This is a genomic window from Massilia sp. AB1, from assembly GCF_018119385.1.
Lineage (GTDB): Bacteria > Pseudomonadota > Gammaproteobacteria > Burkholderiales > Burkholderiaceae_D > Telluria.
In genome coordinates this window covers 1-46,523 of the sequence record NZ_JAGKSG010000037.1, presented here as the reverse complement: position 1 = coordinate 46,523, position 46,523 = coordinate 1, and the positions used below count along the sequence as shown (strand labels likewise).

Below are 46,523 nucleotides of genomic sequence, written 5' to 3'. Positions count from 1 at the left end.
CCGGGGCGGCCCCCCCACCGCGGCCGGCGGGGGACGCGCCGGGCGGGGGCGGCCGGCGCGACGGCGGCGCTGGCCGTGGCCGGCGTCGTCGGCTGGCGCATGCTGGGCCAGAAGCCGGCCCCGGCGCCCGCCGTGGCCGCCGCGCCCAAGCCTGCGCCTGTCCTGCCCAAGGCGCCCGAGCCTACACAGGCGCTTGCGTTCGAGATTCCCGTTCCCCCGCGCGAGGATCTTGGCGCGCCACTCGCCGAAGAAAAGCCTGTCGACAAGGCTGCGCCGGTGAAGAAGGCACCGGCGAAAGCTGCGCCCAAGCCGGCGGCGAACAAGGAGGAGCCGAAGGTGGCGCCGGTGAAGACCGGCGGCCGTGTCGAAGCGGCGCCCCAGCGCGCCGAGAACGCCTACCGCCGCGCGCTGGCCAGCCTGGAAGACGGCCGCGTGACCGAGGCCATCGCCGGCCTGCAGGCCGCGCTCAAGGCCGACCCGCGTCACGAAGCGTCGCGCCAGACCCTGGTCAGCCTGCTGATCGAAGCGGGACGCCCGGAAGAAGCCATGCGCCAGCTCGGCGCGGCGCTGGCCCTCGATGCGCGCCAGCCGGCGATGGCGATGCTGATGGCGCGCCTGCAGCTCGAGCGCGGCAGCCCGGCGGTCGACACCCTGATGCGCACCTTGCCTTACGCGGCGGGCAATGGCGAATACCACGCCTTCCTGGCCGGCGTCCTGCAGCAGGAACAGCGCCACCGCGAAGCGGCCGAGCACTACCAGGCGGCGCTGCGCACCGCGCCGATCAATGGCGTGTGGTGGATGGGCCTGGGGATCTCGCTGCAGGCCGAGAAGCGCAATCCGGAAGCCGCGGGCGCCTACCAGAAGGCCCTGGCCAGCGGCACGCTGTCCCCGGAACTCCAGGCCTTCGTCGAGCGCAGGCTCAAGCAGCTGGGACGCTGAGCGGCCTTACAGCCGCGCAAGACGCTCCAGCGCCAGCTGCAGGGTCTCGTCTTTTTTCGCAAAGCAGAAGCGCACGATGCCCGATTCCGTCGGCTGGCTGTAGAAGGCCGACACGGGAATCGCGGCCACCTTGGCCTCCGCCGTCAGCCATGTCGCGAACTCCGCCTCCGGCAGGTCCGAGATGGCCTCGTAGCGCACGCACTGGAAGTAGGTCCCGTCCGCAGGCAGCAGGGTGAAGCGGCTGCCGGCCAGGCCTTCGCGGAACAGGTCGCGCTTCCTCTGGTAGAAGCCCGGCAGGTCCAGGTAAGGCGCCGGGTCGCGCATATAGGCCGCGATCCCGTGCTGCATCGGCGTGTTGACGGTGAAGACGTTGTACTGGTGGACCTTGCGGAACTCCGCCATCAAGGGCGCCGGCGCGGCCACGTAGCCGACCTTCCAGCCGGTCACGTGATAGGTCTTGCCGAAGCTCGAGACCACGAAGGCGCGTTCGGCCAGCACCGGGTGGCGCGCCACCGAGGCGTGCGGCTGGCCGTCGAAGACCATGTGTTCGTAGACTTCGTCGGACAAGACCAGGATGCCGGTCCCGTCGACGATGGCGGCCAGCGCGTCCAGGTCGGCCTGGCGCAGGATGCTGCCGGTCGGGTTGTGCGGCGTGTTGATGACGATCATGCGGGTGCGCGGCTTGATGGCGGCGGCCACGCGTTCCCAGGGCACGCTGTAGCCCTGCTCGCCGACCTGCATCGCTACCGGCACCACCACGCCGCCGGCCAGGGCGATCGCGGGCGCATAGCTGTCGTAGGCCGGCTCGATCACGATCACTTCGTCGCCCGGATGCACGCTGCACAGGATGGCCGTGATCAAAGCCTGGGTGGCGCCGGCGGTGACGGTGATTTCCTGGGCGCTGTCGTAGCGGCGGCCGTACAGGGTCTCGATCTTGGCCGCGATGGCCTCGCGCAGGGCCGGAACGCCGGTCATGAAGGGATACTGGTTGTGGCCGGCGCGCATCGCCTCGCTCACCTGGCCGACCAGGCGCGGGTCGCAGTTGAAATCGGGGAAGCCCTGGCCGAGGTTGACGGCCTGGTGCTGCGCGGCGAGCGCGGACATCTGGGTGAAGATGGTGGTGCCGACCAGCGGCAGGCGGGAAGCGATGGCGGGAGTAGTCATGGTCACGATGCGGAAGAACGAACGCTTATTCTAGCGCCGCGTCCTGAACCGTGCTGGCGGCGGCCCGGGCCTTGATCCAGGCTTCCGGCAGCATGATGCGGAACAGGCCTTCGCGCGCCGTCTTGCGGCCCAGCTTGAGCAAGGCCTTGTCCTTGGTGATCAGGACTTCGGCGCCCGCATCGCGCGCCAGCTCCATGAATTTCTGGTCGTCGCGGTCGGTGCAGACCGGCAGCCGCACATGCACGGCATCGGGCGCCACCACGCGCAGCAGGGCGTCGAAGCGCGCCGCCGCCTCGGCGCGGCCCGCCTCGTCGAGCGGCAGGTGAGGGTAGCGCAGCACGGCCAGGTATTCGTCGCGGCAGTCGGCGCGGGTCACCGCCACGACCTCACCCGTTTCGAGCGCCGCCATCAGGGCGGACCAGCGCGGGTCGTGGAAGACGAACAGGTCGAGCAGCACATTGGTGTCGATGACGATGGGTTTGCGGGAAGCGGGTATCATGTCGGTTGTTTATTTGAAGAAAAGCTTGTCTGTTCCATGCTGATTGTCCTGTCGCCCGCCAAATCCCTCGACCTCGAGTCGCCGAGCACCACCCCGCAGCACACCATCCCCGATTTCATCGACAACGCCGCCGAGCTGGTCAAGGTGCTGCGCACCTATTCGCCGGGCCAGATCGCGGAGCTGATGGACTTGTCGGACACGCTCTCGATGCTGAACGTGACGCGCTACGCCCACTGGCATCCGGACCACAGCGAAGCCCGCCAGGCGATCATGTCCTTCAACGGCGACGTCTACGCCGGCCTGGCCGCGCGCACCCTGGCGCCGCAGGCGCTGGACTTCGCCCAGCGCCACCTGCGCATCCTCTCGGGCCTGTACGGCCTGCTGCGCCCGCTGGACCTGATGCATCCCTACCGCCTGGAGATGGGCACCAGGCTGCCGAATGCGCGCGGCAAGGACTTGTACGCGTTCTGGGGCGAGACGATCACGCAAGCGCTGAACCGCCAGCTGCGCGAACTCGGTTCGACGGCCCTGGTCAACCTGGCGTCGGAAGAATACTTCAAGTCGGTCAAGCCGAAGAAGCTGGACGTGCCGGTGATCAATCCCGTGTTCGAGGACTGGAAGAACGGCAAGTACAAGATCATCTCCTTCTTCGCCAAGCGCGCACGCGGCATGATGGCGCGCTACGCGGTGGAGAAGGCGATCCTGGACCCGGAACAGCTCAAGGACTTCGAGGTCGACGGCTACGCCTTCGAGCCCTCGGTGTCCGGCGAGCGCGAGTGGGTGTTCCGCAGGAAGATCGCCGAATAAAACAGCGGCCCGGTGAACCGGGCCGCTCGAGGCTTACAGGGCGTCTTTCGGCGCCGGCTTCGGCGCCGCCTTCGACCAGAACTGCCACCACGGGGCTTCGCCCTTGGCGTTCGGGTTCAGGAAACGGCTGTTCGGATAGTTCAGCGTGAACACGCGCTGGGTGTCGTCGCGCAGCACCGGCATGCCGAGCTTGTCGTAGGCACGGACCATCAGGAACAGCGCTTCCTCGCGCGCCGGAGCGTCGCTGTAGTTGGTGACCGCATCCTGGGCGCGGTTCAGGGCGGCCAGGTAGGCGCCGCGGCGATAGTAGTAATTCGCCACGTGCACTTCGTACTGCGCCATCGCGTTGATCAGGTAATTCATGCGCTGGAGCGAGTCCGGCGTATATTTACTGTTCGGGAACTTGTCGACCAGGGCCTTGAAGGCGGCGAAGGCTTCGCGGGTGGCCTTCGGATCGCGCTCGGTCGGGTCCTGCGAGTAGATGAAGCTCAGGAAGCCCAGCTGGTCATTGAAGTTGATCAGGCCGCGCAGGTAGTACATGTAGTCGACCTGGGGATGGTTCGGGTGCAGCTTGATGAAGCGCTCGACGGCGGCCAGCGCCTCGGCCTGGTCCTGCGCCTTGTAGTGGGCGTAGGCGATTTCCATCTGGGCTTGCGAGGCGTAGGTGCCGAACGGATAGTTGGATTCCAGGCGTTGGAACAGCTTGATTGCCGCTTCGTAGTGCCCGCCGGCCATCTCATCGCGCGCCTCAGCGTATAATTTCTCCGCTGACCAGTTTTTGCTTGCGTCGGTGGCTTCCGGCAACATGCCGCATGCCGACAGGCCGACGAGGGCGCAACTTGCGACCAATACAGACAATTTTTTTTGCATAGCTCTTTGCAAGAAAGTTTTACCTAGATTCAACAACGAACAGCTGATTATAGCTGATGGAACTGACGTGATATTAACTCCTGCGCCGGAATCGGCGGAAATGCCTTTCGACACCGATCTGGACGACGACCTGGAAGGCGGTTTTGCCGCTGCTTCCGGCGTCGACCTGTCGCCGATCACCCTCAACCTGACGCCGGAAGCCTGCGGCCAGCGCCTCGACAAGGTCATCGCGGCCCTGGTGCCGCAGTTCTCGCGCAGCCGCCTGCAGCTCTGGTTCGAAGGCGGCCACGTGCAGGTCGACGGCAAGCCCGCGCGCGGCAAGGATACCGCCTATGGCGACGAGACCGTGCTCATCGAGCCGCAGGCCGCGCCGGAAGACACGGCGTTCACGCCCGAGGCGATGGAGCTGAACATCGTCCACGAGGACGATGACATCCTGGTCGTCAACAAGCCGGCCGGCCTGGTCGTGCACCCGGGCGCGGGCAACTGGACAGGGACCCTGCTCAACGGCCTGCTGCACCACTGCCCGCAGCTGGTGGGCGTGCCGCGCGCCGGCATCGTGCACCGCCTGGACAAGGACACGAGCGGCTTGATGGTGGTCGGCAAGACCCTGGCGGCCCAGACCGACCTGGTGCGCCAGCTGCAGGCGCGCACCGTCAAGCGCGAATACTTCGCCCTGGTCTGGGGTACGCCGCGCATCGCCGGCACCATCGATACCGGCATGGGCCGCGACCCGCGCGACCGCGTCAAGATGGCGGTCTCGACCAGCCCCTTCGCCAAGCCGGCGATCACCCACTACGAGCGCGTCGCCACCGGCGAGCTGGACCGCCGTCCGGTGAGCCTGGTGCGCTGCAAGCTGGAAACCGGCCGCACCCACCAGATCCGCGTGCACATGCAGTCGCTGGGCTTCGCGCTGGTGGGCGACAGCGTCTACGGCAAGCGCCACCTGACCCCGGTCTTCCACCGCCAGGCGCTGCAGGCGCGCCGCCTCGGCCTGGTGCATCCGGGCACGGGCGAGCAGTGCGAATGGACCGTGCCGCTGGCCGAGGACTTCGCCGAGCTGATCGCCCGCGCGGGCATCGAAGAGCCGAGCGACGAAGACGTGCCTGTCCAGGACATGCTGGCCGCCGAGGACTTCGACGAGGCGGACGACGAGTGATGGATCGCGACGCCCTGGTATTCCCGGACTGGCCGGACCTGCCGGCATCGATCGGCGCCCTGGCGACCAGCCGCGATGGCGGCGTCAGCAGCGGGCCGTATGACGACGGCAAGGGCGGCGGCGGCCTCAACCTGGGCCTGCACGTGGGCGACGATCCGGAGGCCGTGCGCGCCAACCGCGCACGCCTGCAGGAGTGGCTGCCGGGCCGTCCGGCCTGGATCTCGCAGGTGCATGGCGCCGACGTGGTCGATGCCGTGACGGTCGGTCCAGACAAGCCGGTGCGCGTGGGCGACGCCAGCATCGCGACGCAGGCCGGCGTGGTCTGCGCGATCCTCACGGCCGATTGCCTGCCGGTGCTGTTCGCCGACCTGGACGGCAAGGTGGTGGGCGCGGCCCACGCCGGCTGGCGCGGGCTGGCGGGCGGCGTGCTCGGCACGACGGTGGCCGCGATGCGCCAGGCCGGGGCAGGGGAGATCACGGCCTGGCTGGGCCCGGCGATCGGCGCGACCGCTTTCGAAGTGGGACCGGACGTGCTGGAGGCATTCCTGGCCGCGCTGCCGGGCGAGGCGGCCCGGGCGGCCTTCCAGCCCTATCCTGGCCGCGAAGGTAAATACCTGGCCGACATGTTCGCGCTGGCCAGGCTGATGCTGGCCCGCGACGGCCTCACCCGTGTCCACGGCGGCACGCTGTGCACGGCCACCGCGCCGGAACGCTTCTATTCCTACCGCCGCGACGGCGTGACTGGCCGCCAGGCAAGTTTGATCTGGCTCAAATGATACACAGGGGCGGGCGGCGATACTGCTCAGCTGTCGCCGCCTGCTTCGCCCGTCTTCTCTGCCATCCTGGCCTGCAATTCCCGTTTCGCGCGCCGCCGTTTCGATCCTGTCAGGTAAAAAAGGATAGACAAAGGCACCACGCAGTAGGCAAGAAACGTCATAATCCCTCCGGTAACGGTCGGTTCGGTTGCCGCCATGAGTACGACGACGTAAATCCAGGCGACGGCCACGATCCACATGATTTGTTTCCTTTGGTGATGACACCCCGATTCTAAACAACGGACGACCATATGAACATGCCCGACCCGCAAGCCTTCGCTTCCTCCTGGATGTCCCAATTCGCCGATCCTTCCGCCTGGCAGAGCTGGATGAGCATGCCGGCCATGACCCCGGCGGCAAACGGGCACAACCCGCTGGCAGGCATGCTGAAGGATTTCGGCGCCGGCATCGCCCCGGCCAGGCTGGAGGCGCTGCGCGCCGATTACCTCAACAAGGTCGGCCAGCTGTGGCAGGACTTTATGTCGGGCAAGAGCCCGGTGTTGCACGACAAGCGTTTCTCCGGCTCGGCCTGGAGCGAGAACCCGATGTCGGCATTCTCGGCCGCGTCCTACCTGCTGAATTCGGAATTCATGCTGGCCCTGGCCGATGCGGTCGACGCCGGTCCGCGCGAGCGCCAGAAAATCCGCTTCGCGGTGCAGCAGATGGTCGACGCCATGTCGCCGGCCAACTTCTTCGCCACCAATCCGGAAGCGCAGAAGCACCTGATCGAAACCAAGGGCGAGAGCCTGACCAAGGGCCTGGCCAATATGCTGGCCGACCTGCAGAAGGGCCGCATCTCGCAGTCGGACGAATCCGCCTTCGAGGTCGGCCGCAATGTCGGCACCACGCCCGGGACGGTGGTCTACGAGAACGAACTGTTCCAGCTGATCCAGTACACGCCGACGACGCCGACCGTGCACGCCGTGCCGCTGGTGATGATTCCGCCGTGCATCAACAAGTTCTACATCCTCGACCTGCAGCCGGAAAACTCGCTGGTGCGCTACGTGGTGGAGCAGGGCAATACCGTGTTCATGGTGTCCTGGCGTAACCCGGACCGCAGCCTGGGCAACGTGAGCTGGGACGATTATGTGGAGAAGGGCGCGATCCGCGCACTGGACGTGGTGGGCGAGATCACCGGCCAGGAGAAGGCGCACGTGTTCGGCTTCTGCGTGGGCGGCACCATCGCCGCCACCGCGCTGGCCGTGCTGGCCGCACGCGGCCGCCAGCCGGCCGCCAGCCTGTCGCTGCTGACCACCTTGCTGGACTTCAGCGACACCGGCGTGCTCGAAGTCTTCGTCGACGAGGCGCAGGTGGCGCTGCGCGAGCAGACCCTGGGCAGCGGCGGCCTGATGCCGGGACGCGACCTGGCCACCACTTTCTCGGCCCTGCGCCCGAACGACCTGGTGTGGAACTACGTGCAGCAGAACTACCTCAAGGGCAAGGAACCGCCGGCCTTCGACCTGCTGTACTGGAACGCCGACAGCACCAACCTGCCGGGCCCGATGTTCTGCTGGTACCTGCGCAACACCTACCTCGAGAACAAGCTGAAGGTGCCGGGCGCGCTCACCGTGTGCGGCGTGCCGGTTGACCTGGGCGCGATCGACGCCCCGACCTTCATCTACGGTTCCAGGGAAGACCACATCGTCCCCTGGCAGGCGGCCTTCGCCTCGATGAACTTGCTCAACCCGAAGAACCCGAAAGCCAACCGCTTCGTGCTGGGCGCCTCCGGCCACATCGCCGGCGTGATCAACCCGGCCTCGAAGAACAAGCGCAGCTACTGGGTGAACGCCAAGACGGGCAAGGGCAAGGCGAAAGGCGGCTTGCGAACCGACGCCGCCTGGTTCGAGGGCGCCGAAGAACACAAGGGCAGCTGGTGGCCGGAATGGGCCGGGTTCCTGGCCGAGCACGGCGGCGAGGATGTGCCGGCGCCTGGCGCCGCGGGCAACAGCCGCTATGCGCCGCTGGAACCGGCTCCGGGGCGTTACGTCAAGGCCCGCGCCGATTGAGGACGCCGCACTGGCGCAGGCGGTTGTCGCTTAGTTGACAAAAAACTTACGTCAGTGATAATTCTAATAATTGCTGCACCTGCGCGGATTGCGTGGTATGGTGTGCCCTGTCCGTCCCCCTGAGCAATACCCGGGTTCACTGGGCGGCGGATTACGGGTTTTTTGGTAACCAATCAAAATGCTTCGCGCGCATGTTGCGATGCAACCTATGGAACTTGAGATGAGTAGTGCAAAGAAGAGTGCTGAACGCCTGATCAAGAAATACCCGAACCGTCGTTTGTACGACACCCAGACCAGTTCTTACATCACCCTCACGGACGTCAAGCAGCTGGTCCTGGACGCGGACGAATTCACCGTGGTCGACGCCAAGACGAACGAAGACCTGACCCGCAGCATTCTCTTGCAGATCATCCTGGAAGAGGAAGCCAACGGCATTCCCATGTTCTCGAGTTCCGTGCTGGCCCAGATCATCCGCTACTACGGCCACGCCATGCAGGGCATGATGGGTTCCTACCTGGAAAAGAACGTCCAGGCCTTCACCGACATCCAGAACAAGTTCACCAGCAGCGCCGCCGGCGCCCTGGAAGGCAAGCCCTTCAGCCCGGAAATGTGGACCCAGTTCATGAATGTCCAGGGTCCGATGATGCAGGGCATGATGAACAACTACATCGACCAGAGCAAGAACCTGTTCATGCAGATGCAGGAGCAGATGCAGAACCAGAGCAAGGCCATGTTCGGCGCCTTCCCCTTCCCGGGAATGCCGGTCGACAAGAAGTAACAGAAGTCGTCTTTTCACGACATCCGCCGGTCCCGTTCGGGGCCGGCGAACCAGCCCCCGGTTTCACCGGGAGGCCCGCTTCAGGTACAATCGCGGATTGCCCAGATTCTTTGTCGTCCTCCCATGCCTGAACTTCGCCGCAATCCCCTCCCAGCAAACACCGAAACCGCGACTGCCGTCGCCGAACCCGCGCTCGTGATTCCGTCGCCCGCCGCCGGCGTCGCCGCGCCCAAGGTCGGTTTCGTGTCGCTCGGCTGCCCGAAGGCGCTGGTCGACTCCGAGCAGATCCTGACCCAGCTGCGCGCCGAGGGTTACGAGACCGCCAAGTCCTACGACGGCGCCGACCTGGTGATCGTCAATACCTGCGGCTTCATCGACGCCGCGGTGCAGGAATCGCTCGACGCGATCGGCGAGGCGCTGGCCGAGAACGGCAAGGTGATCGTCACCGGCTGCCTGGGCGCGAAGAAGGACGCCGCGGGCGACGACATCATCACCAAGGTGCACCCGAAGGTGCTGGCCGTGACCGGCCCGCACGCCGTCGCCGAGGTGATGGAATCGGTCCACCTGCACCTGCCCAAGCCGCACGATCCCTTCATCGACCTGGTGCCGGACCATGGGGTCAAGCTGACCCCGAAGCACTACGCCTACCTGAAGATCTCGGAAGGCTGCAACCACCGCTGCAGCTTCTGCATCATCCCGTCGATGCGCGGCGACCTGGTTTCGCGTCCGATCCATGAAGTGCTGATCGAAGCCGAGAACCTGTTCAAGGCCGGGGTCAAGGAACTGCTGGTGATTTCGCAGGACACCAGCGCCTACGGCGTGGACGTCAAGTTCCGCACGGGCTTCTGGAACGGCCGCCCGATCAAGACCCACATGACCCAGCTGACCGAGGCGCTGGGCCAGCTGGCGCGCCAGTACGACGCCTGGGTGCGCATGCACTACGTCTATCCGTACCCGCACGTCGACCAGGTCATCCCCCTGATGGGCGACGGCCATGTGCTGCCTTACCTGGACATCCCGATGCAGCACGCCCACCCGGACGTGCTCAAGCGCATGAAGCGCCCGGCCAGCGGCGAGAAGAACCTGGACCGCATCCAGGCCTGGCGCCAGATGAACCCGGACCTGACCATCCGCTCGACCTTCATCGCCGGCTTCCCGGGCGAGACCGAGGCGGAATTCGAATACCTGCTGGACTTCCTGAAGGAAGCGCAGATCGACCGCCTGGGCTGCTTCGCCTACTCGCCGGTCGAAGGCGCGACCGCCAACGAGCTGGCCAACCCGGTGCCGCAGGAAGTGCGCGAAGAGCGCCGTGCGCGCGTCATGCTGCTGCAGGAGGAAATCTCGCTCAAGCGCCTGCAGGCCAAGGTCGGCAAGACCATGCGCGTGCTGGTCGACGAAGTCGGCCCGCGCGAAGCCATCGGCCGCTCGGCTGCGGATGCGCCGGAGATCGACGGCGTGGTGCACATCAAGCGTGCGCTGGTGCCGGGCAAGACCAAGCTGGCCGTGGGCCAGTTCGCCGAGGTGGTGATCACCAAGGCCGACGCCCACGACCTCTGGGCCACCGTGGTCTGACCGGGCAGGGGAGCAGCACATGAACAAGAAATCGCTCCAGACCTCCCTGATCCACAGCGACTACGCCGCGCCGGAAGGCTTCGCGGCCTTCCCGCCGGGGATCCACCACGCCTCGACGGTGCTGTTCCCGAATGTGGCCGCGATGCGCTCCGGCCAATGGAAGGACAAGAACGCCTATACCTACGGCCTGCACGGAACGCCCACCACCTTCACCCTGGAAGCGCGCCTGGCCGAGATCGAAGGCGGCGCGCACTGCCTGCTGGCGCCGTCCGGCCTGGCGGCGATCGCGATGGTCGACTTCGCGCTGCTCAAGAGCGGCGACGATGTGCTGCTGCCGCATAACGTCTACAACCCCAACCGCGAACTAGGCCGCTGGCTGAGCCAGGACTTCGGCGTCACCGCGCGCTTCTATGATCCGATGATCGGCGCCGGCATCGCCGAGCTGATCCAGCCGAATACCAGGCTGATCTGGGCCGAGGCGCCCGGCTCGGTGTCGATGGAAGTGCCGGACCTGCCGGCGATCTGCAAGGCCGCCCACGACAAGGGCGTGCTGGTGGCGCTCGACAACACCTGGGCCGCCGGCCTGGCGCTGCGCGGCTTCGACGCCGGCGCCGACATCGTGATGCACGCGCTGACCAAGTACCAGTCGGGCGGCGCGGATCTCTTGATGGGCGCCGTGATCACCCGCGACCGTGCGCTCAACGACCGCCTGGCGCAGGCCCACATGCGCCTGGGCCTGGGCGTGGGCGCCGACGACGCCTACCTGGTGATGCGCGGCCTGCCGACCATGAAACTGCGCTTCGAGACCCACGACGCCAATGCGCGCAAGGTCGCGCAATGGCTGAAGGAACGTCCGGAAATCACCAGGGTGCTGCACCCGGCCTTCGAGGATTGCCCCGGCCACGCCAACTGGAAGCGCGACTTCCGGGGCGCGGGCGGCCTGTTTTCGGTGCTGTTCGACCCGCGCTATACCGAAGAGCAGACCGACCGCTTCGTCGATGCGCTGGATTTCTTCGGCATCGGCTACAGCTGGGGCGGTCCAAACAGCCTGGTGATGCCCTACCGGATCAAGGGCATGCGCCGCCAGTGGGCGGACGAGGGCATCCTGGTGCGCTTCAATATTGGCCTGGAATCTCCTGAAGACTTGATCGCCGACCTAGCCCAGGCCCTGGCTGCACTCGGCTAGCGTCCCGGCCGGATTCCCTGTCCGGCCGAAAACTGTTGTATTGCTTACGCATAGTCATTTCCATGCGGCAACTTTCGTGTTAAGCTTGCTTCAAAGTAAGTTTAATTGCGTATCGGAAACTCCGAGCGCGCCGACAAGGACCCGCCATGACCACGACTACTTCGTCTTCCAGCACCACGCTGGCTTCCACCATCGATGACCTGACCCTGATCGGTACCGGCAACATCAACGGGACCGGCAACGCGCGCGACAATGTCATTACCGGCAATTCCGGCAATAACACCCTGAACGGGATGGCCGGCGCCGACACCCTGATCGGTGGCGCAGGCAACGACACCTACGTGGTCGACAGCACCGCGGACGTCGTGGTCGAGAAGGAGGGCGAGGGCAGCGATACGGTGCAGGCGAGCGTGACCTACACGCTGTCGGAACATGTCGAAAACCTGACCCTGACCGGCACTGCCGTCGGCGGCACCGGCAACAGCCTCGACAACACGATCACGGGCAACAACGTCAACAATTCGCTCAAGGGCGGCGCCGGTAACGACACCCTGGCCGGCAACGGCGGCAACGACCGCCTCGACGGCGGCCTGGGCGCGGACTTCCTGTCGGGCGGCGTCGGCGACGACACCTATGTGGTCGACGAGGCGGGCGACGTCGTCGACGAGCTGGCCGGCGCCGGCAACGACACGGTCGAATCCTCGATCAGCTACACGCTGGGCGAGCAGCTCGAGAACCTGACGCTGACGGGCACGGCGAATCTCGAGGGCATCGGCAACGACGCCGACAATGAACTGACCGGCAACAGCGGCAGCAACCACCTGGCGGGCGGACTCGGCAACGACACCCTGGACGGCGGCCTGGGCGCCGACCTCATGGAGGGCGGGGCCGGTAACGACACTTATGTGGTCGACAACGCCGGCGACCTGGTGAGCGAAGCCGCGGGCGCGGGCGCGGACACTGTCCAGGCGGGCATCACCTACACGCTGACCGATAACGTCGAACACCTGGAGCTGACCGGAAGCGCCGCCATCGCCGGCACCGGCAACGAGCTCGACAACAACATCGGCGGCAACGCCGCCGGCAACGCCCTGTACGGCCTGGCCGGCAACGACACCCTGGACGGCGGCGCGGGTGCGGACACCCTGTACGGCGGCACCGGCGACGACACCTATGTCGTGGACCACGCCGGCGACACGGCGGTCGAGAACGCGGATGAAGGCCGCGACAAGGTCTTGTCGAGCGTGAATCACGTCCTCGGCGCGAATGTCGAAGACCTGACCCTGACCGGCACGGCCGGCGTCAACGCCACCGGTAACGAGCTCGACAACACCATCACCGGCAACGCCGGCAGCAACGACCTCTACGGCGGCGCCGGCAACGATACGCTGGTGGACAACGCGGGCGCGGACCTCCTGGATGGCGGCGCCGGCGCCGACACCATGCAGGGCGGGACCGGCAACGATACCTACGTGGTCGACGACGCAGGCGACCTGGTCATCGAAGCCCTGAACGGGGGCCAGGACACGGTGCGCTCCAGCATCGACTACACCCTCGGCGAGCAGGTCGAGCACCTGGTGCTGACCGGCGAGCAAGACCTGCGCGGCACCGGCAATGCGCTCAACAACACGATCACCGGCAACGCCGGCGCCAACGTCGTCGACGCGGGCGCGGGCAACGATACCGTGCGCGCGGGCGAGGGCGCGGACTCGGTCCGTGGCGGCGACGGCAACGACCTGCTCGAAGGCGAAGGCGGCGACGACACCCTGTACGGCGAGGCAGGCAGCGACCTGCTCGACGGCGGCCTGGGTGCGGACCACATGATGGGCGGCGCCGGCGACGACACCTACGTGGTCGACGATGCGGGCGACCTGGTGGTCGAAGAAGCAGGCGCGGGCATCGACCAGGTGGAGTCGAGCATCACCTATACGCTGACGGCGGATACCGACAACCTCGGCCTGACGGGCGTGGCCGCCATCGACGGCACCGGCAACGAGCTGAACAACATCATCGACGGCAATGCCGCGAGCAACATCCTGAGCGGCCTGGCCGGCAACGACACCCTCAACGGCGGCGCCGGCGACGACACCCTGCTCGGCGGCGAAGGCCTCGACCTGCTGGATGGCGGCACCGGCAGCGACGCCATGGCGGGCGGCAGCGGCGACGATACCTATATCGTCGACAACGTCGGCGACACCGTGCTGGAACAGGCCGGCGAAGGCGCCGACGAAGTGAAGGCCAGCGTCGACTATTCGCTGGCCGCGAACGTCGAGAACCTGACGCTCACCGGCGTGCGTTCCACCAGCGGCACCGGTAACGAACTCGACAACAAGATCGTCGGCAACGGCGGCAGCAACGACCTGTTCGGCGGCGCGGGCAACGACACCCTGGTCGACAACCTCGGCAACGACAGGCTCGACGGCGGCAGCGGCGCGGATACCATGCAGGGCGGCGCCGGCAGCGACACCTATGTCGTCGACGACGCGGGCGACCGCGTGATCGAGGCCCTGAACGGCGGCACCGACACCGTCGAGTCCAGCGTCGACCATACCCTGGCCGCGAACGTCGAGAACCTCGTCCTCACGGGCACCGAGGACCTCAACGGCTACGGCAACGCGCTCAACAACATCATCACCGGCAACAGCGGCAACAACAACGCCAGCGCCGGCGCGGGCAACGACACCGTCAACGCGGGAGCCGGCAACGACGCGATCGCCGGCGGCGACGGTAACGACGAACTGAGCGGCGAAGCGGGCGACGACCAGCTCCAGGGCGACGCCGGCAACGATACGCTGGACGGCGGCATCGGCGCCGACACCATGGCCGGCGGCCTGGGTGACGACACCTACATCCTCGACGATGCGGGCGACCTGGTGGTGGAAGCCGGCGCGGCCGGCACCGACCTGGTCCAGTCCGGCATCACCTACACCCTGACCGCAAACGTCGAGAACCTGACCCTGACCGGCACGGCCGACATCGACGGCCGCGGCAACGAACTCAACAACATCATCAACGGCAACACCGGCGCCAACCTGATCGAGGGCCTGGCCGGCAACGACACCCTGAACGGCAACGGCGGCGACGACACGCTGTTCGGCGGCGAAGGCAACGATACCCTGAACGGCGGCGTGGGCGTCGACGCCATGCACGGCGGAAGCGGCGACGATACCTATATCGTCGACCATGCCGGCGACCAAACGGTCGAGCTGGACGGCGAGGGCGCGGATACCGTGCAGGCCGGGGTCAGCTACGGCCTGGCCGCCAATGTGGAAAACCTGGTCCTGACCGGCACCGCCGGCAACGCCGGTACCGGCAATGAGCTGGATAACCAGATCACCGGCAACAGCGGCAACAATACGCTGAGCGGCGGCGCCGGCAACGACAAGCTGGTCGCCAACGCCGGCAACGACATCCTCGACGGCGGCAGCGGCGCGGATACCATGCAGGGCGGCATCGGCAACGATACCTATGTGGTGGACGATGCCGGCGATACGGTGGTCGAACTCGCCGGCGCGGGCGCCGATACGGTCGAATCCGGCATCGACTACGTCCTCGGGGCGAACGTCGAGAACCTGGAACTGAAGGGCGCCGCGCTGAACGGCACCGGCAACGGCCTCGCCAATGCGATCACCGGCAACGCAGGCGACAACCTGATCGACGGCGGCGCCGGCATCGATACCATGAGCGGCGGCGCCGGCAACGACACCTACATCGTGGACAACTCGGCCGACGTGGTCGTGGAAGCCGCCGGCGGCGGCCAGGACACGGTCCGCGCCAGCGCCACCTACACGCTGTCCGCGAACGTCGAGCACCTGGTGCTGACCGGGACGGCGGCCATCAACGGCAGCGGCAATGCGCTCGACAACACCCTGGCCGGCAACGCCGCCGCCAACGTGCTGGACGGCGGCGCGGGCGCCGACGCCATGGCCGGCGGAGCGGGCAACGACCTGTATGTGGTCGACAATGTGGGCGATACCGTGGCCGAGGCGGCGGGCGAAGGCACCGACACCGTGCTGGCCAGCGCCAGCCACGTCCTGTCCGCGAACGTCGAGATCCTGACGCTCACCGGCACCGCAGCCATCAGCGGCGTCGGCAACGAACTCAATAACGTCCTCACGGGCAATGCAGGCAACAACGTCCTGGACGGTGGCGCCGGCAACGACAGCCTGGGCGGCGGCGCGGGCGCGGACCTGCTGCTGGGCGGCGCCGGCGACGACACCTACCGCTTCAGCCGCGGCGACGGCAGCGACCGCATCGTCGATGCGCTCGGCAGCGACACGCTGCGCCTGGGCAGCAACCTGACCCAGGCCGACCTGAGCGCGACGCTCTCGGGCAAGGACCTGGTGCTCTCCATCAAGGGCAGCAGCGACAGCGTGGTCCTGGCCGACTGGCTGGGCCAGACCGGCGGCGTCGAGCGCGTCGTCTTCGACAACGGCGCCACGCTCGACCGCGCCGGCATGACCGGGCTGCTGGGCAGTGTGCCGGTCGCTGTCGCCGACCGCATCGCCGCGGGCGAGGACGCCGGCGGCGTCCAGGTCGCGGTGGCCGACCTGCTGGCCAACGACATCAATCCGGCCAGCAGCCTGGAGGCGCTGGGCGCATCGGCCAGCGGCGCCCAGGTATGGCTGGACGGCGACACCGTGCGCTACGACTTCGGCGGCCGCTACCAGGAGCTGGCGCAGGGCGAGGTGGCGCATGACAGCTTCAGCTACACCGTGCGCGACCAACTGGGCCGCAGCTCCACGGCCGAAGTGACGGTCGAGATCGTGGGCGCGAACGACGGCCCCGTGGCCGCCTTCGACAGCGCCGCCATCACCGAAGGCGAAGCCGCGGCCGTGACCGGCAACGTGCTCGCCAACGACAGCGACGCCGACCGCGGCACCGTGCTGCGCGTCGCCCAGCCGGGCACGATCGCCGGCGCCTACGGGGTCTTGAACATCGCCGCGGACGGCAGCTACAGCTATGTGCTGAACGAGGTGGACGCCGGCGCCGCGGCGCAGGCGGTCGACGGCGTCCTGACCGAGCGCTTCAGCTATCTCGCCACCGACGGCATCGCCAGCGCCGACGCCACGCTCGAGATCCGCGTGACCCTGTCGAACCGTGCGCCGACCGCGGCGGCCGACCAGGCGCAGGTGACGGAAGACGGCGGCGCGGCCAGCGGCAACGTGCTGGCCAACGACAGCGACCTCGACGCCGGTACGGTCCTGCGCGTCGCCGCGCCGGGCAGCTATGCCGGCGCCTACGGCACGCTGGAGATCGCCCAGGACGGCAGCTACAGCTATCGCCTGAACGACGGCGACGTCCGTGTGCAGTCGCTGGCCCAGGGCCAGACCCTGAGCGAGAACTTCGGCTATGTCGTCACCGACGGCGTGGCGCAAGCCGGCGCCGTGCTGGACATCCTGATCAGCGGCACCAACGATGCGCCGGTCGTCACGGCCGACGCGGCGCAGGTCGCCGAAGACGGCGTCGTGGCCGCGAGCGGCAATGTGCTGGCCAACGACGGCGACGTCGATACCGGCACCGTCCTGCGGGTCGCCGTGCCGGGCAGCTATGCCGGCGCCTACGGCACGCTGGAAATCGCGCTGGACGGCAGCTACAGCTACCGCCTGAACGACGGCGACGCCCGCGTGCAGTCGCTGGCCCAGGGCCAGACCGTGACCGAGAGCTTCGGCTATGCCGTCACCGACGGCTTCGCGGAAACCGCCGCGGCGCTGGACATCGTGATCAGCGGGACCAACGACGCGCCGGTCGTCACGGCCGATGTGGCGCGGGTCGCCGAAGACGGCGCCGTGGCCGCGAGCGGCAATGTGCTGGCCAATGACGGCGACATCGATGCAGGCACGATCCTGCGGGTCGCCGCGCCGGGCAGCTATGCCGGCGCCTACGGCACGCTGGAGATCGCCCAGGACGGCAGCTACAACTATCGCCTGAACGATGGCGACGTCCGCGTGCAGTCGCTGGCCCAAGGTCAAACCCTCACCGAGAACTTCGGCTATGCGGTCACCGACGGCATCGCCGACACCGCCGCGGCGCTGGACATCCTGATCAGCGGCGCCAACGATGCGCCGGTCGCCACGGCCGACGCGGCGCGGGTCGTCGAAGACGGCCTGGTGGCCGCGAGCGGCAACGTGCTGGCCAACGACAGCGACGTCGATGCCGGCGCCGCCCTCGTCGTCACCGAACCCGGCAGCTATGCCGGCGCCTACGGCACCCTGGTCCTGGCGCAGGACGGCAGCTATACCTACCGCCTGGACACGGCGTCCGCCGCGGTCCAGGCGCTGGCCGAGGGCGCGACGGCGCTCGACAGCTTCCGCTACGGCGCCAGCGACGGCAGCATGACCGTGTACTCGACCCTGGACATCGGCATCACCGGCACCAACGACAAGCCGGTCCTGCAAGCTGACAAGGCAAGCCTGCTGGCGAGCCAGGGCGCGGTGAGCGGCAATGTCCTGCTCAACGACATGGATGTGGATGCGGGTTCGGTGCTGAGCGTCGTCGCCGGCGTCCATGCCGGCCAGTATGGCCAGCTGGTGCTGAACCAGGACGGCAGCTACGTCTACGAGCTGGGCGCGACCGCGGCGCTGAAGTCGCTGGGCCGCGGCGCGAGCCTGGTCGAGCATTTCGACTACACGGCAACGGACGGCTTCGCATCGCTGCTGTCCTCGCTCGACATCACGGTCATCGGCAGCAACGATGCGCCGCTGGTGGCGGCGGCCCTGGCGGACAAGCACATCAACTTCAACAAGGCGTTTTCGTTCCAGCTGCCGGCCGGCAGCTTCACGGATGCCGACAAGGGCGACACCCTGAGCTATTCGGCGACCATGGCCAATGGCTCAGCGCTGCCGAGCTGGCTGAAGTTCGATGCGGCCACCGGCACCTTCTCGGGCAAGGCGCCGAAACTGGTCACTTCGTTCGAGGTGGTGGTGACGGCGACCGACCATGCGACGGGCGCCGGCGGCAACCTGTCGGTATCGGATGCCTTCACCCTGTTCGTCAACCACGGCAACAACGGTATCGGCAACGGCGTCGACGCGCCGCCGCCGGGTCAGGAAACGGAAAAGGATGGTCCGGGCACGGCGCCGGGCGTGCACGTGGTCGGCAGCCCGGAGTTCGGCGCCCACCACCTGTCCTGGTAAGCCATGATGGGGGCAGGCGGCGCGGGCCGCCTGCCGTCCGCTTTCCTCAGACCGGCATCGCCCGGTTGCTGTTCAGGTCCAGGAAACCGCGGATGATGCGGTAGGCCATCCACAGCCAGGCCACGCCCCAGATCAGCATGGCGACCGGGATGCCGATCAGGGTCACCCACAGCACGCCGCCCAGGATCATCCAGGCCAGGTACCACCAGAACGAACGGATCATCCAGGTGTGGTGCGAATACACGATCGTGCCCTGGGTATCGGGGCGCTTCACGTAGTTGACGATCAGGACCAGGATCGACAGGGTGCCCACCGAGAAGAAGAAGGTGAGTGCATGCACGACGTACAGGATGCGCGCGAACTGCTTGGCATTCTCGACACCCTGTTCAAACACGAGTTCCTGGGACATGGCGTCCTCCATGAGGTTCAGTTGACCGAATGATAATCGATTCGCGCTATGCCGGGCGGATTTGTGACTGGACCCAGGCCACGAGCCGTCCTGCATCCATGGCGCCGGCCTGGCGCGCGACTTCGCGGCCGCCGCGGAACAGGGCGATCGTGGGGATGCTGCGGATCGCGAAGCGCGCCGCCAGGTCCTGGGAGCGCTCGGTATCGACCTTCAGCAGGCGCACCATCGGCTCCAGGCGCTGCGCCGCCTGGGCATAGGCCGGCGCCATCATCTTGCAGGGGCCGCACCATTCGGCCCAGAAATCCACCAGCACGGGAATGTCGTTGCGCGTCACGTGCTTCTCGAAACGCGCGCTGTCGACATCGAGCGGACGCGCGGTGAAGATCGGCTGCGAGCATTTGCCGCAGGTGGGCGCATCCTGCAGCCGCGCCTGCGGCATGCGGTTCACTGCGTCGCAGTGCGGACAGACGACGTGGAGCGGGTCGCTCATGGATTCCTCCTGTGTGGGCTGTGATGGAAGGTATTGTATGCGCCTGCGCGCGAAGCTGCCGGCCGGGCCGCCAGCCATGCGCCGCCATGGCTGAGCATTCCGTAGAATCGGGGTCGACAACTTATTCGATCGACCGATGACCCAGAAAAAGACCGGCAGCCTGCTGGTCGGATGCGCGGGATGGAACCTCTGGAAAGAGCACGCCGCGCCGTTCCCCGAGAAAGGCAGCCACCTCGAACGCTACGCGGCCGTGTTCCCGGCCGTGGAGATCAACTCGTCCTTCTACCGCCCGCACAAGCCCGAGACATATGCACGCTGGGCCGACTCGGTGCCCGACGCCTTCCGCTTCGCGGTCAAGGTGCCGCGCGCGATCACGCACGATGCGCGCCTGCTCGACGCCGGCGCGCAGCTGGAAAAATTCGCGCGCGAAGCTGGCAAGCTCGGCGGCAAGCTCGGCTGCCTGCTGGTGCAGCTGCCGCCCAAGTTCGGATTCACGGACGAGCCTGCCAGGACCTTCTTCGGCCAGTTGAACGAGCTGTTCGGCTGCATGGTCGCGTTCGAGGCGCGCCATCCGAGCTGGTTCTCGGACCCGGCCACCGAGCTGCTGCGCGAGCGTGGCATCACGCGCGTCATCGCCGATCCGCCGGCCGGCCAGCCCGGTCCGCATGTGCCCACCAGCGAGGACAATGTGTACGTCCGGCTGCATGGCGCGCCCCGTATTTACTACTCGCGCTATCCGCGCGAGACCATCGATGCCGTGAGGGCCGACCTCGACGCGCACATCGGCAAAGGCCGTACCTGCTGGTGCATCTTCGATAACACCGCGGCCGGCGAATCGGTGCCGAATGCACTCGAATTGATGCACGGATAGTTCATGCAGGGATTTTACGAAAGTGCCATACTGAGTCCATGGTTACCGCAATTTTTAGTTTCCACGAAGAGCTGAACGATTTCCTGCCGCGCGAGCGGCGCGGCCGCACCTTTGCCTCCGAGTGCGCGCAATCGGCAACCACCAAGCACATGATCGAGGCGCTCGGCGTGCCGCATACCGAGGTCGAGGCGGTGCTGGTCAATGGCCAGGAGTGCGGCTTCGACCGCGTGCTGAAGGACGGCGACCGGGTCTCGGTCTACCCGCGTTTCGAAGTCCTCGAAGTCGCCCACGACAGCGCCCCCGAATACCGCTCGCCACTGGAGCGCCTGCGCGAGCGTCCGCTCTCGCGCATGCGCTTCGTCGCCGACGCCCACCTGGGCGGACTGGCGCGGCTGCTGCGCATGGCCGGCTTCGACACCCTGTACGACAACCACTACCACGACGACGACGTCGAGGACATCGCGCAGGACGAGGACCGGGTGGTGCTGACGCGCGACCGCGAGCTGCTCAAGCGCCGCACCATCATGCACGGCTGCTACATCCATTCCCTCGATCCCCCGGAACAGCTGCGCGAACTGTTCGAGCGGCTCGACCTGGCCGATGGCGCACGCCCGTTCAGCATCTGCCTGCACTGCAACGTGCCTTTGCGCGCAGTCGCCAAGGCCGACGTGAGCGACCGCCTGCCGGCCTCCGTGCGCGAGCAGCACGAGGAATTCACGACCTGTGAAAGCTGCCTGCGCGTGTACTGGAAGGGTTCGCACTACAAGCGCATGAATGCGCTGCTGGCCGCCGTCGCCCGCCCCGGCGCGGATGCGCTCGACCGCTTCGCCGATGTAGAATCGCCTGAGGTAAACGACCACCATCCTTGAGCGTGACCGAACCCGCTTATTCTCCGCCGCCGCCGCTGCCATTTCCTGTCCGCGTGGAGTGCCCGCCGGGCGCCTGCGTGTGCGAGCGCGACCGTGTCCTGGCCGATCCGCAGGCCGACTACCGTCCGCTCGCGCTCACGCGCCAGCAGGAGCAGAAGCTGCTCGACCGTATCGAACGGGTCGAGAACTATGAAGACCTGAAGCATGTGCAGGGGCTGATCCGGAAGAACATCGGCGCCGAGTTGCGCATCGAACCGGGGCCCAACGAGGTCCGTACCGTGCGCGGCATCCTGATCGTGCTCGAGGAGCGGCCCGGCCTGTGCAAGAAGGTGCGCCAGTCGGTGCCGGCGGCCGTGCGCCGCCTGCTGGGCGAGCGTCCGGAGATCGCCTACGCCATCCTGGACGCCCACGACCTGTTCGGCGCGCCCTAGGCGGCGCGGCTCCGGCACAGCACGTTCGTCCAAGGCAGGCCCGGCTTGGCTCTTATACAATGATGCCAGGGCGGCAAGGGCCGCCGTGACCAACACTGGAGAAGAGCATGCCGGGCTACAGCATCAACATCGAAGAGAAGACCCTCGCCGGAAACAACTTCCGCGAAGTCCTGTACACCACCCAGCGCAGCCAGCTGGTGATCATGACCCTGCAGCCGGGCGAGGAAATCGGCGTCGAACGCCATGAAGGCCACGATCAGTTCATCCGCGTGGAAGCGGGCGAGGGCGTGGCGCTGCTGGACGGCGAAGAGCACAAGCTGGAAGACGGTGTCGCCGTCGTCATCCCGGCTGGCACCGAGCACAATGTCATCAATACCTCGAAGAGCGAGCCGATGCGCCTGTACACGCTCTACACCCCGCCGGAGCACCCGGACGGCATCATCCATGCGAACAAGGCCGAGGCGGACGAGTACGAGCGCCAGCACGGTCACTGATCAGGTCGTTTGAATGAAAAAAGCCGGCGCGAAGCCGGCTTTCTTGAATGCGGAGTTCTCAGCGCCAGTGGTAAGGCCAGCGCGTACCGATATGGCCGCCCCAGCCGCGATGATGGCCCCAGCCTCGGCCGAAGTTGAAGCCCAGGCCGATCGAGATCGGCGGGTAGTAGTAGCGGGGCCGCTCGGCATACACGGGCTCGGGCGTGTAGACCGGCTGCGGTACATACACCGGCGACACCGTGGTCGGGGTCGAGTAGGTGACGGTCGGGCCGCCGGTCGTGGCCGAGGCCTGGCCGCTGGCGGCGGCGCGGGCGCCCGTGCCGAGCGGTACCGGGGTCACCGACACCACGCGCCATTGGCTGGGATCGCCCGACGATGCGTAGCCGCGGTTGGCGTACTGTGGATGCTGGGTCGCGCAGCCTGCCAGCGTGGCAAGCGACGCGATGATGATGGCAAACTTTTTCATGGCGGTCCTCCTGATCCTTGCATGGTAGCCGCCCGGACGCCGGTTCGCCTTAAGCATTACAGCTTGTTACACCGCAGCCGCCAGCACGGCCGCGAGCGCCAGCAGGGCGGGAAGGGTCTGGATCATCAGGATGCGGCGCTGGACCGTCACTGCACCCCAGACGCCGGCCACGGCCACGCACAGCAGGCCGAAGACGGCGAAGGCGCGCGCCGTATCGGCATCCGGATGCAGGAAGGCCACGGCCAGCGCGGCGGCCAGGAAACCGTTGTAGCAACCCTGGTTCGACATCGCGGGCGCCAGCATCTCCGCCTGCTGTTCGCTCAGGCGGAATACCTTGCGGCCGCGGCTGCGGAACAGCACGGTCTCCAGCAGGAAGATGTAGACGTGGATGAGGAATACCAGGCCCATCAGGATGTTTGCCGCCAGTGCCATGCGCCGCTCCTCTTGAGAAAACAGATATTGTACGGCAGCGATGTTGACTGATGGGCAAGTGATTATCGGTGAGTATTGTCGCCTTGCCACTCCCTATACTAGTTGCTGCACAATCAGGAGACTAGATGAAACGACCACTCACCGCCGCCATCCTGGCCGCCGGCCTCTACCTGGCAGCAGGTTCCCAGGCCTGGGCCCAAACCAAGCTCGACCACCGCCAGCAAATCGAGCAGGTCGTCGAGACCTTCCGCACCTCGATCATCAACAAGGACAAGGACAGCTTCATGAAGCTGTTCCTGCGCGATAACATCACGTGGTCCGCCGCGTTCACTGATGCCAGCGTGGAGCGGCGTCACGCCCGTGTCCGCGCCAAGGACCCGTCGCGGCCTGCTCCGCCAAAGACCTTCAACAGCAACCCGCGCGAGTTCATCGAAGACATCGCCGGCGACCCGGCGCATCTCGAGGAAACCTTCTCGAACGTGCGCATCGACACGGACGGCGATGTGGCCCAGGTCTGGTTCGACTACAGCTTCATGGTCGGCAACTACAAGCAGAACTCGGGCAAGGAAGCCTGGCATTTGCTGCGCACCGAGTCCGGCTGGAAGATCGCCTCTGTTATCTGGTCGATGGAAACCAATCCGGAGCCGCCTCCGCCGCCGAAACCCAAGGCCTGAATCGCGTTCAATCCGTGGCTCAGCCCGCGGCCAGCGCCGCCAGCTGGGCCAGTGGCACGCTGGCCGCCATCGCCTGGTAGCCCGCGTCGCCCGGATGCAGATGGTCGCCGCTGTCGTAGGCGGCGCGCATCCGTTCCGGCGCCTGGGGGTCGCGCAGGGCCAGGTCGAAGTCCGCGACCAGATCGAAGGCGCCGGAGCTGCGCACCCAGGCGTTCGCCGCCTGCCGCGCCGCCTCGCGCGCCGTGTTGAAGTAGGCGTGTCCGCCGAAAGGCGGCAAGCTTGCACCCATCACCGCGACGCCATGCGCATGCGCGCGTTCGATCAGCTGGCGGTAGCCGGCGGCCAGCTCCTCGGTACGCACCGGGCTCGACGCCGGACTGTAGAGAATGTCGTTGGTGCCGATCAGCACCGCCAGCGCGCGCACGCCGGCCGTCGCCAGCACGTCGCGGTCGAAGCGCTCCAGCAGGTCGCGTCCCGCCAGCGGCATCGTCCCGTCGTCGAGCAGCAGGCGATTGCCGCTGATCCCACGGTTGACCACCGCGAACGATCCCATGCCGCTCAGTTCCGCCTGGAAGCGGCGCGCCAGCCAGTCGGGCCAGCGCCGGTTGGCGTTGCTGGTGCTGCCTACGCCGTCGGTGATCGAATCGCCCAGCGCGACGATGACCGCGGCGGAACGATCCGCATCCACTTCCGCCAGCAAGGGCCAGGACGCCAGGGTGCGCAGGACCGGGAAGACCGTGTCGGCCGTATGGTCGCCGCTGGTGGAGACATAGCTGGTCTGGCAGGCGGCGCTGTGCATCGTGCTGAGCGGGACCGATCCGGGCAGGTACAGGCTCACCGCCAGGTCGGCGAAGGCGCCGACCGACAGGTCGACCGGATCGGACAGGGCCGGCGCCCCCGCCGGGATCGTGATGGCGGCGCGTCCGCCGAAGCTCAGCGCGCGGTTGGTCCCGGCAAGCACGCTGGACGCGTTCGAGCGCAGGCCGATGCGGGCCGCGCCGACGCGCAGCGGCGTACTGCCCATTTCATTGGACAGGCGGATGCGCAGGCGCCCCGCGCCGATGCCGGTGCGCACGATCAGGCGCAGGGTCTGGCTGTTGAGGGTCAGCAGGCTGGCGGAAGGAGGCGGACCGGCCGGCGCGCAGCCCCATGCGGCGTACCAGGGAGCCGGCCGAAGAGACTGGGCCGTGGCGCGCGGCGACGAGGCCGCGAGGGCGCCGGCCAGCGCCGGAACAGCCGCGAGCGCGCGGCGGCGGCCGGGATCGGCTGGTCCGTGATCATCGGAAAGGGAAGCGCGTGTCGCCTGCATGGCTGGCTCCTGTCGGTGGACGAGCGGCACGGCATGGCCGCCGATTCACCTTAGTCCAGCGGCGCCGCGCTTCCAACAGGAGTACGCACGAGGTTTGCGCTGCCTCGTGCGGCCGTTTCCCGGCCTTATGCGAGGATGTTCAGCAGGCCATCCAGGCCCGAGAAGTTCAGCGCCACGCTGGCCTGCGCGCGCACCACCGGCTTGGCGCGGAAGGCCACCGACAGGCCGGCGATGCCCATCATCTTGAGGTCGTTGGCGCCGTCGCCCATCACGATGGCCTGGGCCGGGGAGATGCCGAGCTCGCCGCACACGCGCTGGACGGTGCGCTTTTTCTCTTCAGCATCGACGATGCCGCCGGCCACCTTGCCGGTCAGCTTGCCGTTTGCGACTTCGAGCACGTTGGCGTGGGCGAAGTCCAGCTTCAGCCGCTGCTGGAGCCGTTCGGTGAAGAAGGTGAAGCCGCCCGAAACCAGCAGGGTCTTGAGGCCGGCCGCCTGCACCGCCTGGAGCATCGCTTCGCCGCCCATCGAGATGCGCAGGCGCTCCTCGTAGACGCGCTCCAGGGCGCTCGCTTCCAGACCCTCGAGCAGAGCCACGCGGCGCGTCAGGCTGGCGGCGAAATCCAGTTCGCCGCGCATCGCGGCTTCGGTGATCTCGGCCACTTGCGGCTTCAGCCCCTGCATGTCCGCGATCTCGTCGATGCACTCGATGGTGATCAGGGTCGAGTCCATGTCCATGGCGACCAGGCCGAAGTCGCGCAGGCTGCGGCCCGCTTCGATGAAGGTGGCGTCCACGCCGGCGTCGAAAGCGGCCTGCTCGACCTGGGCCTTCAGTTCGGCCGTAAAAGCCACGTCTTCGCAGCGCAAGGCATGGGCGTTGATCGTGTTCGTGCGGACGCCGCCGGCCAGGCGGGCGAGAGCAGCGAGCGTGTCGGGGGCGGCCTGCGGCCCCTGGAGAACCAGGTTCATGGTCATAGTGGGATTAAGCGAGCAGTTGTTTGATAGTCTGTTTAACCTGGTTCACGCGCGCCTGCAGGTCCGGCATGCCGGCCGTGATGCGCAGCTTGTCCTGACCGGCCAGCTTGATGTGGCGGTTCTTCTGGATCAGGGTGATGATCTTGATCGGATCGATCGGCGGCTTTTCCATGAACTGCATGTTCACGGCTTCGCCATGGGCGTCGATCTTGACGATGCCGACCGTCTTGGCGGCGATGCGCAGGCGGTGGGTCTCGATCAGCGCGCGCACGGGGTCCGGCATCTTGCCGAAGCGGTCGATCAGTTCTTCCTGCATGTCGTCGATGCGGTTCTGGGTTTCGCAGTTGGCCAGGCGCTTGTAGATCGACAGGCGTTCGTGCACGTCGCCGCAGTAGTCCGACGGCAGCAGGGCCGGCACGTGCAGGTTGATCTCGGTGGTCGAGGACAGCGGCGCGGCCAGGTCCGGCTCCTTGCCGGCCTTGAGCGAGCGCACCGCCTCGTTCAGCATGTCCGAATACAGCTGGAAGCCCACTTCCAGCATCTCGCCGGACTGGTTCTCGCCCAGCACTTCGCCGGCGCCGCGGATTTCCAGGTCGTGCATGGCCAGGTAGAAGCCGCTGCCCAGTTCTTCCATCGCCTGGATCGCGTCCAGGCGGCGCTGGGCCTGCTTCGTCAGGCTCATCACGTCGTTCACCAAGAGGTAGGCATAGGCCTGGTGGTGCGAACGTCCGACGCGGCCGCGCAGCTGGTGCAGCTGGGCCAGCCCGAACTTGTCGGCGCGGTGCATGATGATGGTGTTCGCGGTCGGCACGTCGATGCCGGTCTCGATGATGGTCGTGCACAGCAGGATGTTGAAGCGCTGCGAGACGAAGTCGCGCATCACCTTTTCCAGGTCGCGCTCGTGCATCTGGCCGTGGGCCACGCCGATGCGCGCTTCGGGCAGCAGTTCCTCCAGCATGGACCGGCGATTTTCAATGGTCTCGACCTCGTTGTGCAGGAAGTAGATCTGGCCGCCGCGCTTGAGTTCGCGCAGGCAGGCTTCGCGGATCACCGAGCCGTCCTCGCTGCGGACAAAAGTCTTGATCGCCAGGCGTTTCTGCGGCGCGGTGGCGATGATCGAGAAGTCGCGCAAGCCTTCCAGGGCCATGCCCAGGGTGCGCGGGATCGGGGTCGCGGTCAGGGTCAGCACGTCGACTTCGGCGCGCAAGGCCTTCAGCGCTTCCTTCTGGCGCACGCCGAAGCGGTGTTCCTCGTCGATGATGACCAGGCCCAGGCGCTCGAATTTCACGTCCGGCGAGAGCAGCTTGTGCGTGCCGATCACGATGTCGACGGTGCCGTCGGCCATGCCCTTGATGGCGTTGTTGACTTCCTTGCCGGTGCGGAAGCGCGACAGCTCGGCGATCTTCACCGGCCAGTCGGCGAAGCGGTCGGCGAAGGTCTGGGCGTGCTGCTCGGCCAGCAGGGTGGTCGGGGCCAGGATCGCGACCTGCTTGCCGCCCATGACCGCGATGAAGGCCGCGCGCAGCGCCACTTCGGTCTTGCCGAAGCCGACGTCGCCGCACACCAGGCGGTCCATCGGGCGGCCCGAGGTCATGTCCTTGATGACGTTGTGGATCGCTTCCGCCTGGTCCGGCGTCTCGTCGAAGCCGAAGCTGGTGGCGAAGTTCTCGTAGTCGACGCTGGAGTATTCGAAGGAATGGCCCTGGCGCGCGGCGCGGCGCGCATACAGGTTGAGCAGCTCGGCCGCGGTGTCGCGCACCTGCTCGGCCGCCTTGCGCTTGGCCTTTTCCCACTGGCCCGAGCCGAGCGCGTGCAGCGGCGCGTCTTCCGGCGAGCTGCCGGAATAGCGCGAGATCACGTGCAGCTGCGACACCGGCACATACAGCTTCGAGTCCTTGGCGTATTCCAGGTGCAGGAACTCGGTCTCGCCTTCGCCGAGGTCCATGCTCATCAGGCCCATGTAGCGGCCGATGCCGTGGTTGATGTGCACCACCGGGTCGCCGATCTTCAGCTCCGACAGGTCGCGCACCATCGACTCGACCTGGCTGGTCGCTTCCTGCTTCTTCTTGCCGGCGCGGCGGCCAGAGCCCGCATAAAGCTCGGTCTCGGTGACGAACACCAGGTGGCCGCTGCCTTCGTCGAGCAGCTCGAAACCGGCCTGCAGCGGGGCGACGCCCAGCGCCAGGCGCGCGTCCGTGGCCTTGAAGCCGTCGAAGCCTTCGACCGATGCCAGGTCCAGCTTGTATTCGGCGAAGTACTGCTGCAGGGTCTCGCGGCGGCCGGCCGAATCGGCGCAGATCATCACGCGCGCGTCCTTGCGCAGCAAATAGCCGCGCAGGTTGGTCAGCGGGTCGTCCAGGCGGCGGTTGACGGCGATGTCGGGAATCGGCGCGCTCAGTTCCGAGGCCGGCGCGGCGGCGTCGCGCGCGATGGCCCAGCGCCCGTGCGGCTTGGCGCAGGTGAAGAACTGCTCGGCGCCCAGGAACAGCTCGCGCGGCTCCAGCAGCGGACGCTCGCGGTCGCTCTTGAGGAAGCGGTAGCGCGATTCGGTGTCCAGCCAGAAGCGCTGGATTGCCGCGTCGATGTCGCCCACCAGGACCAGCGGGGATTCCTCGGGCAGGTAGTCGAACAGGGTCGCCGTCTCGTCGAAGAACAGCGGCAGGTAGTATTCGATGCCGCTGGGGGCGATGCCGTTGCCGATGTCGCGGTAGAGCGGCGAGCGGGTCGGGTCGCCCTCGAAGCGCTCGCGCCAGCGGCCGCGGAAGGCGGTCCGGGACGCCTCGTCCATCGGGAACTCGCGGCCGGGCAGCAGGCGCACTTCCCTGACTGGGTAGAGCGAGCGCTGGGTGTCGGCGTCGAAGGTGCGGATGGTCTCGATCTCGTCGCCGAACAGGTCGAGGCGGTAAGGCAGGGCCGAACCCATCGGGAACAGGTCGATCAGGCCGCCGCGCACCGAGTACTCGCCCGGCGACATCACCTGCGACACGTGGGTGTAGCCGGCCAGGGTCAGCTGGGCCTTGAGCCTGGCCTCGTCCAGCTTCTCGCCCTGGCGGAAGAAGAAGGTGTAGGCCGCCAGGAAGGACGGCGGCGCCAGGCGCACCAGGGCGGTGGTGGCAGGAACCACCAGCACGTCGCACTGGCCGTTGCGGATCTCGTGCAGGGTCGCCAGGCGCTCGGACACCAGGTCCTGGTGCGGCGAGAAGGCGTCGTAGGGCAGGGTCTCCCAGTCGGGCAGCAGGTGGCAGGACAGCTTGCCCTCCGCGAACCAGGGGATCTCGTCGAGCAGGCGCTGGCCGTCGCTGGCGTTCGCCACGATAACGGTGAGCATCTGCTGGTTCGCCTTGAGCGCGAGCGCGGCGACGGCGAGCGCGTAGGCGTCCGAGGAGCCGTGCAGGGCCGGCAGGACAAAACGTTGACCTGGTTTGGGGAGATGTTTCTTGAGATCGAAGGGCATGCAGCGTGCAATGAGTGTCGCGACGATGGGTCGTCCATTATAGTCGAAGCGGCCGTTGGCCGCCGGGCGCCGGGCGGGCGTTTCTTGACGATTCAATAAGATCGCTGCAGGCGGGCCGGGTGGCTGTAGACCACGTGGCGGTCTCCGCGCACGAAGCCGGCCAGGGTCACGCCGGCTCGCTCCGCCAGGCGGACCGCCATCGCGGTCGGCGCCGAGATCGCGGCCAGCACCGGCATGCCCGCGCGCGCCGCCTTCTGCACCATCTCGAAGCTGGCCCGGCTGGTCACGACGGCGAAGCCCCGGCGCGTGTCCAGCCCGTCGCGCGCCAGGGCGCCGACCAGCTTGTCCAGCGCGTTGTGGCGGCCGACATCCTCGCGCATGCACTGCAGTTCGCCATCGAGCGAGGCCCAGCCGGCCGCATGGACGGCGCCCGTGGCCCGATGGAGCTCCTGGCGCATGCCCAGCGCCGCCATCGCGTGGTGCAGCGCGCCCGGCGCCAGCGCCAATGCTTCGCCCGGCGCCGCCGCGGTCCAGGCGTCGTCCTCGAACCAGGCCAGGCTCTCTACCCCGCACAGGCCGCAGCCGGTACGCCCGGTGCGTGCGCGCCGGCCTTCCTTGAAGCGCATGAAGGCGCCCGAGGCAATGCGCATGTCGATGGCGATACCCTGGTCGGTCTCCTCGATCTCGAGATCGTGGATGTCGCATGCCCGGCGCACGATGCGTTCGCCGAGCGAAAATCCGACCGCGAAGTCTTCCAGGTCCATGGGCGAGGCCAGCATGACGGCGTGGGTGATGCCGTCGTAGCTGAGCGCCACCGGCACTTCCTCGGCGACCGTCTCGCTGGCCGCCTGGACGCGGTCCGCGATCCAGCACTGGGCCGGCAGGCCGGCGGCCGCGTTCACGACTGGCTCCCGGCGCGTTCGACGATGACGTCGATGGCCTTGGCCGCGGGGACCTTGCTTTCCTTGGCGTGGTGCCAGAGCGGAATCAGGGGATTGCATTCCGGGTAGTAGCCGGCGATGCATCCCGCAGGCACGTCGTAGGGAACGACCGCCAGGCCATCCACGCGCCGCTCCACGCCGTCCTGGGCCGCCGCGCGCAGGTTGACCATGTCTCCCTCGCGCAGCGCCAGGCGCGCCATGTCGCCCGGCGCCATGAACAGCACCATGCGGCTGCCGTGCACGCCGCGGAAGCGGTCGTCGTAGCTGTAGATGGTGGTGTTGAACTGGCCGTCGCTGCGGATCGTGAACAGCCGCAGAGACTGTGCCGTGGCATGCATGTCCGGGTCGCCCAGCAGGTTCTCGGGCACGGTGAAGTTGGCCTTGCCGCTCTCGGTCTCCCACTTGCGCTCGGCCGCGGCGAGCGGCTTGCGGAAACCGCCCGGTGTCCACATGCGGGCATTGAAGTCCTTGAAGATGTCCGGATAGGTGGCTTCGATGGCGTCGCGCACCGTCGCATAATCGGCTACCCAGGCATCCCAGTCGAGCTTCGGATTCGCGTCCAGCGTGGCCTTGGCGATGCCGGCCACGATCGCCGGCTCCGACAGCAAGGTTGCGGCGGCGGGTTCCGCCATGCCGCGCGAGCCGTGCATGCAGGCGGTGCTGTCCTCGACGGTCACCGCCTGTTCGCCGCTCGCCTGGCGGTCGGTCTCGATCCGGCCCAGGCAAGGGAGCAGGTAGGCGGCCTTGCCGTGGATGACGTGGGTGCGATTGAGCTTGGTCGCGATCTGCACCGTGAGCGGAATCCCGCGCCAGGCCGCTTCCATCATGACGGTCTCCGGCACCGCGCGCACGAAGTTTCCGCCCAGGCCGATGAAGGCCTGCAGCTTGCGCGCCAGGATAGCCTCGCAGGCGTCCACGGTGTTCATGCCGGGCTTGCGCGGTGGCTCGAAGCCGTATTGCTCCTTGAGCTTGTCGAGGGGCGCCAGCTCGGGCTTTTCGGTGATGCCGACCGTGCGCTGTCCTTGGACATTCGAGTGCCCGCGCACCGGGCAGATGCCGGCGCCGGGCCGGCCGATGTGGCCGCCCAGCAGCAGCAGGTTGACGAGCATGGCCACGTTCTGCACGCCGTTGCGGTGCTGGGTCAGGCCCATGCCGTACACCGCCATCACCGCGCGGGAGCGGCACCAGACTTCGGCCGCGCCTTCCAGCGCCCCGCGCGTCAGCCCGGATTCGCGCTCGATCTCGCTCCATTCGCAGCTGCGCACCGCCTGCGCGAACGCTTCGAAGCCATGGGTATGTTCCGCGATGAAGTCGCGGTCGAGGACCGGCGCCGAGGCGTCGGCGGCCAGGATCGCCTTGCACAGGCCCATGATCGCCGCCGTGTCGCCGGCGGGCCGCACCTGGTGGTACTGGGTGCTGATCACGGTCTCGTGCCCGGTCAGCATCTCCAGCGGCGACTGCGGATTGGTGAAGCTGACCAGGCCGCGCTCGCGCAGCGGATTGAAGGTGATGACCGGCACCCCGCGCCGGCGCGCCGCCTGCAGCTGGTGCAGCATGCGCGGGCTGTTCACGCCCACGTTCTGTCCGAAGAAGAAAATGCAGTCGGTCCGTTCGAAGTCCGGCAGGCCGATGGTGCCGACGCCCACGCCGATGGTCTTCTGCAGGCCCACGGAGGTGCTCTCGTGGCACATGTTGGAGCTGTCGGGCAGGTTGTTGTTGCCGTACATGCGGGCCAGCAGCTGGAACATGTAGGAGGTCTCCAGCGAAGCGCGGCCGGAGGCGTAGAACACCACCTGTTCGCGCTCGAAGCCGCGCAGCGCGGCGCCGATCTCGGCGAAGGCCGTGTCCCAGCCGATTTCGCGGTAGGTGTCGGTGGCAGGGTCCCAGCGCAGCGGCACCGTGAGCCGGCCCTGGTCCTCCAGCTGGTGGTCGCTCCAGCTCTCGAGCTCCGTCAATGTGTGGCGCTCGAAGAAATCGGCGCCAATGGTGCGGCTGGTGGTTTCCCAGGCGGTGGCCTTGGCCCCGCTGGAACAGAATTCGAAGGGATGGGGATGGGCCGGCTTGGCCCAGGCGCAGCTGGCGCAGGCATAGCCGTCGGGCTTGTTCTGCCGGGGCAGCAGGGTGCTGTCCTTCGCGACGGTGTCCTGGTGCAGCAGGATGGTGGCGACGTCGCGCACCGATCCCCATCCGCCTGCAGGCATGTTGGGTGTGCGGGAGTGCGGTTTTCCTTGGTCCTGGCTCATGGCGGCTCCTTCCACATGGAAGGGCTACCCTAGCGCCTGCCGCCGCGGCGCTCCGTGCGCATGCGCACCGACGCGGACGTCACGCGGGACGATCGCGGGTCACTCAGGCAGCGATATCGGCGGCCGTATCGAGGCCCATCCTGCGGTTGGCGATACCGAAAGGCACGTGGACCATGGGGATGGTGCCGCCCGGCGCCGCCTTCAGGTGGGTCAGCTGGTCGTCGAAGAAGATGTGGGGCTTGAACACCGACAGCACCCGCGCCTTGTCCATGCCGCCGAGGAAGAAGGTCTCGTCCGCCGAGACGCCCCAGCTCTTCAGGGTGGTGACCACGCGCTCGTGCGAGGGCGCGTTGCGCGCGGTGATGATGGCGATGCGCACGATCTTGCGGTAGCCGGGATCGCGGCGCTGGGCGCGGTCTTCCAGGCGCTGCATCATCGCCAGTTTCTGGAACAGGCCCGCCAGGGGCCCCGGCTGGTGCGGGCGGGCCACGTGCAGCAGCTCGTGGGCGTGGAACTCGTCGAGGTCGTTGTTGCGCTTGAAGACGGTCTCGGACTCGTCGTCTGCCAGCACGCCGTCGAAGTCGAAGGCCACGCGCAGCTCCAGGTCGTCCTCGTCGTCGGCGATCTTCGACGGCAGCACCAGGCCGGCGGGATAATCGACGGCGATCGCGCTCTTGACGTCTTCCTCGTTGGCGCTCAGGAACAGCGAGGCGTTGAAGGCCGGCAGGTAGGCGTAGGGCGACTTGCCGTTCATGAAGGCGGCGCGCGAGATATCCAGGCCATAGTGGGCGATGGAACGCATCACGCGCAGGCCCGTCTCGGGCGAGTTGCGCGAGAACAGCACGACCTCGACCGGCGACTGGCGCGGAAAACACTTGTTGATGTTGAGGAAGCGCCGGATGAAAGGAAAGGCCACGCCCTTGCCGAGGATGAGGTCGAGGTGGCGCTCCTGGTAGCCGCGGTAGGCTTCCGGACCTTCCTCCAGGTAGACCTGGTGCGATTCCGACAGGTCGAACAAGGCGCTGGAGGCGACGCCGATCACGAGTTTCTGCTCGATCTGAAAGGCCATCAGTCTTCACTTTCCGAGAGTTGGTCGAACACCTTGCGTTCCTGGGGCGCCAGCGCGCCGGCGCTGCGCACGAATCCCGGCTGGGCGGCGTCGGCCAGCAGGCGCAGCTTGGCGAGGCGGTCGCCGGCGGCCAGCGCGCCGGCCAGGAGCAGGCCGCCATCGGGCTGGGCGATCGCGGAAGCCACGGCGGGCGGCAAGTCCCATGCGGCGGCGATGCGGGACGACAGCAGGCGCGCGGCGCCCAGCAGGGCGGCTGCGAAGCCGTCGTCGTCCGGCAGCGCTCCCGGCAGCGCCTGGTCGGCCACGCGCAGCGCCACCACCAGGCCGATGTTGTGCATCAGTCCCGCCAGGTAGGCTTCGAAGGGATCGGCGCCGTGGGCCGGGGCGAGCAGCGAGGCGGCCAGCGCGCATTTCTCCGACTGGTTCCACAGGGTCGGCGCGAGCTGGCGCGCCAGCTGGCCGGGCTGCATGCTGATCACCGGGCGGAAAGCCACGCGCGCGAGCAGCATGCGCAAGCCGTTCTGGCCGAGCAGCAGCAGGGCGCCTTCGATGTTGCGCACCGGCGTAGCGGGCCGGTAATAGGGGCTGTTAACCTCGCGGATCACTTCGGCCACCAGGACCGCGTCCTGGGACAGCTGGCGCGCCAGGCCGGCCGCGGAACTGGCTTCGTCGCGCAGGCTGCGCAACAGCTGCGGGATCACGGCGGGGACGCGCGGCACCAGTCCCGCTGCCGCCTCAGGCTGCCCGGCCAGACGGGTCAGCTCGTCGATCAGCAGTGCTCCCCCGGCGACGCCGGCGGCGGAGCAGGGACCGGCGAGCCAGCGATAGAATGCGAGATCCAGGTCCGGCGCCGCATCCTCGCTACGTGGCGGGATCGCAACGGCGCCCGGTCCCGCGGGCTGCGCGGGAAGGTCTTGCGGTGTAGGCGCGCCGCCGCGCGCGCTCCCGAACAGGCGGGCGAACCAGTTCTTCATCGGCGGGCGGAGGTAGTGGGGGCAGATGCCATGCGGGCCATTCTACCCGAGCGCCCGAGTTTTACCTTCGGAAACAAACAAACCCGGCGGTGAAGCGCGGACGCTTCCGATGCCGGGTTGGACGGCGCTCGCCGGATCAGCGGCGGGTTGGATCGGTGGTGGTGGTCGGGTCGTTGGTCGGCGGCGAGGTCGGGTTCGTGGTGGTGCTCGAGCTGCCCACAGGCGGCGGCGTGGTCGCGCCGGTACCGGACGAGGTGCCGGTGCCCCAGGTCGAGCTGCTGCCGCTGGTGCTGCCCGTACCCGTGCCGGTGCCGGTGGTGCCGGTGCCGGTGCTGCCACCGGTGGTGCTGCCGCTGCTCATGGTCGAGCCGCTGCTGCTGCTGCCGGTGCCCATCTCGTCGCCAGTGGATTTGCATGCCGCCAGGGCCAGGGACATCAGCCCGCCGAGCAGCAGGGCTTGATATTTATTCGTCATCGTTTTTCTCCTCGGGGTTGGTTGGTTCCCCATCATGCGGAGCGGATCGCGAGCATGAAATAGGATCAAATCGAGACTGAATGTAGGAGCATACTCACGCATTTACGGAATCATTGCCTACACGAACAGCTTGTTTCCCCGGGGATCAGGCGAAAAAAAGGCCACCTCGCGGTGGCCTTTCATCCCAGCACGGCTCCGGTTTAGCGGGTGGAGCCGGTGGTGGTCGTGGTGGTGGTGGTCGCCGCCGGGGTGGTCACCGTGGTGCTGGTGCCAGGCGGCAGGGTGGTCGATTCCGTGGTCGTCGACGAGGTGGTGGTCGACACGCCGCTCGAACCGGTGGTGGTGCGGGTGGTGTCGATGGTGGTCGTGGTGTCGGTGGTTTCGGCGGTGCCGCAAGCGGTGAGGGCGATTGCAGTCAGGCCGATGGCGCAGGCGCTCAGAAAGGTGCGTTTCATCATATTCTCCTTTGTTATGGATGGGTTATGTCATCATGGGAGCAGAACCCGGCGCACAAAATAGGATTACTCCGGCAACTTTTGTAGGAAGAAACTCACGTCTTGGTCAAGCCGCGAGAGGACGCCGTTCGCCCAGCCAGGCCAGCAGGTCGGCCGAACTGAGCGGACGGCTGTAGAAATAGCCCTGCGCCTTGGTGCAGGCTTGTGCGCGCACGACGTCGGCCTGCGACTGGGTCTCGATGCCTTCGGCCACGGTCTGCATGCCCAGGCTCTGCGCCACCTTGACCGTGGCTTCGATCAGCACCTGGTGATGGTGGCTGGTGTCGGCCTGGCTCACGAAGGAACGGTCGATCTTGACCGTGTCGACCGGCAGCAGGTGCAGGCTGGAGAGCGAAGAATACCCGGTGCCGAAATCGTCCAGCGCGAGCTTGAGGCCCAGGGCCTTGAGTTCGTGCAGGCGCTGCTGGATGTCCTGGTCCTGGGCCGCCAGGCTTTCGGTGACCTCCAGCTGCAGCCGGGCCGGCGGCATGCCGGTGGCGTCAAGAATGCGCTGCACCGCGCCGATCCAGCCGGGCTGGCCGAGCTGGGCGCGCGACAGGTTGACCGCGACCAGGCGCGGCGCATGCTCGCCGAGCAGGCGCTGCCAGTCCATGAAGTCGCGGCAGGCGCGTTCGAGCACGAAGTCTCCCAGCGCGCCGATCAGGCCGCATTCCTCGGCCACCTGGATGAATTCCACAGGGGGCACGATGCCGCGTTGCGGATGGCGCCAGCGCACCAGGGCCTCGACGGCGGCGGCGTAGTCGGTGCCGCCATCGGGCAGCAGGCCGACCACCGGCTGGTAGACCACGAACAGCTGTTCTTCCAGCAGCGCCTGGCGCAGCTCGTGCTCGATGCCGGCGCGCTGGGCGGCGCGCTCGCGCATGGCCGGTTCGAAGGCGCGCTGGCGTGCGCCGCCAGCGCGCTTGGCTTCGACCATCGCGATGCCGGCGTCGCGCAGCACTTCGTCGGGGGTGGCCGCCGTGCCCGCACCCCAGGCCAGGCCCAGGCTGGCTCCGCAAACGATGTCGTGGCCGTCGATCAGGTAGGGACGCGCGACCGCATCCAGCAGGCGCCCCGCGACGCGCTCGGCGTCTTCGCGGGCGCGCATGCCGTCCAGCACCACCACGAATTCGTCGCCGCCGATGCGCGCGGCCAGCTGGCCGCCCTGGCCGAGCGGATCGAGGCGGTCGCTCGGCGGACGCAGCGTGCCGCGGATCCGTTCGCCGATCTGGACCAGGAGCCGGTCGCCGACGGCCTGGCCCAAGCTGTCGTTGATCTGGCGGAAGCGGTCGCAATTCAGCAGCAGGACCGCGAAGCTGCCGCCGGCTTCTAGCGTGGCGGCGGTGCGGGCCAGCAGGTGCTCGATCTGCTCGCGCACCGCCTCGCGGTTGGGCATGCGGGTGAGCGCATCGGTGCGCGCGGCGCTGCGCAGGCGGCGCGACAGCATTTCCTGCTCGCGCCTGACCTCGAGCGTGGCGTCGGCCACCACGAACATCAGGCGCTCGGGATCGATCTTCATCAGGCTCAGGGACAGCACCTGCGGCGCGTTCGGTGTGCGCTGCTTGCCGGGCAGCGGCAGGCGCATCGCATCGACGACCACGCCGGACGGTTCGGCGTAAGCCTCGACCGTGGCGCGCAAGCCGGGCGCCAGCTGCGCCAGCACCGCGAACATGTTGTCGAGGGCGGCGTCCCGGGCCACCGGCATCAGCAGGCTGGAGGCCATCGGGTTGAGCATGTCCACCGTGCCGTCGAGCGCGGTCTGGGCGAGCCCGATCGGTGCGCGGTACAGGAACTGGATCAGCGACTCGTAGGCCAGGTTCGGGTCAGGCAGCATCGGCGCCTCCCTGGACGAGTTCCGGGCGCCAGCGCTCCACCCGGTTGCGGCCGGCGCGCTTGGCGGCGTACAGGGCCTGGTCGGCGCGCTTGAGCAGCAGGTCCACGCCAGGGTGCTCGCCGTCCTGCGGGTCGAGCGCGGCCACGCCGGCGCTGATCGTGTAGCGGATCGCGGCGCCGTCGAAGGGGGCGGGCTCCGAGGCGATGGCGGCGCGCAGGCGTTCCGCCACCACCGCCGCGCGCGGCAGGTCGGTGGAGGGCAGCAGCACGGCGAATTCCTCGCCGCCGATGCGGGCGACGATATCGACCGTACGGAAGGTGTCGGCCAGGATGCCGGCCATGTGCTGCAGGACGGCGTCGCCGCCGGGATGGCCGTAGCGGTCGTTGATGGCCTTGAAACGGTCGGCGTCGATGGCGATGACCGCGGTCGGGCGCGGCGCGGCCTGGTTGCGCGACAGCTCGAGCTCGGCCGCCTCGAAGAAGGCGCGGCGGTTGGCCAGCCCGGTCAGGTGGTCGCCGAAGACGTCACGCCGGCGGCGCTCCGCCGCTTCGCGCTTGTCGCTGATGTCGCGCAGGATCAGGCAATAGGCGGGTCCGCCCTGCGGCCCATCCTGCTCCCGGTCCGGCAGGGGCGCGATCAGGACGCTGCCCCAGAAGGTGCTGCCGTCGGCGCGCCGGCGCGGGCCTTCGTCCAGGCTCCAGCCGTTGTCGTCGGCTTCGCGCAGGCGGTCGCACTGGTGATCGAGCGTCAGCGCGTCGGGCGGGTAGAAGATCGAATAGGGTTGGCCGACGGCGTCTTCGCCGAAGCCGGTGACGCGGCCGATGCTGGGGTTCCACTCGCAGATGCGGCCGTCGAGGTCCAGGCTGGCGAGTGCGTAGTCGGTGATGCCGGTCAGGATGGCGTTGAGCCAGGCCTCGTTCTGGCGCAGCTGGCGTTCGCGCTGGACCTGGGCGGTGACGTCGGCGATGACCGCCATCAGGCGCGCGCCGTCGAGCTTGAGCAGGGTGAGCGACAGGATCTGCGGCGCCGGCTTGCCGGGGCGCGCCTTGGCCGCAGCGCCGGCATGCAGGTGCACATGCAGGCCGTCGCAGATCTTGCCGTTCGGCTGCTCGAAGCGCTCGGCCAGGAAGCGCAGTTCGGGCGCCACCGATTCGAGCGCGGCGAATAGGTTGTCGAGGCCGCCGTCGCGCGACAGCGGCATCAGGAGCTGGGCCGCGATCGGATTCATCAGCGTGACGGCGCCGGCGCCGTCGGTCTGCACCAGGCCCACCGGGGCCAGGTAGAGGAACTGGATGAGCGCCTCGTACTCCGCGTTCATGCGGGCGAGCTCGCCGGCGGCATCTGGCGTCACGTCGGGGCTCACTTGGCGTGGCGCTGCACCAGGACGTAGCGCTTGGCGCGGCCTGGGCCGGCCAGCAGGCGCAGGGCCACCTTGACCGGGCGCATGCGCAGGGTCAGGACGTAGTCGATGGTGGCGTCGAGTTCGGTGCCGTCCTCGAGGGCGTCCTCGAAGCGCTGGGCCACCATGAAGTTGTTCAGGCAGGGCGCGACGTTGGTGAACAGCGGCTGGCCGAGGACGCGCTCTGGCGACAGTCCGGCGGCCTGCGATTCGAAGGCGTTATAGCGATGCACGTTGGTCTCGGCATCGAAACCGATCACGCCGAATCCGAGCTGGTCGAGCTCTTCGTCGCTGCATTGGTCCAGGCGGGTCGCCAGGTCGGGGGTGTCGAACGAGAGCGGCGTGGCGTTCATGAAAGACTCACAGCCAGCGCGGCCGGCAGTTGATTGAAAGAAAATGATGTTGGCATGAGGACAGCAGCGGTGTCAATTGTGTGCAGCCCCGGGTGTGACATTTTCATCGCTTTTTTCGATGAACGTGGATCGCGGCCGGTTTGACAGCCTGGCGGCCGGCCTGTCACACTCGGCGCCTCGTCAAGCTTGCCGCTCGATCCGGCCGCAACGTATGAACCCTGACTCCTTCCCGCGCTGGTGGCGGCATGCCCCGAGCCTGCAGCGTGTCGTCGCCGACCTGCTGGCCGGGGAACTGGCCCAGGTGCGTCCCGGCCGGCCGCAGCCTGCCGGCGCCTGGCGCGCGGAGAGCGACCTGCGCGCCGACCTGGGCGCGGACTCGCTCGAGCTGATCGGCCTGGCGACATCCATGGAGGGCACGCTGCACCTGCGGCGCGGACAGGACGAGCCCTTGCTGGCGCGCACGCGCCTGGGCGACTGGCTGGCGGTGGCCGCGGCCGGGCTGGAAGAGGGCGGCGGCAGCCTCACCTTCCGCACCTCGGGCAGCTCCGGCACGCCCAAGGCGATCCGGCACGAGACGGCGCTGCTGTGGCAGGAGGCGGCCTGCCTGGCCTCGCTGTTCCCGGGGCGCAGGCGCATCGTCAGCCTGGCGCCATCGCACCACATCTACGGCTTCCTGTTCTCGGTGCTGCTGCCGCACGCGCTGGGTATCGGCCCCGCCATGGTGGTGGACCTGCGCGCCTACTCGCCGGCCGCCGTCGCGCAGCTGCTGCTGCCGGGCGACCTGGTGCTCGGTTTCCCCGATTTCTGGCGCGCGTTCAACGAGGCCGGCGATACCGGCGGCGCCGGCGATCCCGGCCTGACCGGCGGGTCCGGTCAGCCCGGCGAGCAAGGCTGGCACTTTCCACCTGACGTCGTCGGCGTGACATCGACAGCACCGTGCCCGCCGGAAGTGGCGCGCGCGGTGCTTGCCTCGGGGTTGGCGCGCCTGGTGCAGGTCTACGGCAGCTCGGAAACGGCGGGTGTGGGCTGGCGCGACGACCCGGAGGCGCCGTACGCGCTGTTTCCCTTCTGGTCGCGCACGCCCGACCCGGCCACGCTCGCACGCCGCGCGCCGGACGGCCGCCGGCTGGACTACCCGCTGCAGGACCGGCTCGACTGGCCAGAAGATGGCCGCTTCCGCCCCCTGGGGCGCATCGACCATGCCGTACAGGTGGGCGGCGTGAACGTCTTCCCGGCTTATGTGGCGGACGTGCTGCGCCTCCACCCCCAAGTGCAGGAGGCAAGCGTGCGCCTGATGCGGGCGGACGAAGGCCAGCGCCTGAAGGCCTTCATCGTCCCGCGCGGCGGCGTGCCGGCCAATACCAGCCTGCTGCGCGCCGAGCTGCACAGGTGGATGGCCGCGCGCCTGAGCGCCGCCGAATGCCCCGCGGCCTATTCCTTCGGCCCCGACCTGCCGCGCCAGGTCAGCGGCAAGCTGACCGACTGGATCATCGACGCCTGGACCTGAGGACCGCCGTGGCGGGCCCGCGCCGCACCGCCGCTAGAGATCGACCAGCACCTCGAAGCCGCCGTAGATCATGCGCTTGCCGTCGAAGGGCATGGCGCCGGGCTGCATCATCTCCGCCATGCGCGGATCTTTCATGACCTTGTCGTTGACTTCGTCGCGATGGGCGCGCGATTCGTAGACGATCCAGGAAAACACGACCGTCTCGCCTTCTTCCAGGTTGACGCTCTGGGGGAATGAGGTAAGTTTGCCCGGCTTGACGTCGTCGCCGATGCACTCTCGGAACTGCAGGGCGCCGTGCTCGCGCCAGATCTGGCCGGCCTTGGTGGCCATGGCGCGGTAGGCGTCGATGTTGGACTTGGGCAGGGGAACAATGAAACCGTCGACATAGGCCATGCTCGTCTCCTTGAGGTCAGCAGATGTCCAGCTGAGGATGGACCGGCCCTGTACAGACCTGCAGCCGGCCCGCGAAGTTTCCGGCGCCGGGGCCGGAAACTGGAGACGCTTAGCTTACCTCAAAAGAGACGGTTGTTGGACGGCGCCGGCTGTGGTGGGGGCGCGGCGGGTGGCGCCGGCGGTGGCGCCGGGGGTGGCGCAGAAGGCGCGGGCGGCGCCTCCCCGGGCAGGCCGTCCACCGGGGGGGCGGCCGCAGGTTCGGCCGGCTCGGGCGGGGCGGCCTGGTCGAGGTCGATGCCGCGCAGCTCGGGCGCGTCGAAGAATTCCGGATAGACCCAGTCCTCGCCTTCGCGCATCAGGTCCTCGGGAGCCACGCGCTCTTCCTGCGGGCGCTTGGCCAGGGCCACCTTCATGTAGTCGATCCAGATCGGCAGCGCCAGGGTGGCGCCGAATTCCTTGCCGCCCAGCGAGCGCGGCTCGTCGTAGCCCATCCAGGCCACCGCCACCACGTTGCCGCCGTAGCCGGCGAACCAGCCGTCGAAGGCGTCGCTGGTGGTGCCGGTCTTGCCCGCGATGTCGCTGCGGCCCAGGCGCTGGGTGGCGGCCGCGCCGGTGCCGTAGCGGGTCACGTCGCGCAGCATGCTGTCGGAGACGAAGGCGTTGCGCGCGGTGATCACGCGCTCTTCTTCCTGCTTGCCCTTGGGCGGCCTGACGTCCAGGAGGATGGCGCCGTTGCCGTCCTGGATCTTCGAGATCAGGTAGGGCTTGACCCGGTAGCCGCCGTTGGCGAATACGGCGTAGGCGCCGGCCATCTGCAGCGGCGTGACGGCGCCCGTGCCCAGGGCCAGGGTCAGGTTCTTCGGATGGCGCGCCGGGTCGAAGCCGAAGTGGCCCAGCCACTCGTGGGTGGTATCGATGCCCAGCGCGCGCAGCAGGCGCACGGTCGGCACGTTCTTCGATTGCGCCAGCGAGGAGCGCATGGTGACGACGCCGTCGAACACGCCGTCGTCGTTCTGCGGCGTCCATACTTCCCCTTCGACCCCGCTCGGCAGTTCGAGCGGTTCGTCGAGGATGCGGGTGGCGGGCGAATAGCCTTTTTCCAGCGCCGCCGAGTACACGAAGGGCTTGATCGCGGAACCCGGCTGGCGCCAGGCCTGGGTCACGTGGTTGAACTTCTGCAGGTTGTAGTCGAAGCCGCCCACCAGCGCGTGGTAGGCGCCGGTGTCGGCGTCGATCGCCACGAAGGCGGCCGCCACCTGCGGCACCTGGGTGATCGACCAGATTCCTCCCTTGCCCTGATCGTCCACCTTGGACTTGCTGATGCGGATGATCGCGCCGGGCGTGATGCGGTGCGCGGGCGGCGCCTTTTCCGACAGTCCTCGCGCGGCGAACTTCAGCCCCGCGTCCTGGATCGCGATCTCTTCGCCTTCGAGCGTTTCGACGCGCACTTCCTTCGGGCTCGCGGCCAGCACCACCGCCGGCACCAGGCCGTCGCTCGACGGGCGCTTCTGCAAGGCCTCGATGATGGCGTTCTCGCGCTCCTCGAGGTCCGCCGGCAGCTCGATGCGCGCTTCCGGGCCGCGGTAGCCGTGGCGCTGGTCGTAGGCGATCACGTTGCGGCGCACCGATTCGTAGGCCGCGTCCTGCTCGGCCGCGAGTATGGTCGTGGTGACCGTGATCCCGCGCGTGTAGGCTTCTTCCTTGAACTGCTCGTAGACCACCTGGCGCGCCAGCTCGGCCACGTAGTCGGCATGCGTGTCGTAGCTCTGGCCGGCATCGCGCTTGATGCGCAGCGGCTCGGCCAGGGCCAGGCGGTACTGCTCGTCGGTGATCTGGCCCAGCTCCAGCAGGCGCTTGAGCACCGCGTGCTGGCGCTGCTCGGCGCGCTTGGGATTGGCGACCGGATTGTGGCGCGCCGGGTTCTGGGGCAGGCCGGCCAGCATCGCGATCTCGGCCAGCGAGAGCTGGTCGAGCGTCTTGCCGAAGTAGCTGCGCGCCGCGCTCGAGAAGCCGTAGGCGCGCTGGCCCAGGTAGATCTGGTTCATGTACAGCTCGAGGATCTGGTCCTTGTCGAGGGCGGCCTCGATCTTGTAGGCGAGGGCGATCTCGGTGAGCTTGCGCGAGATGACCTTCTCGCGGGTCAGGAAGAAGTTGCGCGCCACCTGCATGGTGATGGTCGAGGCGCCCTGGCGAAAGCCTCCGCCCAGGTTGGACCTGGCGGCGCCCGCGGCGCGGATCCAGTCGATGCCGCCATGCTCGTAGAAACGGGTGTCCTCGATCGCGAGCAGGGCCTTCTTCATCATCGGCGGAATCTTCGCGATCGGCACGAAGTCGCGGTGCTCGACGCCGAACTGGCCGATCAGGACCTTGTCGGCGGTATAAATACGCAGCGGGATCTTGGGGCGGTAGTCGGTGACCGCGTCGATCTCCGGCACGTTCGGCAGGATCGCCGCCGTCAAGTAGGCGGCCGCACCGCCGATGGCAAGCAGCATGGCGCCCAGGGCGACGAGCAGGAAGACGCGGAGCTTGCGGATGCCGGGGCGGCCGGAGGGCCGTTCTTGCGGCTTGTTAGGTGTCGTCACTACGGAACTCTCGAGGTGGGGCCAGACTGCAGGCCGTCAGCGGCGGATTATAATCCGCTTTCATTCCATAACGGCATGTGCGATATTCACGCCTTCAGGTTTGCCTAAGCATGACATATTCAGAATAAGTAACAGGCCAACCGCAAGCCAAGCAAGCCAAGAAGGAAACCCGCAGATGCCTTACGATCCGAATCCGCCAGGATTCAAGCCTTACATCCCGGCCACCGCCCGCCTGCCCGAAATGACCGTCCGCGCCCTGATCATGGGCGTGGTGCTGGGCATGGTGTTCGGCGCGTCCTCCCTCTACCTGGTGCTCAAGGTCGGCCTCACGGTCAGCGCCTCGATTCCGGTCGCGGTCATTGCGATCACCCTGTTCGGCATGGCGCGCAAGTTCGGCGCGCGCGAGTCGACCATCCTGGAAAACAGCATCACCCAGACCGCCGGTTCGGCCGGCGAATCGCTGGCCTTCGGCCTGGGCGTGACCATGCCGGCCATCCTGATCCTCGGCTTCGACCTGGAAATCTCGCGCGTCATGCTGGTCGGCGTCCTGGGCGGCCTGCTGGGCATCCTCATGATGATCCCGATGCGCCGCACCATGATCGTCGACAAGCACGGCGAACTGAAATACCCGGAAGGCACCGCCTGCGCCGAAGTGCTCAAGGCGGCCGCCACCAACGTCTCGCGCGAAGCCGCGGGCGAAGCCCTGGAGTCGGACTCCGACGCCGTCAGGGACGCGAAGCGCCGCGCCGCCATCATCTTCGGCGGCTTTGGCGTGGGCCTGCTGTACAAGACCCTGAGCGTGTCGCTCAAGGGCTGGAAGGACACCGTCAACTTCGAATTCGGCGCGCCGCTCAAGGGCGGCTCGGCCGGCGCCGAAGTCTCGCCCGAGCTGCTGGGCGTCGGCTACATCATCGGCCCGCGCATCGCGTTCACGATGGCGGCGGGCGGGGTGCTGTCGTATTTGCTCCTGATCCCGATGATCAAATTCTTCGGCGACCTGCTGACCGTCCCGCTGTCGCCGGGGACGACGCTCATCCGCGACATGTCGCCGGACGATATCCGCAACGCCTATGTGCTCTACATCGGCGCCGGCGCGGTGGCCGCGGCCGGCCTGATTTCGCTGGTGCGCTCGATGCCGATGATCTGGAAGAGCCTGAGCTCCGGCCTGTCGGGCATGGGCAAATCCAGCTCGGGCGACGCGTCCTTGCGCACCGACCGCGACATCCCGATGAAATGGGTGGTGATCGGCTGCCTGGCCATCATCGCCATCATCACCGTCGCCACGCCGCTGCACATGAACCTGCTGGGCGCGCTGCTGATCCTGGTGTTCGGCTTCCTGTTCGCCACCGTGTCCTCGCGCCTGACCGGCGAAGTCGGTTCGTCCTCGAACCCGATCTCGGGCATGGCGGTGGCGACCCTGCTGTTCACCTGCCTGATCTTCCTGGTGATGGGCTGGACCGGCGGCCAGTATTACGTGACCGCGCTGTCGGTCGGCGCCATCGTCTGCATCGCCGCCAGCAATGCCGGCACCACCTCGCAAGACCTGAAGACCGGCTTCCTGGTCGGCTCGACCCCGCGCCTGCAGCAGTACGCGATCCTGTGCGGCGCCTTCGCGTCGGCGCTGATCCTGGGGCCGATCCTGCTGAAGCTGAACGACGCGGGCACCGTGTATGTGCCGGCGGCCCAGGTGGCGCCGGGCTTGAGCGTCGACGCCGCGACATTGACCCAGACCGCGCAGCTGCAAGGTCCGCAGGCCGAGGGCGACAAGAACACCTACAAGGTCTGGCAGAAGACCGATACCGTGGGCGGCCCCGCCGGCAAGTACCTGGTCGGCGACGACGGCAAGGTCGTCTACCTGGTCGACCCGGGCATCAACGGCACCCACAAGACCCGTCCGGACGGCACCGAAGTCAAGAAATACGATGCGCCCAAGGCGGTGCTGATGTCCTACATCATCAAGGGCATCCTGGACCAGGAGCTGCCATGGACCCTGGTGCTGTTCGGCGTGATGATCTCGGTGGTGCTGGAGATGGCGGGTATCGCCTCGCTGGCCTTCACCGTGGGCGTCTACCTGCCGCTGGTGTCGACCCTGCCGATCGCGATCGGCGGCCTGCTGCGCTGGATCGTGGACCGCCGCAACAACACGCTGCCGCAGTACGAGAAGCTCACGCCGGAGCAGTGCCAGGCGGCGGGCGACCGCAGTTCGGGCACCTTGCTGGCCTCGGGCTACATCGCGGGCGGCGCGCTGGCGGGTATCATCATCGCGATCACGGCAGGCGTGCTGACCAGCTTCGACAGCGATATGACGAAGTGGGCGGAGGCGTCGAATCCGTTCTTCGCGGGGGCGCAGGCGAATGTGCTGACCCTGATTCCGTATGCGGCGATCATCCTCCTGCTGTGGTGGGTGGCGCGGGAAAAGCCTGAGAAGAAATAAAGGAAAAGCCGGCGAAAGCCG

At 67.7% G+C, this 46,523-nt stretch carries 38 protein-coding genes; 16 read left to right on the top strand and 22 right to left on the bottom strand.

Going from position 1 to position 46,523, the window contains the following annotated elements; translation table 11 throughout:
• A partial coding sequence (locus J8847_RS18545; protein WP_229513014.1) for a tetratricopeptide repeat protein occupies nt 1–939 on the top strand: 939 nt, incomplete at its 5' end.
• 6 nt (nt 940–945) lie between these two features.
• Here J8847_RS18545 and J8847_RS18540 read toward each other — a convergent pair.
• A complete protein-coding gene (locus tag J8847_RS18540; protein ID WP_211526191.1) occupies nt 946–2,103 on the bottom strand; it encodes a pyridoxal phosphate-dependent aminotransferase in 1,158 nt (385 codons plus the stop codon).
• Nucleotides 2,104–2,128: 25 nt separating this feature from the next.
• On the bottom strand, nt 2,129–2,602 hold the full coding sequence (locus tag J8847_RS18535; protein ID WP_211526190.1) for a putative toxin-antitoxin system toxin component, PIN family: 474 nt from the start codon (nt 2,600–2,602) through the stop codon (nt 2,129–2,131).
• Between the two features lie 36 nt (nt 2,603–2,638).
• Here J8847_RS18535 and yaaA point away from each other — a divergent pair, with 36 nt between their 5' ends.
• Nucleotides 2,639–3,409 (top strand): peroxide stress protein YaaA, encoded by a 771-nt coding sequence (yaaA, locus tag J8847_RS18530; RefSeq protein ID WP_211526189.1) that lies wholly within the window; start codon nt 2,639–2,641, stop codon nt 3,407–3,409.
• 33 nt (nt 3,410–3,442) lie between these two features.
• Here yaaA and J8847_RS18525 read toward each other — a convergent pair whose 3' ends face one another.
• Nucleotides 3,443–4,279 (bottom strand): outer membrane protein assembly factor BamD, encoded by an 837-nt coding sequence (locus J8847_RS18525; RefSeq protein WP_211526188.1) that lies wholly within the window; start codon nt 4,277–4,279, stop codon nt 3,443–3,445.
• A gap of 100 nt (nt 4,280–4,379) precedes the next feature.
• On the opposite strand from J8847_RS18525, the gene J8847_RS18520 reads away from it, so the two are divergent.
• A complete protein-coding gene (locus tag J8847_RS18520) occupies nt 4,380–5,438 on the top strand; it encodes an RluA family pseudouridine synthase (RefSeq protein ID WP_211526187.1) in 1,059 nt (352 codons plus the stop codon).
• Entirely contained in the window at nt 5,438–6,214 is a 777-nt protein-coding gene (gene pgeF / locus J8847_RS18515) for a peptidoglycan editing factor PgeF (protein WP_211526186.1), read from the top strand. The genes J8847_RS18520 and pgeF overlap by 1 nt, the downstream gene beginning before the upstream one ends.
• A gap of 26 nt (nt 6,215–6,240) precedes the next feature.
• Here the strand turns inward: pgeF and J8847_RS18510 are convergent, their stop codons facing one another.
• Nucleotides 6,241–6,453 carry a hypothetical protein gene (locus J8847_RS18510; RefSeq protein ID WP_211526185.1) on the bottom strand — a complete coding sequence of 71 codons (213 nt, stop codon included), beginning with the start codon at nt 6,451–6,453 and terminating at the stop codon, nt 6,241–6,243.
• Between the two features lie 51 nt (nt 6,454–6,504).
• On the opposite strand from J8847_RS18510, the gene phaC reads away from it, so the two are divergent.
• From phaC to J8847_RS18485, 5 genes are all read left to right on the top strand, one after another.
• A complete protein-coding gene (gene phaC, locus J8847_RS18505) occupies nt 6,505–8,259 on the top strand; it encodes a class I poly(R)-hydroxyalkanoic acid synthase (RefSeq protein WP_211526184.1) in 1,755 nt (584 codons plus the stop codon).
• Nucleotides 8,260–8,479: 220 nt separating this feature from the next.
• The gene (gene phaR, locus J8847_RS18500) at nt 8,480–9,037 is read left to right on the top strand and encodes a polyhydroxyalkanoate synthesis repressor PhaR (protein ID WP_211526183.1); all 558 of its coding nucleotides are present in this window, start codon (nt 8,480–8,482) and stop codon (nt 9,035–9,037) included.
• A gap of 123 nt (nt 9,038–9,160) precedes the next feature.
• Nucleotides 9,161–10,609, top strand: coding sequence for a 30S ribosomal protein S12 methylthiotransferase RimO (gene rimO / locus J8847_RS18495; RefSeq protein WP_229429754.1), 1,449 nt, complete (start codon nt 9,161–9,163; stop codon nt 10,607–10,609).
• A 19-nt stretch (nt 10,610–10,628) separates the two neighbouring features.
• Nucleotides 10,629–11,795: a cystathionine beta-lyase gene (locus J8847_RS18490; RefSeq protein ID WP_211526182.1), complete on the top strand. Its 1,167-nt coding sequence runs from the start codon at nt 10,629–10,631 to the stop codon at nt 11,793–11,795.
• 146 nt (nt 11,796–11,941) lie between these two features.
• Complete coding sequence (locus tag J8847_RS18485) at nt 11,942–18,931, top strand: VCBS domain-containing protein (protein ID WP_211526181.1); 6,990 nt, start codon at nt 11,942–11,944, stop codon at nt 18,929–18,931.
• A gap of 46 nt (nt 18,932–18,977) precedes the next feature.
• On the opposite strand, the gene J8847_RS18480 is transcribed toward J8847_RS18485, so the two are convergent.
• Together J8847_RS18480 and trxC are read right to left on the bottom strand one after the other, a co-directional pair.
• Nucleotides 18,978–19,340, bottom strand: a complete 363-nt coding sequence (locus J8847_RS18480) for a hypothetical protein (protein ID WP_211526180.1) — start codon at nt 19,338–19,340, stop codon at nt 18,978–18,980.
• Between the two features lie 46 nt (nt 19,341–19,386).
• Nucleotides 19,387–19,830: a thioredoxin TrxC gene (gene trxC / locus J8847_RS18475; protein ID WP_211526179.1), complete on the bottom strand. Its 444-nt coding sequence runs from the start codon at nt 19,828–19,830 to the stop codon at nt 19,387–19,389.
• Nucleotides 19,831–19,966: 136 nt separating this feature from the next.
• Here trxC and J8847_RS18470 point away from each other — a divergent pair, with 136 nt between their 5' ends.
• The 4 genes from J8847_RS18470 (at nt 19,967) to J8847_RS18455 (ending at nt 22,495) form a co-directional block, all read left to right on the top strand.
• Entirely contained in the window at nt 19,967–20,701 is a 735-nt protein-coding gene (locus J8847_RS18470) for a DUF72 domain-containing protein (protein ID WP_211526178.1), read from the top strand.
• A gap of 38 nt (nt 20,702–20,739) precedes the next feature.
• A complete protein-coding gene (locus J8847_RS18465; protein ID WP_211526177.1) occupies nt 20,740–21,570 on the top strand; it encodes a Mut7-C RNAse domain-containing protein in 831 nt (276 codons plus the stop codon).
• Complete coding sequence (locus J8847_RS18460; protein ID WP_211526176.1) at nt 21,567–22,001, top strand: hypothetical protein; 435 nt, start codon at nt 21,567–21,569, stop codon at nt 21,999–22,001. Before J8847_RS18465 ends, J8847_RS18460 begins: the two co-directional genes overlap by 4 nt.
• A gap of 107 nt (nt 22,002–22,108) precedes the next feature.
• On the top strand, nt 22,109–22,495 hold the full coding sequence (locus J8847_RS18455; RefSeq protein ID WP_211526175.1) for a cupin domain-containing protein: 387 nt from the start codon (nt 22,109–22,111) through the stop codon (nt 22,493–22,495).
• A 58-nt stretch (nt 22,496–22,553) separates the two neighbouring features.
• Here the strand turns inward: J8847_RS18455 and J8847_RS18450 are convergent, their stop codons facing one another.
• Both J8847_RS18450 and J8847_RS18445 read right to left on the bottom strand, forming a co-directional pair.
• The gene (locus J8847_RS18450) at nt 22,554–22,961 is read right to left on the bottom strand and encodes a hypothetical protein (RefSeq protein ID WP_211526174.1); all 408 of its coding nucleotides are present in this window, start codon (nt 22,959–22,961) and stop codon (nt 22,554–22,556) included.
• A 66-nt stretch (nt 22,962–23,027) separates the two neighbouring features.
• Complete coding sequence (locus J8847_RS18445; protein WP_211526173.1) at nt 23,028–23,393, bottom strand: DUF1304 domain-containing protein; 366 nt, start codon at nt 23,391–23,393, stop codon at nt 23,028–23,030.
• Nucleotides 23,394–23,518: 125 nt separating this feature from the next.
• Here J8847_RS18445 and J8847_RS18440 point away from each other — a divergent pair, with 125 nt between their 5' ends.
• Complete coding sequence (locus J8847_RS18440) at nt 23,519–24,067, top strand: hypothetical protein (RefSeq protein ID WP_211526172.1); 549 nt, start codon at nt 23,519–23,521, stop codon at nt 24,065–24,067.
• A gap of 19 nt (nt 24,068–24,086) precedes the next feature.
• Here J8847_RS18440 and J8847_RS18435 read toward each other — a convergent pair whose 3' ends face one another.
• The 12 genes from J8847_RS18435 to J8847_RS18380 form a co-directional block, all read right to left on the bottom strand.
• Nucleotides 24,087–25,376 (bottom strand): SGNH/GDSL hydrolase family protein, encoded by a 1,290-nt coding sequence (locus J8847_RS18435; protein ID WP_211526171.1) that lies wholly within the window; start codon nt 25,374–25,376, stop codon nt 24,087–24,089.
• Between the two features lie 125 nt (nt 25,377–25,501).
• Complete coding sequence (gene serB / locus J8847_RS18430) at nt 25,502–26,350, bottom strand: phosphoserine phosphatase SerB (RefSeq protein WP_373999942.1); 849 nt, start codon at nt 26,348–26,350, stop codon at nt 25,502–25,504.
• A gap of 7 nt (nt 26,351–26,357) precedes the next feature.
• A complete protein-coding gene (gene mfd, locus J8847_RS18425; RefSeq protein ID WP_211526169.1) occupies nt 26,358–29,804 on the bottom strand; it encodes a transcription-repair coupling factor in 3,447 nt (1,148 codons plus the stop codon).
• A gap of 92 nt (nt 29,805–29,896) precedes the next feature.
• Entirely contained in the window at nt 29,897–30,706 is an 810-nt protein-coding gene (fdhD, locus tag J8847_RS18420) for a formate dehydrogenase accessory sulfurtransferase FdhD (RefSeq protein WP_373888803.1), read from the bottom strand.
• Complete coding sequence (locus tag J8847_RS18415) at nt 30,703–32,946, bottom strand: FdhF/YdeP family oxidoreductase (RefSeq protein WP_211526167.1); 2,244 nt, start codon at nt 32,944–32,946, stop codon at nt 30,703–30,705. The genes fdhD and J8847_RS18415 overlap by 4 nt, the downstream gene beginning before the upstream one ends.
• 145 nt (nt 32,947–33,091) lie before the next feature.
• The gene (locus J8847_RS18410; RefSeq protein WP_211526166.1) at nt 33,092–34,057 is read right to left on the bottom strand and encodes a 5'-nucleotidase; all 966 of its coding nucleotides are present in this window, start codon (nt 34,055–34,057) and stop codon (nt 33,092–33,094) included.
• Nucleotides 34,057–35,031, bottom strand: coding sequence for an HDOD domain-containing protein (locus J8847_RS18405; protein ID WP_211526165.1), 975 nt, complete (start codon nt 35,029–35,031; stop codon nt 34,057–34,059). The genes J8847_RS18410 and J8847_RS18405 overlap by 1 nt, the downstream gene beginning before the upstream one ends.
• Nucleotides 35,032–35,167: 136 nt before the next feature.
• A complete protein-coding gene (locus J8847_RS18400; RefSeq protein ID WP_211526164.1) occupies nt 35,168–35,506 on the bottom strand; it encodes a hypothetical protein in 339 nt (112 codons plus the stop codon).
• 200 nt (nt 35,507–35,706) lie between these two features.
• Nucleotides 35,707–35,961 carry a hypothetical protein gene (locus J8847_RS18395; RefSeq protein ID WP_211526163.1) on the bottom strand — a complete coding sequence of 85 codons (255 nt, stop codon included), beginning with the start codon at nt 35,959–35,961 and terminating at the stop codon, nt 35,707–35,709.
• Nucleotides 35,962–36,067: 106 nt separating this feature from the next.
• Nucleotides 36,068–37,834 carry a bifunctional diguanylate cyclase/phosphodiesterase gene (locus tag J8847_RS18390; protein ID WP_211526162.1) on the bottom strand — a complete coding sequence of 589 codons (1,767 nt, stop codon included), beginning with the start codon at nt 37,832–37,834 and terminating at the stop codon, nt 36,068–36,070.
• Nucleotides 37,824–39,185, bottom strand: a complete 1,362-nt coding sequence (locus tag J8847_RS18385) for a diguanylate cyclase (RefSeq protein ID WP_373999940.1) — start codon at nt 39,183–39,185, stop codon at nt 37,824–37,826. The genes J8847_RS18390 and J8847_RS18385 overlap by 11 nt, the downstream gene beginning before the upstream one ends.
• A gap of 8 nt (nt 39,186–39,193) precedes the next feature.
• Nucleotides 39,194–39,586 (bottom strand): PAS domain-containing protein, encoded by a 393-nt coding sequence (locus J8847_RS18380; protein ID WP_211526161.1) that lies wholly within the window; start codon nt 39,584–39,586, stop codon nt 39,194–39,196.
• 211 nt (nt 39,587–39,797) lie between these two features.
• Here J8847_RS18380 and J8847_RS18375 point away from each other — a divergent pair, with 211 nt between their 5' ends.
• The gene (locus J8847_RS18375) at nt 39,798–41,093 is read left to right on the top strand and encodes an AMP-binding protein (RefSeq protein ID WP_211526160.1); all 1,296 of its coding nucleotides are present in this window, start codon (nt 39,798–39,800) and stop codon (nt 41,091–41,093) included.
• A 33-nt stretch (nt 41,094–41,126) separates the two neighbouring features.
• Here J8847_RS18375 and J8847_RS18370 read toward each other — a convergent pair whose 3' ends face one another.
• Both J8847_RS18370 and J8847_RS18365 read right to left on the bottom strand, forming a co-directional pair.
• A complete protein-coding gene (locus J8847_RS18370; RefSeq protein ID WP_211526159.1) occupies nt 41,127–41,486 on the bottom strand; it encodes a DUF1428 domain-containing protein in 360 nt (119 codons plus the stop codon).
• A gap of 119 nt (nt 41,487–41,605) precedes the next feature.
• Nucleotides 41,606–43,978 (bottom strand): penicillin-binding protein 1A, encoded by a 2,373-nt coding sequence (locus J8847_RS18365; RefSeq protein ID WP_211526192.1) that lies wholly within the window; start codon nt 43,976–43,978, stop codon nt 41,606–41,608.
• Between the two features lie 265 nt (nt 43,979–44,243).
• Between J8847_RS18365 and J8847_RS18360 the strand changes: the two genes are divergently transcribed.
• The gene (locus J8847_RS18360; protein WP_211526158.1) at nt 44,244–46,502 is read left to right on the top strand and encodes an OPT family oligopeptide transporter; all 2,259 of its coding nucleotides are present in this window, start codon (nt 44,244–44,246) and stop codon (nt 46,500–46,502) included.
• Nucleotides 46,503–46,523 lie beyond the last annotated feature (21 nt).

Coding starts and splice junctions, on each gene's coding strand:
- rimO (WP_229429754.1), top strand. CDS start 9,161: ATGCCTGAACTTCGCCGCAATCCCCTCCCAGCAAACACCGAAACCGCG.
- J8847_RS18415 (WP_211526167.1), bottom strand. CDS start 32,946: ATGCCTGCAGGCGGATGGGGATCGGTGCGCGACGTCGCCACCATCCTG.
- J8847_RS18395 (WP_211526163.1), bottom strand. CDS start 35,961: ATGAAACGCACCTTTCTGAGCGCCTGCGCCATCGGCCTGACTGCAATC.
- phaC (WP_211526184.1), top strand. CDS start 6,505: ATGAACATGCCCGACCCGCAAGCCTTCGCTTCCTCCTGGATGTCCCAA.
- J8847_RS18370 (WP_211526159.1), bottom strand. CDS start 41,486: ATGGCCTATGTCGACGGTTTCATTGTTCCCCTGCCCAAGTCCAACATC.
- J8847_RS18445 (WP_211526173.1), bottom strand. CDS start 23,393: ATGGCACTGGCGGCAAACATCCTGATGGGCCTGGTATTCCTCATCCAC.
- J8847_RS18455 (WP_211526175.1), top strand. CDS start 22,109: ATGCCGGGCTACAGCATCAACATCGAAGAGAAGACCCTCGCCGGAAAC.
- J8847_RS18535 (WP_211526190.1), bottom strand. CDS start 2,602: ATGATACCCGCTTCCCGCAAACCCATCGTCATCGACACCAATGTGCTG.
- J8847_RS18480 (WP_211526180.1), bottom strand. CDS start 19,340: ATGTCCCAGGAACTCGTGTTTGAACAGGGTGTCGAGAATGCCAAGCAG.
- J8847_RS18440 (WP_211526172.1), top strand. CDS start 23,519: ATGAAACGACCACTCACCGCCGCCATCCTGGCCGCCGGCCTCTACCTG.
- J8847_RS18400 (WP_211526164.1), bottom strand. CDS start 35,506: ATGACGAATAAATATCAAGCCCTGCTGCTCGGCGGGCTGATGTCCCTG.
- J8847_RS18360 (WP_211526158.1), top strand. CDS start 44,244: ATGCCTTACGATCCGAATCCGCCAGGATTCAAGCCTTACATCCCGGCC.
- J8847_RS18390 (WP_211526162.1), bottom strand. CDS start 37,834: ATGCTGCCTGACCCGAACCTGGCCTACGAGTCGCTGATCCAGTTCCTG.
- pgeF (WP_211526186.1), top strand. CDS start 5,438: ATGGATCGCGACGCCCTGGTATTCCCGGACTGGCCGGACCTGCCGGCA.
- trxC (WP_211526179.1), bottom strand. CDS start 19,830: ATGAGCGACCCGCTCCACGTCGTCTGTCCGCACTGCGACGCAGTGAAC.
- J8847_RS18540 (WP_211526191.1), bottom strand. CDS start 2,103: ATGACTACTCCCGCCATCGCTTCCCGCCTGCCGCTGGTCGGCACCACC.
- mfd (WP_211526169.1), bottom strand. CDS start 29,804: ATGCCCTTCGATCTCAAGAAACATCTCCCCAAACCAGGTCAACGTTTT.
- J8847_RS18510 (WP_211526185.1), bottom strand. CDS start 6,453: ATGTGGATCGTGGCCGTCGCCTGGATTTACGTCGTCGTACTCATGGCG.
- J8847_RS18450 (WP_211526174.1), bottom strand. CDS start 22,961: ATGAAAAAGTTTGCCATCATCATCGCGTCGCTTGCCACGCTGGCAGGC.
- J8847_RS18485 (WP_211526181.1), top strand. CDS start 11,942: ATGACCACGACTACTTCGTCTTCCAGCACCACGCTGGCTTCCACCATC.
- J8847_RS18525 (WP_211526188.1), bottom strand. CDS start 4,279: ATGCAAAAAAAATTGTCTGTATTGGTCGCAAGTTGCGCCCTCGTCGGC.
- phaR (WP_211526183.1), top strand. CDS start 8,480: ATGAGTAGTGCAAAGAAGAGTGCTGAACGCCTGATCAAGAAATACCCG.
- yaaA (WP_211526189.1), top strand. CDS start 2,639: ATGCTGATTGTCCTGTCGCCCGCCAAATCCCTCGACCTCGAGTCGCCG.
- J8847_RS18375 (WP_211526160.1), top strand. CDS start 39,798: ATGAACCCTGACTCCTTCCCGCGCTGGTGGCGGCATGCCCCGAGCCTG.
- J8847_RS18410 (WP_211526166.1), bottom strand. CDS start 34,057: ATGGCCTTTCAGATCGAGCAGAAACTCGTGATCGGCGTCGCCTCCAGC.
- serB (WP_373999942.1), bottom strand. CDS start 26,350: ATGACCATGAACCTGGTTCTCCAGGGGCCGCAGGCCGCCCCCGACACG.
- J8847_RS18405 (WP_211526165.1), bottom strand. CDS start 35,031: ATGAAGAACTGGTTCGCCCGCCTGTTCGGGAGCGCGCGCGGCGGCGCG.
- J8847_RS18470 (WP_211526178.1), top strand. CDS start 19,967: ATGACCCAGAAAAAGACCGGCAGCCTGCTGGTCGGATGCGCGGGATGG.
- J8847_RS18465 (WP_211526177.1), top strand. CDS start 20,740: ATGGTTACCGCAATTTTTAGTTTCCACGAAGAGCTGAACGATTTCCTG.
- J8847_RS18365 (WP_211526192.1), bottom strand. CDS start 43,978: ATGCTGCTTGCCATCGGCGGTGCGGCCGCCTACTTGACGGCGGCGATC.
- J8847_RS18490 (WP_211526182.1), top strand. CDS start 10,629: ATGAACAAGAAATCGCTCCAGACCTCCCTGATCCACAGCGACTACGCC.
- J8847_RS18380 (WP_211526161.1), bottom strand. CDS start 39,586: ATGAACGCCACGCCGCTCTCGTTCGACACCCCCGACCTGGCGACCCGC.
- J8847_RS18435 (WP_211526171.1), bottom strand. CDS start 25,376: ATGCAGGCGACACGCGCTTCCCTTTCCGATGATCACGGACCAGCCGAT.
- J8847_RS18520 (WP_211526187.1), top strand. CDS start 4,380: ATGCCTTTCGACACCGATCTGGACGACGACCTGGAAGGCGGTTTTGCC.